Origin of the sequence: Bacillus sp. EU55 (assembly GCF_038005925.1) — a bacterium.
Classification (GTDB): domain Bacteria; phylum Bacillota; class Bacilli; order Bacillales; family Bacillaceae; genus Bacillus; species Bacillus velezensis.
Window position 1 is genome coordinate 3,497,896 of the sequence record NZ_JBBOUE010000001.1, and the last position, 57,671, is coordinate 3,555,566.

53 protein-coding genes, 1 other RNA gene and 6 pseudogenes (2 of these 60 only partly in view) are annotated in these 57,671 nt (G+C 44.5%); 10 read left to right on the plus strand and 50 right to left on the minus strand.

Annotated features, from left to right (window positions below; all coding sequences use genetic code 11):
- Positions 1-2: a 2-nt sliver of a copper-sensing transcriptional repressor CsoR gene (csoR, locus tag NYE50_RS17840; protein WP_003151723.1), read on the minus strand. 304 nt of this gene lie to the left of the window's left edge; a 2-nt sliver of its 306-nt coding sequence is all that appears in the window; only part of the start codon is in view: it crosses the left edge, with 2 bases visible at positions 1-2; the stop codon falls past the left edge of the window.
- A 138-nt stretch (positions 3-140) separates the two neighbouring features.
- On the opposite strand from csoR, the gene NYE50_RS17845 reads away from it, so the two are divergent.
- A complete protein-coding gene (locus tag NYE50_RS17845; protein WP_159354583.1) occupies positions 141-1,181 on the plus strand; it encodes an oxidoreductase in 1,041 nt (346 codons plus the stop codon).
- Positions 1,182-1,226: 45 nt separating this feature from the next.
- On the opposite strand, the gene NYE50_RS17850 is transcribed toward NYE50_RS17845, so the two are convergent.
- The 10 genes and pseudogenes from NYE50_RS17850 to NYE50_RS17895 form a co-directional block, all read right to left on the minus strand.
- Complete coding sequence (locus NYE50_RS17850; RefSeq protein ID WP_012118449.1) at positions 1,227-1,862, minus strand: FMN-dependent NADH-azoreductase; 636 nt, start codon at positions 1,860-1,862, stop codon at positions 1,227-1,229.
- 193 nt (positions 1,863-2,055) lie between these two features.
- A pseudogene (locus tag NYE50_RS17855) lies at positions 2,056-3,386 on the minus strand (LLM class flavin-dependent oxidoreductase).
- Positions 3,383-3,669 (minus strand): annotated as a pseudogene (locus tag NYE50_RS17860) (glutaredoxin family protein). Before NYE50_RS17860 ends, NYE50_RS17855 begins: the two co-directional pseudogenes overlap by 4 nt.
- 11 nt (positions 3,670-3,680) lie before the next feature.
- Positions 3,681-4,688: an LLM class flavin-dependent oxidoreductase gene (locus tag NYE50_RS17865; RefSeq protein WP_061862572.1), complete on the minus strand. Its 1,008-nt coding sequence runs from the start codon at positions 4,686-4,688 to the stop codon at positions 3,681-3,683.
- Positions 4,685-5,464: an amino acid ABC transporter ATP-binding protein gene (locus NYE50_RS17870; RefSeq protein ID WP_061862573.1), complete on the minus strand. Its 780-nt coding sequence runs from the start codon at positions 5,462-5,464 to the stop codon at positions 4,685-4,687. Before NYE50_RS17870 ends, NYE50_RS17865 begins: the two co-directional genes overlap by 4 nt.
- On the minus strand, positions 5,461-6,168 hold the full coding sequence (locus NYE50_RS17875; protein WP_159354584.1) for an amino acid ABC transporter permease: 708 nt from the start codon (positions 6,166-6,168) through the stop codon (positions 5,461-5,463). The genes NYE50_RS17870 and NYE50_RS17875 overlap by 4 nt, the downstream gene beginning before the upstream one ends.
- A gap of 15 nt (positions 6,169-6,183) precedes the next feature.
- On the minus strand, positions 6,184-6,906 hold the full coding sequence (locus NYE50_RS17880) for an amino acid ABC transporter permease (protein ID WP_017418910.1): 723 nt from the start codon (positions 6,904-6,906) through the stop codon (positions 6,184-6,186).
- Between the two features lie 22 nt (positions 6,907-6,928).
- A complete protein-coding gene (locus NYE50_RS17885; protein WP_061862575.1) occupies positions 6,929-7,741 on the minus strand; it encodes an amino acid ABC transporter substrate-binding protein in 813 nt (270 codons plus the stop codon).
- Positions 7,742-7,766: 25 nt separating this feature from the next.
- Positions 7,767-8,578, minus strand: a pseudogene (locus NYE50_RS17890) (amino acid ABC transporter substrate-binding protein).
- Positions 8,575-9,114, minus strand: coding sequence for a GNAT family N-acetyltransferase (locus NYE50_RS17895; RefSeq protein WP_159354585.1), 540 nt, complete (start codon positions 9,112-9,114; stop codon positions 8,575-8,577). The pseudogene NYE50_RS17890 and the gene NYE50_RS17895 overlap by 4 nt, the downstream one beginning before the upstream one ends.
- Positions 9,115-9,265: 151 nt before the next feature.
- Between NYE50_RS17895 and NYE50_RS17900 the strand changes: the two genes are divergently transcribed.
- Positions 9,266-10,156: a LysR family transcriptional regulator gene (locus NYE50_RS17900; RefSeq protein ID WP_159354586.1), complete on the plus strand. Its 891-nt coding sequence runs from the start codon at positions 9,266-9,268 to the stop codon at positions 10,154-10,156.
- A 38-nt stretch (positions 10,157-10,194) separates the two neighbouring features.
- On the opposite strand, the gene NYE50_RS17905 is transcribed toward NYE50_RS17900, so the two are convergent.
- The 9 genes from NYE50_RS17905 to NYE50_RS17945 form a co-directional block, all read right to left on the minus strand.
- On the minus strand, positions 10,195-10,989 hold the full coding sequence (locus tag NYE50_RS17905) for an SDR family NAD(P)-dependent oxidoreductase (RefSeq protein WP_159354587.1): 795 nt from the start codon (positions 10,987-10,989) through the stop codon (positions 10,195-10,197).
- Positions 10,990-11,103: 114 nt separating this feature from the next.
- Positions 11,104-11,409, minus strand: coding sequence for a barstar family protein (locus tag NYE50_RS17910; RefSeq protein WP_014418892.1), 306 nt, complete (start codon positions 11,407-11,409; stop codon positions 11,104-11,106).
- 137 nt (positions 11,410-11,546) lie between these two features.
- The gene (locus NYE50_RS17915; protein ID WP_014418893.1) at positions 11,547-11,852 is read right to left on the minus strand and encodes a barstar family protein; all 306 of its coding nucleotides are present in this window, start codon (positions 11,850-11,852) and stop codon (positions 11,547-11,549) included.
- Positions 11,853-11,926: 74 nt separating this feature from the next.
- Positions 11,927-12,289, minus strand: a transfer-messenger RNA (tmRNA) gene (gene ssrA, locus NYE50_RS17920).
- 167 nt (positions 12,290-12,456) lie between these two features.
- Positions 12,457-12,927 (minus strand): SsrA-binding protein, encoded by a 471-nt coding sequence (gene smpB / locus NYE50_RS17925; protein ID WP_003151688.1) that lies wholly within the window; start codon positions 12,925-12,927, stop codon positions 12,457-12,459.
- 139 nt (positions 12,928-13,066) lie between these two features.
- Positions 13,067-15,400, minus strand: a complete 2,334-nt coding sequence (gene rnr, locus NYE50_RS17930) for a ribonuclease R (RefSeq protein WP_159354588.1) — start codon at positions 15,398-15,400, stop codon at positions 13,067-13,069.
- An 18-nt stretch (positions 15,401-15,418) separates the two neighbouring features.
- Positions 15,419-16,159: an alpha/beta hydrolase gene (locus NYE50_RS17935; protein ID WP_159354589.1), complete on the minus strand. Its 741-nt coding sequence runs from the start codon at positions 16,157-16,159 to the stop codon at positions 15,419-15,421.
- A 118-nt stretch (positions 16,160-16,277) separates the two neighbouring features.
- Positions 16,278-16,508, minus strand: a complete 231-nt coding sequence (gene secG / locus NYE50_RS17940; RefSeq protein ID WP_003151681.1) for a preprotein translocase subunit SecG — start codon at positions 16,506-16,508, stop codon at positions 16,278-16,280.
- A gap of 123 nt (positions 16,509-16,631) precedes the next feature.
- Positions 16,632-16,817, minus strand: coding sequence for a helix-turn-helix domain-containing protein (locus NYE50_RS17945; protein ID WP_087920807.1), 186 nt, complete (start codon positions 16,815-16,817; stop codon positions 16,632-16,634).
- A gap of 195 nt (positions 16,818-17,012) precedes the next feature.
- Here NYE50_RS17945 and NYE50_RS17950 point away from each other — a divergent pair, with 195 nt between their 5' ends.
- The 3 genes from NYE50_RS17950 (at position 17,013) to NYE50_RS17960 (ending at position 18,277) form a co-directional block, all read left to right on the plus strand.
- Positions 17,013-17,423, plus strand: a complete 411-nt coding sequence (locus tag NYE50_RS17950) for a helix-turn-helix domain-containing protein (RefSeq protein ID WP_016937911.1) — start codon at positions 17,013-17,015, stop codon at positions 17,421-17,423.
- Positions 17,424-17,447: 24 nt separating this feature from the next.
- The gene (locus tag NYE50_RS17955) at positions 17,448-17,879 is read left to right on the plus strand and encodes a helix-turn-helix domain-containing protein (RefSeq protein WP_016937910.1); all 432 of its coding nucleotides are present in this window, start codon (positions 17,448-17,450) and stop codon (positions 17,877-17,879) included.
- Positions 17,880-17,959: 80 nt separating this feature from the next.
- The gene (locus NYE50_RS17960) at positions 17,960-18,277 is read left to right on the plus strand and encodes a winged helix-turn-helix transcriptional regulator (protein WP_016937909.1); all 318 of its coding nucleotides are present in this window, start codon (positions 17,960-17,962) and stop codon (positions 18,275-18,277) included.
- Between the two features lie 84 nt (positions 18,278-18,361).
- Here NYE50_RS17960 and NYE50_RS17965 read toward each other — a convergent pair whose 3' ends face one another.
- The 9 genes and pseudogenes from NYE50_RS17965 to NYE50_RS18005 all read right to left on the minus strand — a co-directional run bounded on the left by NYE50_RS17965 (position 18,362) and on the right by NYE50_RS18005 (position 26,207).
- A complete protein-coding gene (locus tag NYE50_RS17965) occupies positions 18,362-19,765 on the minus strand; it encodes a sensor histidine kinase (protein WP_060964251.1) in 1,404 nt (467 codons plus the stop codon).
- Entirely contained in the window at positions 19,756-20,418 is a 663-nt protein-coding gene (locus NYE50_RS17970) for a response regulator transcription factor (protein ID WP_016937907.1), read from the minus strand. The genes NYE50_RS17965 and NYE50_RS17970 overlap by 10 nt, the downstream gene beginning before the upstream one ends.
- 21 nt (positions 20,419-20,439) lie before the next feature.
- The gene (locus NYE50_RS17975; RefSeq protein ID WP_224988016.1) at positions 20,440-21,213 is read right to left on the minus strand and encodes a lantibiotic immunity ABC transporter MutG family permease subunit; all 774 of its coding nucleotides are present in this window, start codon (positions 21,211-21,213) and stop codon (positions 20,440-20,442) included.
- Positions 21,210-21,944 carry a lantibiotic immunity ABC transporter MutE/EpiE family permease subunit gene (locus NYE50_RS17980; RefSeq protein ID WP_159354591.1) on the minus strand — a complete coding sequence of 245 codons (735 nt, stop codon included), beginning with the start codon at positions 21,942-21,944 and terminating at the stop codon, positions 21,210-21,212. Before NYE50_RS17980 ends, NYE50_RS17975 begins: the two co-directional genes overlap by 4 nt.
- A pseudogene (locus NYE50_RS17985) lies at positions 21,941-22,653 on the minus strand (lantibiotic protection ABC transporter ATP-binding protein). The gene NYE50_RS17980 and the pseudogene NYE50_RS17985 overlap by 4 nt, the downstream one beginning before the upstream one ends.
- A gap of 110 nt (positions 22,654-22,763) precedes the next feature.
- Positions 22,764-23,441, minus strand: a complete 678-nt coding sequence (locus tag NYE50_RS17990) for an ABC transporter permease (protein ID WP_159354592.1) — start codon at positions 23,439-23,441, stop codon at positions 22,764-22,766.
- An 18-nt stretch (positions 23,442-23,459) separates the two neighbouring features.
- Positions 23,460-24,377 carry an osmoprotectant ABC transporter substrate-binding protein gene (locus NYE50_RS17995; protein ID WP_159354593.1) on the minus strand — a complete coding sequence of 306 codons (918 nt, stop codon included), beginning with the start codon at positions 24,375-24,377 and terminating at the stop codon, positions 23,460-23,462.
- 14 nt (positions 24,378-24,391) lie between these two features.
- Positions 24,392-25,045, minus strand: coding sequence for an ABC transporter permease (locus NYE50_RS18000; protein ID WP_053285146.1), 654 nt, complete (start codon positions 25,043-25,045; stop codon positions 24,392-24,394).
- Between the two features lie 16 nt (positions 25,046-25,061).
- A complete protein-coding gene (locus NYE50_RS18005) occupies positions 25,062-26,207 on the minus strand; it encodes a betaine/proline/choline family ABC transporter ATP-binding protein (protein ID WP_014418902.1) in 1,146 nt (381 codons plus the stop codon).
- A 285-nt stretch (positions 26,208-26,492) separates the two neighbouring features.
- Here NYE50_RS18005 and NYE50_RS18010 point away from each other — a divergent pair, with 285 nt between their 5' ends.
- A complete protein-coding gene (locus NYE50_RS18010) occupies positions 26,493-27,026 on the plus strand; it encodes a GbsR/MarR family transcriptional regulator (protein ID WP_003151660.1) in 534 nt (177 codons plus the stop codon).
- Between the two features lie 33 nt (positions 27,027-27,059).
- On the opposite strand, the gene opuCD is transcribed toward NYE50_RS18010, so the two are convergent.
- The 4 genes from opuCD to opuCA are packed head-to-tail and all read right to left on the minus strand — an operon-like array spanning position 27,060 to position 30,496.
- The gene (opuCD, locus tag NYE50_RS18015) at positions 27,060-27,734 is read right to left on the minus strand and encodes a glycine betaine/carnitine/choline/choline sulfate ABC transporter permease OpuCD (RefSeq protein ID WP_159354594.1); all 675 of its coding nucleotides are present in this window, start codon (positions 27,732-27,734) and stop codon (positions 27,060-27,062) included.
- Positions 27,735-27,751: 17 nt separating this feature from the next.
- Entirely contained in the window at positions 27,752-28,645 is an 894-nt protein-coding gene (gene opuCC, locus NYE50_RS18020) for an osmoprotectant ABC transporter substrate-binding lipoprotein OpuCC (protein ID WP_159354722.1), read from the minus strand.
- A 37-nt stretch (positions 28,646-28,682) separates the two neighbouring features.
- Entirely contained in the window at positions 28,683-29,336 is a 654-nt protein-coding gene (locus tag NYE50_RS18025) for an ABC transporter permease (RefSeq protein WP_003151654.1), read from the minus strand.
- 20 nt (positions 29,337-29,356) lie between these two features.
- Positions 29,357-30,496 carry an osmoprotectant ABC transporter ATP-binding protein OpuCA gene (gene opuCA, locus NYE50_RS18030; protein ID WP_003151651.1) on the minus strand — a complete coding sequence of 380 codons (1,140 nt, stop codon included), beginning with the start codon at positions 30,494-30,496 and terminating at the stop codon, positions 29,357-29,359.
- 260 nt (positions 30,497-30,756) lie between these two features.
- Here opuCA and NYE50_RS18035 point away from each other — a divergent pair, with 260 nt between their 5' ends.
- Positions 30,757-31,314 (plus strand): GbsR/MarR family transcriptional regulator, encoded by a 558-nt coding sequence (locus NYE50_RS18035; RefSeq protein ID WP_159354595.1) that lies wholly within the window; start codon positions 30,757-30,759, stop codon positions 31,312-31,314.
- 20 nt (positions 31,315-31,334) lie between these two features.
- Here NYE50_RS18035 and NYE50_RS18040 read toward each other — a convergent pair whose 3' ends face one another.
- The gene (locus NYE50_RS18040; protein ID WP_159354596.1) at positions 31,335-31,967 is read right to left on the minus strand and encodes an NAAT family transporter; all 633 of its coding nucleotides are present in this window, start codon (positions 31,965-31,967) and stop codon (positions 31,335-31,337) included.
- A gap of 435 nt (positions 31,968-32,402) precedes the next feature.
- Here NYE50_RS18040 and NYE50_RS18045 point away from each other — a divergent pair, with 435 nt between their 5' ends.
- Positions 32,403-33,113 (plus strand): hypothetical protein, encoded by a 711-nt coding sequence (locus NYE50_RS18045; RefSeq protein WP_060562556.1) that lies wholly within the window; start codon positions 32,403-32,405, stop codon positions 33,111-33,113.
- Between the two features lie 41 nt (positions 33,114-33,154).
- On the opposite strand, the gene NYE50_RS18050 is transcribed toward NYE50_RS18045, so the two are convergent.
- Positions 33,155-34,933 (minus strand): zinc ribbon domain-containing protein, encoded by a 1,779-nt coding sequence (locus NYE50_RS18050; RefSeq protein WP_159354597.1) that lies wholly within the window; start codon positions 34,931-34,933, stop codon positions 33,155-33,157.
- A gap of 131 nt (positions 34,934-35,064) precedes the next feature.
- On the opposite strand from NYE50_RS18050, the gene NYE50_RS18055 reads away from it, so the two are divergent.
- Positions 35,065-35,526: a GNAT family N-acetyltransferase gene (locus NYE50_RS18055; RefSeq protein ID WP_159354598.1), complete on the plus strand. Its 462-nt coding sequence runs from the start codon at positions 35,065-35,067 to the stop codon at positions 35,524-35,526.
- 59 nt (positions 35,527-35,585) lie between these two features.
- On the opposite strand, the pseudogene NYE50_RS18060 reads toward NYE50_RS18055, so the two are convergent.
- The 14 genes and pseudogenes from NYE50_RS18060 to NYE50_RS18125 form a co-directional block, all read right to left on the minus strand.
- Positions 35,586-36,526 (minus strand): annotated as a pseudogene (locus tag NYE50_RS18060) (IS3 family transposase).
- Between the two features lie 316 nt (positions 36,527-36,842).
- Positions 36,843-37,013, minus strand: a complete 171-nt coding sequence (locus NYE50_RS18065) for a hypothetical protein (protein ID WP_155238646.1) — start codon at positions 37,011-37,013, stop codon at positions 36,843-36,845.
- A 23-nt stretch (positions 37,014-37,036) separates the two neighbouring features.
- A complete protein-coding gene (locus NYE50_RS18070; RefSeq protein ID WP_021495216.1) occupies positions 37,037-39,202 on the minus strand; it encodes a peptidase domain-containing ABC transporter in 2,166 nt (721 codons plus the stop codon).
- Positions 39,199-42,138: a type 2 lanthipeptide synthetase LanM family protein gene (locus NYE50_RS18075; protein ID WP_159354599.1), complete on the minus strand. Its 2,940-nt coding sequence runs from the start codon at positions 42,136-42,138 to the stop codon at positions 39,199-39,201. Before NYE50_RS18075 ends, NYE50_RS18070 begins: the two co-directional genes overlap by 4 nt.
- Before the next feature lie 68 nt (positions 42,139-42,206).
- Positions 42,207-42,416, minus strand: a complete 210-nt coding sequence (locus NYE50_RS18080; RefSeq protein WP_095270659.1) for a class II lanthipeptide, LchA2/BrtA2 family — start codon at positions 42,414-42,416, stop codon at positions 42,207-42,209.
- A 49-nt stretch (positions 42,417-42,465) separates the two neighbouring features.
- Entirely contained in the window at positions 42,466-45,552 is a 3,087-nt protein-coding gene (locus NYE50_RS18085) for a type 2 lanthipeptide synthetase LanM family protein (RefSeq protein WP_159354600.1), read from the minus strand.
- Between the two features lie 72 nt (positions 45,553-45,624).
- A complete protein-coding gene (locus NYE50_RS18090) occupies positions 45,625-45,855 on the minus strand; it encodes a plantaricin C family lantibiotic (protein ID WP_021495220.1) in 231 nt (76 codons plus the stop codon).
- Between the two features lie 1,386 nt (positions 45,856-47,241).
- Positions 47,242-48,534: a phosphopyruvate hydratase gene (gene eno / locus NYE50_RS18095; RefSeq protein ID WP_007409956.1), complete on the minus strand. Its 1,293-nt coding sequence runs from the start codon at positions 48,532-48,534 to the stop codon at positions 47,242-47,244.
- A 27-nt stretch (positions 48,535-48,561) separates the two neighbouring features.
- Positions 48,562-50,097 (minus strand): 2,3-bisphosphoglycerate-independent phosphoglycerate mutase, encoded by a 1,536-nt coding sequence (gene gpmI / locus NYE50_RS18100; protein ID WP_159354601.1) that lies wholly within the window; start codon positions 50,095-50,097, stop codon positions 48,562-48,564.
- Entirely contained in the window at positions 50,090-50,851 is a 762-nt protein-coding gene (gene tpiA, locus NYE50_RS18105) for a triose-phosphate isomerase (protein ID WP_017418891.1), read from the minus strand. The genes gpmI and tpiA overlap by 8 nt, the downstream gene beginning before the upstream one ends.
- Positions 50,852-50,876: 25 nt before the next feature.
- Positions 50,877-52,061, minus strand: coding sequence for a phosphoglycerate kinase (locus NYE50_RS18110; RefSeq protein WP_159354602.1), 1,185 nt, complete (start codon positions 52,059-52,061; stop codon positions 50,877-50,879).
- 321 nt (positions 52,062-52,382) lie between these two features.
- Complete coding sequence (gap, locus tag NYE50_RS18115; protein ID WP_159354603.1) at positions 52,383-53,390, minus strand: type I glyceraldehyde-3-phosphate dehydrogenase; 1,008 nt, start codon at positions 53,388-53,390, stop codon at positions 52,383-52,385.
- Positions 53,391-53,436: 46 nt separating this feature from the next.
- A complete protein-coding gene (cggR, locus tag NYE50_RS18120; protein ID WP_009968188.1) occupies positions 53,437-54,459 on the minus strand; it encodes a gapA transcriptional regulator CggR in 1,023 nt (340 codons plus the stop codon).
- Positions 54,460-54,722: 263 nt separating this feature from the next.
- Positions 54,723-56,116, minus strand: a pseudogene (locus tag NYE50_RS18125) (sugar porter family MFS transporter).
- Positions 56,117-56,372: 256 nt separating this feature from the next.
- Between NYE50_RS18125 and NYE50_RS18130 the strand changes: the two are divergent.
- Positions 56,373-57,461, plus strand: a complete 1,089-nt coding sequence (locus tag NYE50_RS18130; RefSeq protein WP_003151603.1) for a GntR family transcriptional regulator — start codon at positions 56,373-56,375, stop codon at positions 57,459-57,461.
- Positions 57,462-57,495: 34 nt separating this feature from the next.
- Here NYE50_RS18130 and NYE50_RS18135 read toward each other — a convergent pair whose 3' ends face one another.
- Positions 57,496-57,671: the end of an LLM class flavin-dependent oxidoreductase gene (locus NYE50_RS18135; protein ID WP_053285140.1), read on the minus strand. It continues 832 nt past the right edge of the window; 176 of the gene's 1,008 nt are visible here — the last part of the coding sequence; its start codon lies beyond the right edge, outside the window — the gene reads right to left on this strand; it ends in the stop codon at positions 57,496-57,498.

Sequence of the window (57,671 nt, forward strand, 5' to 3'; positions counted from 1 at the left end):
ATTTTCCACCTCGGTTTTTTTCTTCGTCATCTTCATTATACAGACTTGAAAATCCGGTGTAAAAAATTTTCAACACACAAGTTTTACCAGTACACCCGCGGGGTATATATTGTTATCACATATCAAGAGGGGGAAACTCATTGAAAACGATACAAGTTGGCATATTGGGATATGGTTTGTCGGGTAAAGTCTTTCATGCGCCGCTTTTGGACGTCCTTGATGATTATCAGATCAAAAAAGTCATGACGTCCAGAACGGAGGAGGTCAAACGTGATCTGCCGGGGGCTGAAGCCGTGCGCGCGATTGAAGACATTACCGGTGATCCTGACATTGACCTCGTCATCGTCACGACACCGAGCGGAATGCATTATGAATCAGCGATGAAATGTCTCCTGGCGGGAAAACACACCGTCGTGGAAAAACCGATGACGGCGACTTCAGCAGAAGCGGAGGAACTGAGAAGAACGGCTGAAGATAAAGGCGTCTTACTGAGCGTGTATCACAACCGGCGGTGGGACAATGACTTTTTAACAATACAAAAGCTGATTCGGGACGGGGCGCTTCAAGACATTCATACATATCAAGTCAGCTACGATCTATACAACCCGGTTGTACAGGAAAAATGGCGCGAAAAGAACGGACCCGCCACGGGAACGCTGTATGATCTCGGTTCACATATTATTGACCAGACACTTCTGCTTTTCGGAATGCCGGAATCCGTCACCGCACATGTGATGAAGCAGCGGGACAACAGCGAAACCGTTGATAATTTTCTGGCCGCGCTCCATTACGGCAAACTTCAGGTCATCCTTCAATCCGGCTCCATGAATGCGGCAAGCGGCCCGCGCTATCAGATTCACGGACGGAATGCTAGCTTTATCAAATACGGAATGGATGGACAGGAAGATGCGCTTTCAGCGGGCAAAAAGCCGGTTGACGACAGCTGGGGCGCCGATGATCCTGACAACTTCGGAGAGCTGACAACCGCAGCGGATGAGAAAAGGCATACAGAAACAATCCCCTCTGAGAACGGCTCTTACCTTACGTACTACAAACTGCTGGCAGACAGCATCTTAAACGGAAAACCGCTTCCCGTTACGGCAAAAGAAGGCATCGATGTCATCCGTGTTATTGAAGCGGCGATGAAAAGCAGCGAACAAAAACGGACGATTGCCCTTTAATATGAAAAACCTCCCAACCGTGTCAGCTGGGAGGTTTTTTTAAGATCAGAATGATTTTCCGGCTTCTTTCGCGCGGGCAATCGCATCTTCTTTAATTTGCTGTGCTTTATTCGGTTCAGCATTATGGCCTTCAACGATTAGTCCGTCAAAAGAAGGAACGCCGAAGAAGTTCATCATGATGCCGATGTAACGGTGGCCCATTTCCATATCAGCCGCCGGTCCTTCGGAGTAATAGCCTCCGCGCGCCTGAATGTGGAGCGCTTTTTTGTCTGTCAACAGACCGATCGGGCCTTGCTCTGTATATTTGAATGATTTTCCGGCTACAGCAACGGAATCAAGGTACGCTTTCATAACCGGCGGGAATGAGAAGTTCCAAAGCGGTGTGACGAATACGTATTTGTCAGCTGCCGCGAATTGATCGCTCAGCTCGTTCAGACGGCCGACTTTCGCTTTTTCGTTTTCAGAAAGCTCTTCAAAACCTGTGCCGGATTGAAGTTTTCCCCAGCCGCTGAATACATCCGCGTCGATATGAGGAATGTTCTCTTTGTAAAGGTCGATATGTACAACCTCATCATTCGGGTTTGATTCTTTATAAGAATCGATAAACGCTTTTCCTGTCGCCATGCTGTAAGATGTCTTTTCATCATGAGGATGAGCAGTGATATAAAGTACTTTTGCCATTATAAACAGCCCTTTCGTTTTCAGATTACACACACATTTATTATGAAATATGAATGTTTTTTTATACTGATCAGTTCTGTAATAATTATAGTTACAAAAAAATCATTTAGCAACAATAATATCTCGAAATCAGTATATTTTTTTGAAAAGGCTGTAATGACGGGAATGGCAAGCAGCAGAAAAAGCAGAAACCTCAGTTTCTGCTCAAAATCGGATTGGGTCTGCAGGCCGGAATATCCAATCCGAGATTCCCCCGCAGTGTATCGGCCGGATAGCTTTTTCGGTACAGCCCCTTTTCCTGAAGGATCGGTATGACTTGATCCACAAAGGCTTCAAGCATGCCGGGGATGTCAGAGTGAATGATAAACCCGTCCGCCGCTTCCCGCTGAAACCATGTTTCAATTAATGATGCCACACGTTCCGGTGTGCCGATAAAATGGGTTCGCGGAAACGCGGCTTCGCGCGCCACTTGACGCAGCGTAAGATTCCGGGCTTTCGCCTCTCTTTTGATACGGTCTGTCGTGCTTTGAAACGCGTTTTTCCCAACGTCGCCCAAATCAGGAAACGGCTCATCCAGCGGAAAACGGCTCAGATCATAATCGTCAAAGAATCTGGCCACATATTTAACAGCGTTCTCTATCGGAATCAGCTCGGCGAATTCTTGGTATTTCGCTTCCGCTTCTTCTTGTGAACCGGCTATAATCGGACTGATTCCCGGAAAGATCCGCAGCTTGGAAGCGTCCCGGCCGTAATCCGCCGCCCGCTTCTTCACATCATCATAAAAAGCTTTCGTTTCCTCAAGTGAATTGGAGTGCGTAAAGACTGCATCTGCATTCCTCGCGGCAAACGACCGGCCGGTTTCTGAAGACCCCGCTTGGAAAACGACCGGCTCTCCCTGTTTGGACCGGCCGATATTCAGCGGGCCCTCCACTTGAAAATACTCGCCTTTGTGATACAGGCGATGCAGTTTGTCAGGGTCAAAAAACTGCCCGGTTTCTTTGTTGCGGACGAAGGCATCTTCTTCCCAGGAATTCCACAGACCGCGCACCACGTCCACATGTTCCTGGGCGATGGCATAGCGCCGGCTGTGGTCGGGAAGGCTTTCTTTGCTGTGATTGCGCGCGGCTCCCGCCTGCGGAGAGGTGTGACGAGATTCCAGCCCGCCCGGCCGCCGCTGATATGGTCAAGAGACATCAGCTGTCTTGCGATGGTGAACGGCTCAGTGAACGATGTGGAAAATGTGCCGATTAAACCAAGATGGGTTGTAGATGCGGCAAGCGCCGATAAAATAGTGATCGGCTCAAACCGATTTAAGAAGTGCGGGATGGACTTTTCAGAAATGAACAAGCCGTCCGCAATAAAAGCAAAGCTGAACAGCCCTCTTTCAGCAGTCTGCGCTTTTTGCCTGTAAAACGCCGCATTCGTGCTTGCTGTCGGATCGGCGTCGGGATGACGCCAGCCGTCCGTTGTGCCGCCGACACCGTGAATCATGGCTCCGAATTGAATAAGATCCGTCCGGTTCATTTTCTCTCCCCCTTTTTCCCCTCGTAATCGGCAAGCGCCCGTTCTACATGTTCAATGCCGACTTGAGTAACGGCCTGATACATACGGCTGTCACCGCTGCCGATTTCAACGACGGGACATGACGGATGCCGTACTTCGCCTGCAGCACGTCACGCATTTCATCCCGCTCTGTCACATCAATTGTTTCGTATGCAACGGCTTTTTCCCGCAAATATCCTTTCACTTCATCGCAATAGGAGCAGCCCTGTTTGCTCCAGACCACTACGTTTACTTCATGACTCATGTTCATCCCTCCTATAATTGTGGGGCCGGCTGCACCGCTTCGCTTAACAGCCGGTAAGACAATCGTTTTTCCTCAGCGTTTTTGATAGGCGACAAAATCACAAAATCAGTAATGCTGTATTGAACGGATAATCGTCGCAGCTCGGCGGCGGCCTCTTCTTTTGTCCCGGCAATCACACCCGTCTTTTGTGTAATCAGCTTATATGGCTGCGTGACTTGTTCAAGAAACGCTGCCGCTTGTTCCCGGGAACCGACATTCACCTTTTTGCCGTCTTCGAGAATGATTTTGACCGACTCACGCGATACCACGTGTTTTTCCGCTTCTGCTTTTGTATGCGCGGTAAATACCATCGGCGCAAGGTGAAATTCCGCCTTCGACCCTTTCGGCAGATGCTCGTCAAAGGCGTGGCGCGCTTTTTCTAACGCAGCCTCTTCACCGTTTATGAAATAGGCGAAAACGAAGGAAATGCCGAGTTTGGCCGCGGATATCGCGCTTTCCGCGCTGCCGCCGAGCAAAAAGAGGTCAGGCGCATACTCAGTATGCGGCGCCGGCCGCAATGACGCGTAGCAGTGCGAGTCCGGAAAATCATTTCGGATGAAATGAGTCAGCTCCTCAAGCTTTTCTTCAAATAAACGGGCGGGCTGAATAAGCTCCCGCTGCAGCGCATCGGTTGACAGCTGAAATCCGCCGGGCGCTTTGCCGACACCAAGCGCCACACGGCCGGGAGCAAGGGCGGACAGAACCCGGAACTGCTCCGCCACTTTATAAGGACTGTAATGCTGCAGCATCACCCCGCCGGATGCGAGACGGATTTTTTTCGTGCTTGCGGCAAGATACCCCAGAACAATTTCCGGAGCTGATCCTGCTATCTCTTCATTGTTATGATGCTCCGCCGCCCAGAAACGGTCATATCCGTATTGTTCGGCCTCCTGAGCCAATTTCACCGTTTGCCGCAAGGCTTCTTCTGCGGTTTGGTTTTCCGCGGTGACACTTTGGTCTAAAATGCTTAAACGAATCATACGACAGGCTCCTTTATGCGCTCTTTTATGTCATAACCGTAATCAGGCAGCACGCGGCGGAGGAACTTCTTCGTTCTTTCTTTTTTCGTCTTGTAAAAGACTTCCTCAGGCGTTCCTTGTTCCACGATTGCTCCTTCATCCATAAACACAATTTGGTCGGACACTCTTCTGGCGAATTCCATTTCATGTGTGACAATGATCATGGTGGCGCCGGTCCGCACAATGTTAAGCATCACATCGAGCACCTCGCCGACAAGCTCCGGATCAAGGGCTGCGGTCGGTTCGTCAAACAGCATCACATCAGGATGAATGGCAAGCGCCCGGGCAATTCCGACCCGCTGCTTCTGTCCTCCCGATAGCTGATTCGGATAGGCGTGCAATTTATCTTGAAGCCCCACCTTGGCCAGTTCCCGCTCGGCAATGGCGTACGCATCTGGTTTTTTCATTTTCCTTGCGACCGTCAGGCCTTCCATGACATTTTGAATCGCCGTTTTATGCGAAAACAAATGATATTGCTGAAAAACCATCGCCGTCTGTTTCCTCAGTCTGAGAATGTCTTTTTTGGCAGGCTTTTTGCAGTTAATGACTTCACCGTGCAGCGAAATGGCGCCCTCATCCGGCCGCTCAAGTAAATTAAGGCAGCGCAGAAAAGTGGTTTTCCCGGAACCGCTCGGGCCGATGATGGTCACGACTTCTCCTTTCCGGACACTTAAATTGATCCCCTTTAGCACGTGATGACTGCCAAAATGTTTCTGAATGTTTCGGATTTCGATCATAATGCGCCTCCTTGATATCTGGCTGCTCTTTTTTCCGCCAGACTGTTTACAGCTTCGAGAATCAGCGTTAATCCCCAATAAATCACGGCCGCCCCGATAAATGCTTCCAGAAACGCATAGTTATCGGATGCCGCAATCGTCGCCGTTCCTGTAATTTCAGGCACTGCAACAATTGCAGCGATGGAAGTGGTATGCAAAAAGCCGATGCCTATATTGGTGAAGTTCGGCAGCGATATCATGAACGCCTGCGGCAGAACCACGCGCCGAATCATCTGTCCCCGCGTCAGGCCGATTGAATATGCCGCCTCCGCCTGCCCTGTATCGACGGCCATGATCCCGGATCGGAGAATTTCCGTCATATAAGCGCCTGCCGTTAATGACAGTGCCATGATGACAAACACGACGACCGGAATCTGATTGGCCGACCAGCCGAGATGAAACGCGCGGCTGAATTGATCGGCAATCAGCGGAACCCCTAAATAAATCAGCATAATATGGAGAATCGCCGGGGTGCTGCGGAAAAAAGACACGTAAAACGATGAGCAGGCCAGCAGCCATTTGATGCGGAATATACGCACCGTGATATTGCCGAGAGCTATGAAAAATCCGGTGATAATCGGAATGACCGTCATCGCCAATGTAAGCGGAACGGTTTTCATCATTTGTTTTATCGCAGTGCCGATAAACGGAATGTCCAGCTCCACTGTTCTCCCTCCTTTTCAGCCGTGCGCGCTCATGTCAAAAACCGTCACAAGGCGCGTCTCATCTTTCTTGATTCGTTTTTCGGCCCATCTGAAGACACGTTCAAATAAAAGGGCGGCCGCATAATACAGAACAGAAAGCGATATATACACTTCTAAAGAATGATTGCTCGATGTAATCAAGGTCTGTCCTCTGCCCGACATATCCATCACCCCGATCGAAAAAGCGAGTGATGTATCTTTTAAGAAACCGATCACCATATTTCCGATGTTGGGAAAGGCCTGCACAAGCGCCTGCGGCAGAATGATGCGCCGGAATGTCTGCCCCCCGTTCAGCCCGATGCTGAACGCCGCCTCCGCCTGCCCGCGGTCGACGCTGTTCACACCTCCCCTGATGATTTCCGCCGCTCTTGCCGCGCTGCTCAGCGCATACGTGGCGATGGCCGCATACAAAGGGTCCATTTTGGAGGTATCAATCCCGGCGAGCGCCGTGAGCGCCGGAATACCGTAAAATACAATGAACAGCTGCACCATGATAGGCGTTCCTCTGAAAAAAGAGATATACAGCTTCGCAAACTGATTCAAGACGGGAATGCGATAGATGCGGGGCAGCGCCAAAAGCAGCCCCAATAGAAAGCCGAACAGCAAAGACACCGCCAATATATACAGCGTGACGGGCAAATACCCGAGCAATGTCGGCACAAAGGACGCGATCATACTGATATCAAACGCTTTTTCCATTGCCGATCCCTCTCTTTTTCACTTAATATTGCTCCTTTGAATAATCCGCGCCGAGCCACTTTTCACTCAGCTTTTTAAGCGTGCCGTCATCAATGATTTCCTGCAGGGCTTTATCAATGTCATCGCTCAGCGTTTGTTCATTTTTGTTAAACATAAAGAACACTTTGGCATTTGACAGCACCCCGCCGACTGTTTTTTCTTTGATCGCGCTCGTTTTGTTTTGGAAATCGACGGCAAACGGCGTAGAAATCGTCGCATCGGCGCGGCCGGATTTCAGCTGATTGGCCGCATCGTTGGAGCCTTGGCCGACATAAGCGATTTCAAACGGACTGCCGTGTTTTTCATTCCATTTTTTCAGCACAAGCGCGCCGTTTGACGTCGGACTCGTAATGACCCGCTTCCCTTTCAAGTCATCAATGCCGTGAATGTTCCCGTTTTCTTGAAGCACCGTGATTTTCAGCGGGAAGTTGTTATACGCGACTTGATTGAACAGAAATTTTTTCTCCCGTTCGGCGCTTTTCTCCATTTGATGGGCTACGATATCGACTTTATGCTGGCCGAGGCTGACAAGCAGGTTGGAGAAATCCATCGTTTTAAAAGTGAAACGATAGTCCGGCAGGCGCCTGTCAAGCTCTTTCACCAGCTCAACGTCGTAGCCCGTCAATTTGCCTTTATCATCAATAAAGCAAATATTCGGAAATTGAGTTCCCGTGCCGACCGTGATGTTCTTCACGTTTTTCTGATTGCCTGATGCCGCCTCCCCGCCCGCGCCGCAGGCTGATAACGCCGCCGTTGCGGCAATTGTTAATGACATGACCGCCAGTCTTATTTTCATGTGATCGCCCCGTTTTCTGCTTCAATTATTTCGTGAAACTTGATTTTGAATAATCCGCGCCGAGCCATTTTTCACTCAGCCTTTTCAATGTGCCGTCCTTCTCAAGCTTTTGAATCGCCCGATCCGTATCGTCCGCCAGGGTTTGGCTGTTTTTATTGAACATAAAATACACCTCGGTATCCAGCAGCACATCACCGACCGTTTTTTGTTTGAACGCGTGCGTCTTATTTTGAAAATCGACGGCAAACGGCGTGGATACGGTGGCGTCAGCGCGTCCCGTCTCAATTTGGTTTGCTGTATCATTGCTGCCCTGCCCGGCGTATTTCAAATGTATCGGGCTGCCGTGGGTTTTGTTGTATGCCGTCATATAGTCCGCCGCGTTTGACGTCGCGCCGACGATGACGGTTTTCCCTTTTAAATCCCGGAGCGTGTGTATCGCGTCATTATCCGCCTTCACCGTGATGTACATCGGCGAGTAGTTATACGGGATCTGTGATACAAAAAGCGTTTCTCCCGTTCCTTATTTTTCGCCATATTGTGCGCGATCACGTCAATTTTCCGGTTTCCGAGACTTGTGAGCAGATTCGAAAAATCCATCGTCTTAAAGACAAATTTGTATTGCGGCAGCTGTTTATCAATGGCTTTCATCACTTCAATGTCATAGCCGGTCAGCTCGCCTTTTTCATCCATAAAAGCAATGTTCGGAAAATCAGTTCCCGTGCCGACAATGACGGTCTGCACGCCGCTCCCCGCTTTTGTGCTTTCTCCTTGCCCGCACCCGGCCAGCACGCCGAGCAGCAGAAGCAGACAGCCGGCTCTGATCCGTTTTTTTATCATTGCGCCCAGCTCGGTGTGCCTAACAGCGCCGCGTCAAACCGCTCCGGTATGAGCACCTTTCTCATCATGACTCCGATGTCTCCGTCTTTCTCCTGCTCAAAATACACTTCATACCCCCTCCGTCTGTACATATCTACAAGCCAGGGATGCTTGCGCGCCGAAGTGCCTAGCGTGATGGCCGGGGCCTTCAGCGTATCCCGCAGCACGTGTTCCTCCACATAAGTCAAAAGTTTGCTGCCGATGCCCTGCCCCTTCAGCTCAGGAAGCGTCGCAAACCACCAGACGAACGGATATTTTGACGGAGGCGTGTCACTCTCCCACGGAAAACGGATCGTTATTGTTGAAAGAAGCCGTCCGTCCCGTTCGAGCACGACGGCTGAATGATTTTCAATATTTTCTGTTACCATACCGATGTCGGCCCGCGCCGACGGCCAGTCAATCTCCAAATTGCGGATCGGCTGAAACGCGCTGTACAGCAGCTCTAAAAACTCCGGCGCATCCTTTTTCTCAGCCAATCGAAATATGTCTTCACTCATTCCGGTCACTCTCCCCGCAAAAATATATAATTCCAATTTGTTTACTAAGCTTTGATTGTTTATACTATAAAGCAAACTGATTTATTTGACTAATCAAAAAAAGTAAAGGAAAGGTTCAAGAAAATTAATGAACAGCCGGGAGGGGATTTCGTTGGAATTACGCACCATTAAAACGTTTCATACCATCGTACAGTCAGGCAGCTTTTATAAGGCCGCCGAAATTCTGAACTACTCACAGCCGACGATTTCAATGCGGATTAAACAGCTGGAACAGGATGTAGGCGCGCAGCTGTTTGAACGGGGAAAGAAGCTGAAACTGACAAGGGCGGGGCGGCTGTTTCATGAGCGGGCCGGGCAGCTTCTCGCGCAATACGAGGTGCTTGACCATACTTTGGCCGACATCAGACAGGGCCAGGCCGGCCTTATTCAGATCGGCATATCCGAACCGACGGCAAGTCTGATCTTCCCTGCCGTACTGCGGGATTTCTTACATGATTATCCTGACATGTCGGTCAATGTCAGCGTGGATGATGCCAATACATGCAGCCGCAAACTGCTGGAGGGCGCCATTGATTTTGCCGTATGCGGCGAGCCGGAGCTGATTCTGGAAAATTATTTCGATCCGTTTTTCCATGACTCGCTCAATGTCATCGTGTCAGACAGACATCCCCTTGCCGACAAAGCAAGCGTCAATCTCGAGGATTTAGAAAATGAATGCCTGATTTTCACGCCCGCCAATTGCCCGATCCGGATTCAAATTGAACAGCACCTGCAGCGTGCCATCGGCAGCCGCTATCGAAAAATGGAGCTGACCAGCAGCATGGCTCATCAATACTATGTCAGGGAAAATATCGGCGTCTCAATCTTTACGGGGACGGCGCACTCAGAACCGATCGAGGGCACGAAGGTCATTCCGATCAATAACTTAACAATTTCACCCCCGGTCGGGCTGTTGACAAACCAAAAAGAAGAGCATTTTGACTGCGCCACAAAAGATTTAATCAGCAGGATCATCGGCCGGTTTCAGCGTGATCTGCATTAAAAAAACCCCCGCTTTACGGGGGTTTTTTTACGTTCATCTTATATAATGCTCCGCACCAAGCCGCCGTCGATCCGCAATGCAGATCCGTTAATGGCAGACGACAGCGGGCTGCTTAAAAAGGCGACAAAGTGAGCGATTTCTTCCGGACGGATCAATCGCTGAATGATCGACGTCGGACGATTTTCCTTCATAAATCGTCTCTCCGCTTCAGCCACTGTCAAGTTTTCACCGGGATAAAGCGACTCAAGCATTGTTTCGATGCCCTCTGTTTTCGTGGAGCCGGGCATGACCGTATTCACCGTCACATTCGTCCCTTCCGTGAGCTCGGCCAGACTGCGTGACAGCGACAGCTGCGTCGTTTTCGTAGCGCTGTAATGGGCCATTTCCTGAGAAGGCATGACGGCCGCTTCACTCGCGATAAAAATCACCCGCCCTTCCTTCCGTTCAATCATCCGCTTTGCATACCGGCGTGTCAGCCTCACGCCGCTCATGATATTCACCTCGAAAAACCGGAGCCACTCTTCGTCAGGAATATCAAAGTATTCCGCAGGTTCAAAGATTCCTAAATTGTTGACGAGAATATCCACATCCGGATACTGCTGAAAAATCGCGCCGCACCCTTCCGCCGTGCCTAAATCAAATGCGGCCGGATAGAGACGGGCATCCGGCGTCTGTTTCTCTAGTTCCCGGATCGTTTCGTTCACCTTTTCTTCACGGCGGCCGTTAATGATCACGGCCGCACCTTCTGCAATCAGCGAAGCCGCAATCGCCTTCCCGATGCCTGACGTAGATCCTGTCACAAGCGCCGTCTTCCCTTTCAACTGCAAATCCATCATCCATTCCTCCCTATCGCAAGTCTCTTCTTATATATGGACAGAAATCGAAAGCCTGAAACCTTCCGTCCCTATTATCGGATAGAAAAATAGATGAGGGGAAGTACGCACTTTTTAGTGCCTGTCCGTTGTCCCGGCTGACGGCTGATCGATTTGAATGACAAATCGATTCCCTAACTCTTCCTGAGCCTCTTGAAGCAGCTCCAAGACATCGTCCGCATCCGAACCCAATGCCTTTTGACTGGCCTCAAAGTTCTTCCACACCAAAGTCAGCGGAAGTTCGATCCAGCCTGTCAGACAATCCCATAAGGCATTCAGATTTTCACCATAATAGTCCGGGAAATCTAATTGATCTTTTAAGATTCGGTGTAATGCTTCTGTGCTTGTAACATCTTTTCCGTCTATGATGACTTTTAACATCAATAACACCTTCCACTATTTTATTTTATGAAATGTTTTATAATGGTCTGTTGTTTTATAGATTAACCCATCATTAGAATAAAGAAGTCCGTCCCTATTATCGGATAGAAAAATAGATGAGAGGAAGTACGCACTTTTTAGTGCCTGTCCGTTGTCCCGGCTGACGGCTGATCGATTTGAATGAAAAATTCACCATCTAATTCTGCCTGAGCCTTTTTTAATATCCTTAATACATCATCAGCATCCGAACCCAATGCCTTTTGACTGGCCTCAAAATTCTTCCACACCAAAGTCAGCGGATATTCTATCCAGCCTGTCAGACAATCCCATAAGGCATTCAGATTTTCACCATAATAGTCCGGGAAATCTAATTGATCTTTTAAGATTCGGTGTAATGCTTCTGTGCTTGTAACATCTTTTTCGTCTATGATGACGATTTCCATTCACTTTCACTCCTTGATTTCGGCATGAAAAAACCGCAGTGCGTCATGTGACGGCACTGCGGTTCCTCTGTTATGTATGGAGACGGTGGGAGTCGAACCCACGTCCAGAAACATCGATTACTTAAGCGTCTACGAGCGTAGCCTGCATATTTCGTGTTTCACTCGTCTTCGTGCCTGCGGGCGGGCCTTCCGAGAGCTAGTCTGTCAGTCTCTTCTTACGTTCTCAGACGGGAACGCAAGCGTAGCCTACTTGGATGTGCTCTTCACGGACACATAGGCAATGTCTGGAAGAGCTCGCTGCGTTTATTAGGCAGCTAGTGCTAAGTTTTGGTTAAAACTTTTAGTTTTGCCAGTTATATTTAGGTGCGTGTTAACGAGATCGCCTCTCGGCTCGCAGCTCAAGCTCGATCCATCCCTGTCGAATCCGTAACGTCCCCTTGTTAAGGGTATACGGGAGATCTATCAAGCTCTTGCTCAACTGGCTGTACTGTTATTATACCATGATCACAGGCAAATTCAATTGGGAATATCTTCAATAAACAGCCTGTGAATCTGATGTGTGAACAGTATAGCATACGGCAGTTATCACATCAAGGCTCATGCATCAGAAGCCTTTTTGTCTGTCTCTGAACGCTCTTTCGATTTCTCTTTTGGCGTCTTTTCGTTTTAAATCTTCGCGTTTATCGTATGTTTTCTTCCCTTTTCCGAGGCCGATTAACACTTTGGCGAAGCCGTTTTTCAAATACAGCTTCAGCGGCACGAGGGAATAGCCTTTCTCTTTCGTCAGGCCGATCAGCTTATTGATTTCTTTCCGGTGCATCAAAAGCTTTCTCGTCCGGAGCGGGTCGTGGTTATAGCGGTTTCCCTGCTCGTACGGGCTGATGTGCATGTTGTGGAGGAACACTTCGCCGCGCTCGATTTTCGCAAAGGAATCCTTCATGTTTACGCGGCCGGCGCGGATGGACTTAATCTCCGTCCCTTGCAGCACGATGCCTGTTTCATAGGTTTCTTCTATAAAGTAATCATGGTTTGCTTTTTTGTTTTGCGATAATACTTTGCCTGATCCTTTTGGCATGCCTTATCCTCCTCTCTCCGCAAAAACCGTTCATGTGTGCGATACGCTTTATTTTAGCAAATGGAGCGTTCCGCGACAATGAAAATGCGGCTTGCGAAAGAAAGCAAACAGAGCATTTTGCCCCATTTGCTTTTCGCATTTACTTCTTCTTTTTGCGTTTTTGTTTCGGCGCGTTTTGGAAACCGCGTTTTTTCTTTTTCTTCTTCGGTTTTGTAAACCATTCCCCTTTTTCCTCCGATTTCGGCGGTGAAGCCGGGGTATTGCTGTTTAACACGCGTTTCCGCGCCGGTCTGCCGCGTTTTCTGCGGTCGCCTGTCGTTTCTCTCGGACGGCGGGTGCCTTTCATGCCGACAATTTCAAAGTCGATGTTTCTCTCATCTTTATTGACGTCGACGACTTTGACCGTGATTTCGTCTCCGATGCGGTAAACGTTGCCCGTGCGTTCACCGATCATGGCGAAATGCTGCTCGTCAAAACGGTAATAATCATCCGTCATAAAGCTGACGTGCACAAGCCCTTCAATCGTATTCGGCAGCTCGACAAACATTCCGAAATTCGTGACGGAACTGATCATGCCGTCAAATTCCTCGCCGATTTTATCAAGCATATATTCCGCTTTTTTCAGATCGTCCGTTTCCCGCTCGGCGTCAACGGCGCGCCGTTCCATCGTTGACGTATGATCAGCGATTTCCGGAAGGCGTTCGGCCCACTTTTCTTGAGTCGCTTCGTCCGATTGTCCGTTGATCAAATACGTTCTGATCAGCCTGTGAACGATTAAGTCAGGATAACGGCGGATCGGCGATGTGAAGTGCGTATAAAACTCAGTCGCCAGCCCGAAATGGCCCAGGCTTTGCGGGTCGTATTTCGCCTGCTTCATGGAACGGAGCATGACGGTTGAAATCACCGTTTCTTCCGGACGGTCCCGTACTTCATCAAGAATGCTTTGCAGCGCGCGCGGGTGAATGTCTCCGGCTTTCCCTTTGACGATATAACCGAATGTCGTGACGAACTCCAGGAACTTTTGCAGTTTTTCGGCGTTCGGCTCTTCGTGAATCCGGTAAATAAACGGCACGTTCATCCAATGGAAGTGCTCGGCCACCGTTTCGTTTGCGACAAGCATGAATTCTTCAATCAGCTTTTCCGCTACTGAGCGCTCTCTGATGACGACGTCTTTTACGGCGCCTTCCTCATCGACGAGCACCTTCGCCTCTTTGAAATCAAAATCCACGGCGCCGCGGTCCATCCGTTTCGCCCGGAGAATTTCCGCCAGACGTTCCATGTCTTTAAACATCGGGACGAGCGGCTCATATCTTTCTTTCAGCTCGGCGTCGTCTTCTGTGAGAATCCGGTTGACATCTGAATAGGTCATTCTTTCCGTCGTTTTAATGACGCTTTGGAAGATCTCGTGCTCTGTTACCTGCCCCTGCTGGTTGATTGTCATTTCGCAGGAAAGCGTCAGCCGGTCGACCTTCGGATTTAAAGAACAGATTCCGTTAGACAGTCTGTGCGGAATCATCGGAATGACCCGGTCAACCAAGTACACGCTTGTCCCTCTTTCCAGCGCTTCTTTGTCAATCGGGGAATTCTCCGTGACGTAATGGCTGACGTCGGCAATATGAACGCCGAGCTTGTAGCTGCCGTTATCAAGCTTTGTCACGGTGACGGCGTCATCCAGATCCTTCGCATCCGCGCCGTCAATGGTGACAATGACCTGATCGCGGAGATCACGGCGGTCTTTGATGTCTTTTTCATCGATGGTATCGGGCGTGCTTGTTGCCTGCTCCATCACTTCAGCCGGAAAGTCCCCCGGCAGGCCGTGCTTATGGATAATTGATAAAATATCGATCCCCGGATCATTTTTATGGCCGAGTATTTCAACGATTTCTCCTTCGGCGTTCATTCTGCCTTCAGGGTAGCTTGTCAGTTTGACGACGACTTTATGGCCTTCCGCAGCGCAGTTATTGGCATGTTTCGGAATAAAAATATCACTCGTGATTTTCTTATCATCCGGGATGACAAAGCCGAAGCTTTTCGTTTCTGTGTATGTGCCCACGACGCGGTCGATGCTTCTTTCCAGGATGCGGATGACCGTGCCTTCCTGTCTCGATCCGCTTGACTGGGAATTGAGCCGCACCATAACGATATCGCCGTTCATGGCCGTATTCAGCTCATTCGGCGGAATAAACACGTCGCTTAAAGAGGTATCCTCCGGCAATAGAAACGCGAATCCCTTTGCATGCGCGGAAATTTTTCCTTTTACTAAATTCATTTTTTCCGGAAGCCCGTAGCGGTTGCTTCTGGTGCGGACGATCTGTCCCGTCTCCTCGAGCGCCACCAGCGCTTTTACCAGCTCTTTAAATTCATCTGCTTCCGTGATGTTCAGCATCTCCTCGAGTTCCTGAACGGTAAGGGGCTTGTACGCCTCTTCCTTCATAAACGCGAGAAGACGGTCCATAAACGCTTCTTTTTCCATTATTCGACCTCCTGTTTGTTACCAATCGAGTTTCTCTAAAAATTCGTACACATCGTGATGAACGAGGTCCCGTTCTTTATCGAGCGTGATGACATGGCCTGATTCTTCATACCATTTCAGCTGTTTGTCGTCCGTTTCCACCTCGTTGTAAATGATGTTCGCACTTTCTGTATTAATCATATGGTCATGCCGTGCCTGAACCACAAATGTCGGGGAATAGATCATGTCGACGTTTTTGCGCACATCGGCAATCAGCTCCTGAAGCGATTTGAGCGTATTCATCGGTGTTTTTTCAAACTCCTTCATTTCCTTTTCAATCTGCTCCGGCTGTTTTCCTTCGAATTTTTTATAATTGCGCGCGTAGGAAAGAACTCCTTCGTACATAACCTCTTCACTTTTAATGTGCATCGGCGCACACATAGGAACAATTCCCTTTATGGGTACAGTGTAACCCAATTTCAATGAAAAAACCCCGCCAAGCGACAGTCCGCAGGCCGCAATGTTTTCATAGCCTTCAGACCGTAAATATTCATAACCGTCCATGACGTCTCTCCACCAATCTTCAGGCCCCGTATGTACCAGCTCTTCCGGCGGAACGCCGTGCCCTTTATATTGAGGCGCGTGACAAGTGTAGCCGCGCTCATTCAAGTAGCGGCCGAGCATTCTGACGTCTGCCGTATTTCCCGTAAATCCGTGCAGCAGAAGCACCGCTTTGTCTCCGCCTTTAAATGTAAATGGTTTTGGTGTCACAATTTTCATGCTCATAACCCCTTTTTTGCACATTCAATTTAGTTTTCCACAGTTTTGCGAGAAACAAACGCCGTCTCTCAACAAGAAAAAGGCCTGATATTAAATCAGACCTTATACAAACATTGCCTTATACGATATACGCCAGCGAAATCGTCAACACGAAAAACAAGACTGCCAGCACAACGGTTGTGCGGTGAAGAATCAGATCAAGGCCCCTTGCTTTCTGTTTTCCGAAAAGCTGCTCCGCCCCGCCTGAAATTGCACCCGATAAACCGGCGCTTTTGCTGGTTTGAAGCAATACGACAATAATAAGTGCAATACTGACGATAACCAATAAGGTAATCAATAATGTGTGCATCCCATACACCTCCAGACTGACTGGCCTACATTGCTTCTATTTTACATGAAAAACAAAGGCATGTCACGCCGTATCGGTGCACATCATGTCAGAAAAACGGAAATGCGTTTGAATCTTCCATCATCATTGACTTTTGTCAACGAAGTCGTAGTAAAAAAGATCTTCAAATTTCATGTCAAAGTAATAGAGCATTTTTCCGATGACCAGCTGTCCCGGCCTCCGCTCTCCATTCAGTACACGGCTCAGTGTGGCGGGAGATATTCCGATCTCCAGGGCGAGCTGGTTTAACGAGTAGTCATTATTGACCATATACTGCAGCACATAATCTCTTCTGATCTGTATCTTTTCGACCACTTTCTTCACCTTCCGTTCTGTCAAATACTTTCTTTCTTATACATAAGATACGGCTTTTGTTAACTTTTGTCAATACTTTTCCAGCCTGGCTATTCCCTTTAGTCAATAAACATACTAGAATATAAATAGACCGCGGGAGGGGGAGAGACTGTGGAAAGCTTTGGGAAACAATTGCGGACATTGCGGGAAAAAAGGCATCTGACAGTGAACCAGCTGGCAACGTATTCAGGCGTCAGCGCCGCGGGAATCTCGCGGATTGAAAACGGCAAACGCGGGGTGCCGAAACCTGCAACCATTAAAAAGCTCGCAGATGCGTTAAAAATCCCGTATGAGGAACTGATGCAGACGGCGGGATACATAGAGACCGTTCAGGAAACGAGAGCCCCATACGACACAGGGTGCACCTTGCTGGAAAAAGCCGAAACGTATGAGCTGGATGATTTATCACTTTTGGAGCGGGAGAACTGGCGGCACCTGTCGAAAGAAGACTTGGTTCTGCTTGATAAATACTTTGCGTTCTTGTCAGCTGAAGCCAAAAAAAGAAAAAATGAAGACTCATGACTTTGCACATGTGAGGCGATCTTATTGAATACATTCGGAAAGCAATTAAGAGAGCTGCGCCGCGCCCGGAAGCTTACCGTCAATCAGCTTGCCGTCTATTCCGGCGTCAGCTCGGCGACCATTTCCAGAATTGAAAACGGGCACCGCGGCATTCCTAAACCGGCGACCATCAAGAAATTGGCGGACACATTAAAAATTCCGTACGAAGAGTTAATGGCGCGGGCCGGACACATCAAGGCGTTTCAGGAGGAAATCCGCGAAACATCCGAAAGCTATCAATCCATCCGCGCCATCTATCAGACCGCCGTTGACAGAGGCGCGGAGCATCTGCCGCTGTTTGACAGCAAAAAGTGGCAGCACTTCACAAAGGAAGATATTGAAAGCGTCAGCAAATACTTTGATTTTATCGCGGCTGAAGCGAAAAAGCGCTCCCCGGATTCCTCATCCTCTTTTTGATCCTCCCTCAACTTAACAAGCGCCAGACGTACGTTCCCTCCGATTTTGCGGTATAATAGCAGAAGACGAGGTGAAAAAGCATGAACCAATCAGAAATGTGCCCCAGATTCGAAAAAGCGGTCGACATCCTAAGTAAACGCTGGGTGGCTCTAATCGTCTTTCAGTTATTGAACGGACAGCAGCGATTTAGCGAAATTGAAGCGGCGCTTCCGAATTTAAGCGGAAGAGTCTTGTCAGAACGTCTGAAAGAACTTGAAACAGAAGGTGTCATCAAACGGGATGTTATCCCCGAAACGCCTGTCCGTATTGAGTATTCTTTAACGAAAAAAGGCTGTGCATTAGCCCCTATTTTAGAGGAAATTTCCAAGTGGTCTTCAACATGGATTGATCCTTCCTGATAAACGCTTTTCCGCATAAGCGGCTGATCTCTCAAACGGACAGCCGTTTTTCATTTTGCCTTTCTTAAACAGGAAAACAAGCCCTCATGCCTGCAGGGCTTGTTTTTGTCTGATACCTTCCAGCGGAATTCGGATTTCCGCACGGGCTCCTCCAGACTCTTGATTTTCAAGTATTAATTCGCCGTGGTGAAGATGTACGACATGATGGGCGAATGTAAGCCCCATGCCGTGATGCCCCGCCGAATGTCTGCTTTTATCCTCCGTGTAAAAAAGCTGTGTCGCCCTTTTCAGCGCTTCCTGCGAGAACCCGCTTCCGCTGTCGGATACGGCAATACTGAGTGCGGTATCGGTGCATAGGACGTCCACACGGATTTCTCCTCTTTCCGGCGTATAGTCGACGGCATTCGCCGCGATATTCATAACCGCCCTGCGGAGCAGTTCTTGATCAATCGGCGCTTCTTTTCGGTCAATGCCCCGCTCACTGAGGACGAGGTCAATCTGTTTCGGCCCCGCAAGCGCCGCCGCGTCACGATATATGTTTTGAGCCCACTCTTTGAGATCGGTATACTCCAGATGAACGGCAACTGCCTCCTCCGCTTTAGAAAGCTGAATCAGCTGCCCGACATATTGCTCGATTTTGTTTCCGGCATCAAGGATATACTGCGTGTATTCCGTCTGCTCCTCATCTGGTTCTGTTAACTGAAGCAGCTCGGCATTTCCTTTAATGATCGTTGCCGGAATTTTAATATCATGCGCAAGCGCGCCGATCTGTTCCTTCTTTATCCGCTCCGCCTCCCATTGCGCCGCCAGAGATGCCTGAAGCGCGTCTTTCATTTTCAGCAGAGAGTCAATGACATCGTCAAATTCCTTGATGCGCGGCCTTTTTGGATTGATATTTAAATTCTGTTTTTGAATGCTTGCCGTAATGGAGCTGAGTGTGCTGAAATGCCGTCTCAGCTGATTGGCGAATCGCGTCGTCACGATAAACACGGTTAAAAGAAGCAAAGTGATCAGAACCGCAAGACCCGTCCATTCATAATTCGGCAGATAGCGCCTTAGCAGCGGCGACTGAAATTCCGACCTGAGTGAATATTGAAGAACGCCGTATTCATTTTTCCGATCAACCACCATGAAACCTTTTTGAGCATAATTAAAATACGGCTGGTGCTGGATCTTTTTTCTGGCGTTGGCCGCGTCTTTTTCCGTCATCGTTCCTTTCGTCATCCGCTTTGTTTTTTTATCAAAAACGGCGTATGTCATACCGTCGGGGATCATGTCTTCTGTTATCTTTTCCGCCGATTTCAGGCGGGGCTTGATCTGTTCCGCCTCATGCTCGCTGTAATTTGCCGGCAGGATCGCTCCGGCATTCAGGGCAATGGCATTTAAGGCGACGCATAATGCCGCCACCCCCATCGTGCTCAGACACAGCGTGATGGTAAATTTGACAAGCTCTTTGCGGATGCTGGATTTTCCTTTTGCTATTCCCATTTGTACCCGACACCCCACACCGTTTTGATCGGATCAGCCCCGTGTTCTTTACATTTTTTCCGGATGGTTCTGATAAACTCTGTAATGGTTGAATAGAGCGCATCGCCGTCTAAGCCGTACACTTCCTCGTAAATCTGCTCCCGTGAGAATGTTCTGTTTTTATGCTGTGCCAGAAATTCTACGATTTTATATTCGTTTTTCGTAAGAGGCAGTTTCCTGTCATCAAACCATACTTCTTTATTGTCAAAATCAAACATGAAGCCTGATATCAGACGTTTTGTCTGACGCTTTTCCCGCTGTTCCCTTCTGACATGCGCGTTTACCCTTGCCATCAATTCCTGTACGCCGAACGGCTTTGTGATGTAATCATCAGCGCCTGTCATGAGGCCTTTCACAATGGATTCTTCGTCAGACTTTGCCGTTAAAAACAGAATCGGGCTGTCCACCAGCGGCCGAATCCTCCGGCAGAGTTCAATTCCGTCGGTTCCGGGCATCATGACATCAAGAAGAATCAAATCATAGCCTTGAAAAAAATCCAATGACTGATCTTCCGCTTTTTCCAGAATCGTTACTGTATGCTGATCACGCTGTAAAATGTTTCTGATCAGAACGAGAATATCTTTTTCATCATCTACCGCTAAAATGTTTGCCACCGGCCGAATCGCTCCTTGCCTTTATTCATATGAACGCCGCCCTTCCCATCTTCTGCACCAATGGAGGCCGGACAGACATAATATCACTATAGAAAAATATAACATTATTTCTCCGAATCTCATATCGTATCTCACATAAGGGAGGAACTCTTTTTTGACTTTGTCAAAATGCAGCAGTCCTGCAAGGCCCGACAGCCGCACGCTCCATGCCCACGGGAAAAAACGCCAGATGACATCGCCCAATCCCGTATTCATCAGCGCCGCCATTAATAAACCCGCTCCCCCTAAAAGCCCGGACGGTCCCATGCCGTACTTTATGCCGACAAAAAAAGACATCATATAAAGCGGAATACTGCCGGCAATCAGCCACGCCCCTCCCTTTAAAAAGAGAAAGTACGGAAGGTCATTGATGTAAAGAACAAATTTCATCCCCGCCAAATATAGACAGATGGCAAGACCTATCGATAACACATTCAACAGCAGCAATAGAAGCAGCTTGCCCGCAAAACTGACGATTTTCGAATGCGGAACCGCCAGCATCATCTGAAAATGATTCGCCTGTTCCTCGACTGAGGCAGACATGCCGCAGACAATACTGATGATTAAAGGGTATAAAACGGCAATCGCGCTGAAGAAGACGCTGTACAGCACATAAGGCTCCTGAATCCTCCCATACATCATATATAACAGGAAAAATCCCGCGCATACGGCCGGCGCCGCAACATGCATCCATATGAGCGGTGTGCGCTTCATTTTTAATACATCGGCCCACATATATCGTAAAAGCACGGTCATGACCGGTTTCCCCCTTTTGCAAAAGGCACGGCGGAAATCAAACTTATTGCGATAAAAGAAAGGATAGAAAGAATAATAGCCGGAAAGATCACGTTTCCGTTTAATAAGCCGCTGTCTGCGGGAAGCGGAATTCCGTTCGGATGGATCCCAAGAATCGGTGACATCACCCGGACTGACCAGCTCCATGGACTCAGCCACCACAATGAACGGGACGCCGGCACAATACCCAAAACAAAAGCGGCGATCATATTCGCGAGAATGACTGCCGTAAATCCGAACGGTCTGGCAATCCATAAGCACAATGGGATTTCCCAAAGCGTCGTCAGCCACAAAAGGGAGCCTGCTTCAACGCCTTTCAGCTGCAGCGCAGCAATTCCCGGAAATACAAGGCCAAGTAAAAACATGATGATGAAAAAGACGATTTGCGACAGGAGTGAATACAGCGCGATCAAGCTTATTTTTGAGAGCCATATGCTTTTTAAATCTGCCGGCAATGAGTACACCGCGCGGTCATTCGCAGATTTTTTCTCTTTTTTAACAGATAAACCGCACATTAGAGCAATCATGAGCGGCATGAAAATAACCGCCCACCAATTGAACGTGCCCGTCATAAAATAGACCGGATTCAGCAGAAAAGAAAAAGCCGTGTTCAAAAGCGGAATCAGAATGATCAGCTTTCTGATAAATGTTCTTTTAGATGTAAGGTGTTCCGCCTGCATGTACTGAATCATTTTCCTGTCCCCGCTTTCTCCCGTGTTGATTTGACAACCTCCAGAAACAGCCGCTCCAGATCGTCTTCCCGGCTGATTTCTCCCTGATATCCTAAAACGCCGTCACTGATGATTCCGATATGGTCTGCGATCTGCTCCACTTCTGATAACAGGTGGCTTGATAAAATCACCGTCATTCCCTGTCCGGGCAAGGAGCGGATAAATTCCCGCAAATCCTGAATCCCCATCGGGTCCAATCCGTTTGTCGGCTCGTCAAGAATTAAGAGCGACGGACGGTTTACTAATGCCAACGCAATGCCGAGACGCTGTTTCATCCCCATGGAAAATTGTCCGGCGCGCTTTTTTCCGGTTCCCGTTAATCCCGTGATTTCCAGCACTTCCGCAATTCTTGAATCAGGCAGTCCGAGCATCACGCAGCGGACTTTCAGATTTTCAGCGGCTGTCAGGTTGCTGTAAAGCGGCGGCGCTTCAATCAGGGAACTGATCTTTTTCAAATCTTCGCGCTTCCATGGATGCCCGTCGAAAAAACCTCGCCGGATGTTTGCTGCAAGATGCCGGTCAATATTTTAAGAGTCGTTGATTTTCCGGCGCCGTTCGGACCGAGCAGGCCGTATATACTGTTGCGCTTAACCGATAGAGACACATCAGCCACTGCCTGGTGTCTGCCGAATGATTTTTGCAGCTGTCTCGTTTCTAAGATGTTGCTCATATGATTACCCCTCTGCTTTGTTATTTGATATGTAAGACTTTACAGCGCAGTTATCAAAATTTAATCAAGAAATCAAAAAAAGCATTCTTCACGCGGAAGAATGCTTTTTTTTATGAGGCTGAGCGTACGATCAGCTTTCTTTTTTGTTTTTTCACAGGGCTGAGGGCTCGTTCCAGCCACGCCATCAGCAGGTCTGCGGCCACCGCCATCAGCGCGGTCGGGATGGCGCCCGCCAGAATAATGGCGGTTCCGTTTGTCGCGTTCGACCCTCTGACGATCATATCGCCGAGGCCGCCTGCGCCGACGAAGGTGCCGATTGCCGTGATGCCGATCGCAATGACGAGCGCCGTTCGAAGACCCGCCATAATGACGGAAAGCGCAAGCGGCAGCTCCACCATGCGAAGCACTTGATATTTCGTCATGCCCATCGCTTTTCCCGACTCAAGATAAGCGTGCTCAATATTAATAATGCCCGTGTGCGTATTCCTGAGAATCGGCAGCAGTGAATACAGAAACAAAGCCGTGATGACCGTATTGGCGCCAAGTCCCATGACAAGCATCAGGACGGCGAGCATCGCAAGCGCCGGAACGGTTTGAATCACGTTCGCCACAGCAAACACCCAGCTTGAAAGACGCCCGTGCCTCGCTGTCACAATGCCGGCCGGAATGGCGAAAACGGCGGCGAAAACGACGCCGTACGCCGACATGAGAAAATGCCGCCAGCACTCATACAGAACATAGCTGCCGTTTTGAGCGTAATACGTAAACAGCTCTTTCAGCGTGTCCATCCGCATATCTCCTTTCCGTTATTCAAAGTAATGATGCTTTTCTAAAAATTCCTTTGCCACGACGGAAGGCTCTTTTAATTGGCCGTCGACTTCGTAATTCATTTTCTGCATCATCTTTGTATCAATCGCGCCGATCATTTGATTGATCACGCCTTCCAGCTCAGGATGCTCGTTTAATACACGTTTCGGAACGACGGGTGAACAGTCGTACGGAGGAAAGAACCGCTTATCATCCTTCAGTGTTTTCAGTCCGTAAGCAATGATTCTTCCGTCGGTGGAATAAGCGAGCGCGATATCCATCTTTCTGCTTTTCAGCGCGTCGTAAACGAGGCCGATCTGCATCGGATACGTGCCTTCAAATGACATTCCGTATGTGTTCATAAAATCCTGATATCCGTTGCCTCTCAGCTTCATCCAGTAGTTATCTACGCCGAATTTCAGATGAGACGCTTCTTTTTTGACATCGGATACCGATTCTAAATGGTACTTGCGGGCAAGCTGTCCGGAAACGGTAAAGACGTATGTATTATCAAAGCCGTAAGAATCAAACCATTTCATGTCATATCTGCTTTGAAATTCACGCTGAACGAGCCGCAGCGCTTTGTCCGGGTCTTTTTCCGGGTCCATGCGAAGCGTCCCGGTCAGCGCGTCACCTGTATAGCGCGTAGCGGCGATATCAATATCACCGTTGATCAAGGATTGCTGCTGTACGGCGTTGGAACCGAGATTTTTAATAACGGATGTTTTCAACCCGCTGTGATGTTCGATCATCTGTCCGAGCATGCTCGCGATAATTTCTGATTCGGTCATGCTTTGCGCGCCGATTTTAATGGTATCCTCCGATGCGGCGCTCAATCCCGGGAGCGAGCATCCGCCAAGGAGCAGCATGCCGATACAGGCGATTGCGAGCAGCCGTTTTTTGCATCTATTCCCCATGAGAGACCTCCTCCTTATGTAGCATCCTTTATGCTCTTCAGCCCGTCAGGCGTGACTTTCCGTTCTGTCATCCCCAGCATGTAATCGACGGCGGCCGCCAGCACTGTGACCGGAACGGCGCCTGCGATAATATACTCCGGCTGATAAAGGTTCAAGCCGATAAAAATGTAATCTCCCAGCCCGCCTCCGCCGATAAAGGAGGCGAGCGTCGCCCAGCCGATTAAATAAATCGAAGACGTTCTGATGCCCGCCATGATGACCGGAGCGGCAAGCGGGAGCTCTACAAGCCTGATCTGCTCCCATGCCGTCATGCCGATTCCTTTTCCCGATTCCAGAAGATGCCGATTGACGCCGAGAATCCCCGTATACGTGTTTCTGAGAATCGGCAGCATGGAATAGAAAAACAGCGCCGCAACGGCCGGGACCTTTCCTACGCCTAAAAGCGGAATAAAAAACGCAAGAATGGCAAGGCTCGGCAAGGTTTGAATGATGTTGACGATGCCGATGACGGCGCCGGCTCCTCTTTTCATCCTCGTCAGCAGGACGCCGAGCGGAACGGCGGCGAGAATGCCCGCCATGACGGCGATTAATGAGATGTACAGATGCTCCCATGTTTTATAAAGCATCTCTCCTCCATTTGCCTGTAAAAATTGCACGGTCTGATTCATATCAATTGAAGCCTCCTCATGACATCACCGCGAGCTGATTCTCTTCTCCCCAGATGGAGTCATAGACGATGTCAACGAGGCTTGCCCTTGTCACGATTCCCGTTAATCGGCCGGCTTCATCAAGGACCGGCACAAATTTCATGCCTCTTTTTAAAATTTTATGGACGGCGTCGCGGAGCAGAGTGCCGCTTCTGACCGTGTACAGATCCCGTTCAAGCACTTCCGCGACGGTTACCGCCTGTCTTCGTTTGCGGTCAATCATCTCCACATCGACATAACCTTGGAGAACGTTCTTTTCATCAATGACAAGCAGCGAATCCACCCGCTCGGCACGCATCAGCTGAATGGCGGCTGACAGTGTTTTCTCAGGTGTTACCGTCACGGGATCGGGATTCATGATCTGCTCCACCCGTTCAATATCAGGGCTGGATGATTGGATCAGCCGTTCCTTGCCGATAAACTCCTCAACAAATTCATTCGCCGGAAATCTGAGAATCTCATCAGGCGTTCCGGCCTGGACGATTTCTCCCGCTTTCAGAATGACGATTCTGTCCGCAAGCTTGATGGCTTCATCCATATCATGGGTAACAAATACGATGGTTTTATGTAAGGTTTTTTGCAGTTTTTTAAATTCTTCCTGAAGGGAATCTCTCGTAATCGGGTCAAGCGCCCCGAACGGTTCATCCATTAAGATGAGCGGCGGCTCTGCGGCAAGTGCCCGTAATACACCTATTCGCTGCTGCTGTCCTCCGCTCAGTTCATGAGGGTAACGGTCTAAATATTCAGGCCCCATATCAACGAGCTTTAAAAGCTCCCGCGCCCGTTCCTTCCGTTTTTCGGCAGGATGCTTTAAAAGCTTCGGAACGAGCGTAATGTTCTGCTGAATGGTCATATGCGGAAACAGCCCGATCTGCTGGATGACATAGCCTATGCTTCTTCTGAGTTCCACCGGGTCTTGTTCCATAATGTTTCGGCCTTCTATCAGGATTCTGCCTTCTGTCGGTTCAATTAAGCGGTTGATCATTTTCATCGTCGTCGTTTTGCCGCAGCCGCTCGGTCCGATAAAACAAATAAATTCGCCTTTGGCGATATTCAGGTTGATGCTGTTGACGGCTTTTTTCCCGCCTTTATACATTTTCGAGACATTTTCTAATGTCAGCAAACACTCACACCTCCATGATTAAGTTTATTCAAATCGTTAAATTCAAATTTAACTTTTCAGACAATTGAACGTTTCCCATTATAAATTAAACTTTGTAAATTAAAAAGTTTACAATTTGTCCATATTATATATAAAGGTTGTGTAAGCACTGATTTACCCGTATTGACCGGCAAAGTTCTTCTTATTGCTCCGGATTACTGCCAAATTCTCTCGGAAGAGCATTTCCGCCGGTTTAAAAATGTGGTATATTGACATCGGAATTGCTGACTGAAAGGATTGAAACTGTTGGAGAAAGATCCGTTACACGTAATCGAACAAGCTGAAGATCATTTGATAGAACGAATCGCTGAAAATATGCATACATTCGGAATGCCGGCGACGGTGGGGCGCATTTTAGGCATTATTTATATGAACCGCAAGCCGATGACATTAACTGAATTATCAGAAGCGACCGGCATGAGCAAAACGAGAATGAGCCAGGCGGTCCGTGAAATGCTTGACGTCAATCTGGCGGAAAAAGTGTTTGAAAAAGGCGTCCGCAAAGATTTATACGACGTCGAGCAGGATTATTACCAAACCTTTATTACGCTGTTTACAGCCACATGGAGCAAGGTCGTCAGCAAAAATAAAATGATGCATAAAAAGCTGAACCGCGAACTGACGGCCGTCCTTGAAAACGGCGTGCCGGAAGAAGCTGAGGAAAAAATCAACGAACTGCTGAAAGAATTAAAGGATTGGCTTGATTACTACAACTGGATCAGCCGTCTGATCGAGTTTTTTGAAAGCGAAGAAATTTTCAAGCATGTTCCGAAGCCATAAGAAAAAAACGCCCTGACCCGCAAGGCGTTTTTTTCATGCCGCATTCGGCGCTTTGGTTCGTTTTTTCTTTCTCACCGGACTCAGCGCCCGCTCCAGCCACGCCATCACAAGATCTGCGATAACGGCCATCAGCGCTGTCGGGATGGCGCCGGCTAAAATAATCGCGGTTCCGTTCGTGGCGTTTGAGCCTCTGACAATAATGTCACCGAGGCCGCCTGCGCCGACAAACGTGCCGATTGCCGTAATGCCGATTGCGATGACGAGCGCCGTCCGCAGCCCCGCCATGATGACGGCGAGCGCAAGCGGCAATTCCACCATGCGGAGCACTTGAAATTTGGTCATGCCCATCGCTTTTCCCGATTCAAGATAAGCGTGTTCAATGCTGGCGATTCCCGTGTACGTATTCCGGATGATCGGAAGAAGCGAATATAAAAACAGCGACAAAATCACCGTATTGGCGCCGAGCCCCATGACGAGCATCAGCACCGCGAGCATCGCAAGCGCCGGCACGGTCTGAATCACGTTTGTCACCGCGAATACCCAGCCGCTTAATGTTCTGTATCTGGCAATGAAGATGCCGAGCGGAATCCCAACGATCGCCGCAAATAAAACGCCGTATACCGACATGAGAAAATGGCGGTAAAACTCCTGAAGCACATAGGCGCCGTTTTGAGAATAATAAGTGCCGAGCTGCTGCAGCACTTCCATTTGCCCCACCTCATTTCTTATTCAAAATAATGATGTTTCTCCAAAAATTCTTTAGCGACGACGGACGGTTCTTTCAGCTTGCCGTCCACCTCGTAATTCAATTCCTGCATCGTTTCCGTATCCATTTTGCCGATCAGTTTATTTACAATGCCTTTCAGTTCCGGATGCTGTTTCAGCACGCTGTCGGGGATGACCGGGGAACAGTCATACGGCGGGAAAAACTGCTTGTCGTCTTTTAAAATTTTCAGATCGTATGCTTTGATCCGTCCGTCCGTTGAATAAGCGAGGACGGCATCCATTTTCCCGTTTTTCACGGCATCGTATACAAGTCCGATCTGCATCGGATAGGTTGTGCCGAATTCATAGCCATACGTGTCAGTGAAGCCCTTATAGCCGTCGCCTTTTCGTTTCAGCCACGCATTGTCTACACCGAGCTTAAATTGATCCGCATACTTCTTAATATCTGATACTTTGTCTAAATGGTCTTTTTCCGCAAGCTCTTTCGTGACGGTAAAAGCGTATGTGTTTTCAAATCCGTAGGAATCAAACCATTTGTAATGGAAGCGTTTCTCAAATTCTTTCTGCACGATGGATAATGCTTTTTTCGGATCTTTTTCCGCTTCCATGCCGAGGGTGCTCGTTAAGTCAGTTCCCGAGTAGCGCGTCGCGGCGATATCGATTTCACCGCCGAGCATCGCCTGCTGCTGGACATAGTTTGATCCGAGGTTTTTAATTAATGCCGTATTCAAATCTGTATTGTGCTCAATCATCTGTGCGAGCATATTGGCGATAATTTCTGATTCCGTCATGCTTTGCGCCCCGATTTTAATCGTATCATCGGAAGCCCCGCTCAGCCCGGGAAGGGAACAGCCGCCTACAAGCAGAGCAGCCGACAGCGCCAGCGCGCACATCCATCTCTTTAGGTTTCTTTTCAAAACAGCCAACTCCTTATGATACTTCCTTCAGTCCTTTCAGCCCTTTCGGCGTCACCTTCCGTTCCGTCGCCGCTAGCAGATAATCAATGATAATGGCTAAAATGGTGACAGGCACGGCGCCGCCGATAATATATTCAGGCTGATAGAGGTTCAGGCCGATAAAAATATAGTCTCCGAGCCCGCCGCCCCCGATAAAAGAAGCAAGCGTCGCCCAGCCGATCAGATAAATGGTGGATGTGCGGATGCCCGCCATGATCACCGGAACCGCAAGCGGCAGTTCCACAAGCCTGATCTGCTCCCAGACCGTCATCCCGATGCCTTTTCCCGATTCCAGCAGATTTTTGTTTACGCCTTGAATGCCGGTATACGTGTTTCGGAGAATCGGCAGCACCGAATAGAAAAACAGCGCGACGATCGCGGGCACCTTTCCCACGCCTAACAGCGGGATAAAAAACGCCAGTATCGCGAGACTCGGCAAGGTCTGCACAATATTGACGGCGCCGATGACGGCGCCTGCGCCCTTTTTCATTCTCGTCAGCGCCACTCCGAGCGGAACGGCGACGACAATGCCTAATATGACGGCGATGATCGAAATGTATAAATGCTCCCACGTTTTATATAACAGTTCTCCGCCGTTCGTCTGCAAAAACTTGATCATTTCATTCATTGTAAGCGTTCCTCCCCTTGTCAGCCTGTCACCAGCTGGTCTTCCTCGCCCCAGATTGAATCGTAAACGATGTCGACAAGGCTCGCTCTCGTGACAATTCCGACTAAATGCCTTTGTTCATCAACGACGGGTACATATTTCATTCCGCGCTTTAAAATTTTGCGTACGGTATCACGCAGCAGTGTCCCCTGCTCGACCGTATACAGATCAGAGCGGAGCACGTCGCCGACGAGACTCGCTTTTTTCCGGTTCTGATCAATGATTTCGACATCCACATATCCTTGCAGCACATTCAGGTCATCAACGACAAGCAGGGAATCGACACGGTGTTCCCGCATCACCTGTATCGCCTGCGAAAGCGTTTTGTCCGCCGTAACGGTGACAGGCTTTTTGTTCATCATCTGCTCGACGCGTTCAATATCCGGTCTTGATTGCAATAACCGTTCTTTGCCGATAAATTCTTCGACAAACTCATTAGCCGGATTCCGGAGAATGTCATCAGGAGTGCCGGCCTGAACGATCTCTCCCGCTTTTAAAATGACGATCCGGTCAGCCAGCTTAATAGCTTCATCCATATCGTGTGTTACAAACACAATCGTTTTATTCAATGTTCTTTGCAGTTTTTTGAATTCTTCTTGAAGGGAATCCCGCGTAATCGGATCAAGCGCTCCGAACGGTTCATCCATGAGAATAAGAGGCGGTTCCGCTGCAAGGGCGCGCAGCACGCCGATTCTCTGCTGCTGTCCGCCGCTCAGCTCGTGAGGATAGCGGTCTAAATATTCCGGGCCCATATCGACGAGCTTCAAAAGCTCCCGCGCCCGTTCCTTCCGCTTTTGTTCCGGCCATTTCAGCAGTTTCGGCACGAGGGAAATGTTCTGCTGAATGGTCATATGAGGGAAAAGTCCGATCTGCTGAATGACGTAGCCGATTTTCCGTCTCAGCTCCACCGGGTCCTGCTCCATAATGTTTTCGCCATCGATAAAAATCTTTCCGGATGACGGCTCAATCAGTCTGTTAATCATTTTCATCGTCGTCGTTTTTCCGCAGCCGCTCGGCCCGATAAAACAAATAAACTCGCCTTTTTCGATATTTAAATCAATGCTGTTGACAGCTTTTTTTCCGCCTTTATAGACTTTCGATACATTTTCTAATCTCAGCAATCCGTGCACCTCCGAAGGGTTCCGTTATTTTTCTGAAAAGTATAATCTTTATTATAAGATGAAATTTGTAAAATAAAAAGTTTACAATGTGTTGAAATTATATACAATATACGTATTTTTTCATGTTATCCCGCTGACAATGCGGATGTTCTTACAATCGCTCCCGATAGCTCGCATATCCTGCCGCATCATCTTTTTCATCAACTGTAAAAAATATGATATATTGTCAGCATGAAAAGCCAGTGAAGGGATGATCAGCCGTGGAAAAAAACGCTCTTGATATCATCGGGCATGCTGAAGAGCATCTCATTGAGAGAATCGCCGAGAATATGCATACATTCGGAATGCCGGCCACACTTGGACGTGTGCTCGGTATTATTTATATGAACCGCAAGCCGATGACGTTAAATGAGCTGTCAGAGGCGACCGGGATGAGCAAAACGAGGATGAGCCAGGTGGTCCGCGAAATGACCGATGCCAATCTGGCTGAAAAAGTGTTTGAAAAAGGCGTTCGGAAAGACCTTTACGACGTCGAGCGTGATTATTACCAGACGTTTATCTCCCTATTTACGGCAAATTGGACAAAGGCGGTCAGCAAAAACAAAATGCTCTATAAAAAGCTGAACCGCGAGCTGACTGAGCTTCTGGAATCGGAAAATCTCAGTCCCGATATTGAAGAAAAAGCCCGCCAGCTTTTGGATGAACTGAAGGATTGGCTCCATTATTATGACTGGCTGAGCCGTTTGATAGAATTTTTTGAGAGTGAAGAAGTGTTTCAGCATGTGCCGAAAATAGAAAAAAGCAGCACCCGAAGATAACCGGGCGCTGCTTTTTTAAGTCAGGAAACCAATATCGGGAACATGCCTTTCAGACCGGCGCCGATCATGCCGATCGCCACCACCGCCAAAATCAGCCCCATCAGTCGGGTAATGACGTTCATTTCGGTTTTCCCGAGCTTATTGCTGATGAAAGATGAATAGTGAAAGAAGATAAACGTCATCGCGATGACGGCCGCAATGCCGATAAGCACGCTGATGTAATGGATGATGCCGCCATGGCCGGCCGACAGACTCATCACCGTCGCGATCGTACCGGGACCGGCGATAATCGGAATCGACAAAGGCGTCACGGATATATCGGCTTTCTCCTTGTTCTCCCCTTTCTCTTCATGATGGAGAGACTGTACATGAGATTTCTTCGCGTTCAGAAGATTATAAGCGATGCCGAAAATAAAAATGCCGCCCGCAATACGTAAGGCATGAATGTTAATGTCAAACAGTTTAAAGATCAGATGGCCGAAGATTAAAAAAGCCGCCAAGATGATAAACGACAGCACGGAAGCCTTGCGCGCGATCGCTGTCCGTTCTTTCTCCGAGTACCCTTCCGTCAGTGAAAGAAAAATCGGCACGTTTCCGATGGGATTGGAGACTGCAAACAGTGAAATGAAGACATGAATGATGAATGAAAACATGCGTACCTCCTTATGGCTTGCGGTTATTGAGTTATGTTTTGTTCTCCGCTGTTTCTTATGCATGGTTTTTACCCCGGGGTCTGCTTTTTATAACCTCAGCCGGACGGTCCGGAAACAGAAAAAAACCGTCCTAAGGACGGTTTTTTTTGTTTGCTATCTCCATAAGCCTTTTCCGAATTTCAACAGCCGATAAAGCATTTTCAATTTTTTTAGCATGCGTTAATTTCCTTTTTCACTCTGAATCAATGCGCCGAGAGACATGATATCTATCAGCTCCATTAAAATTCTACCATAATGGGTACTTTTTCTCTATTATCAATTCATAGAGAAAGTGATTTGTATATCTTTAGAAAACTCCGTTACATCCGCCCTATTTTCTTTTATAATGTAAATATTGAACAAAATCCCTATATTACTTGTAAAAGGAGTTTTAGAATGTATTGTTCTCAATGCGGCCATCATACTGATGGCGGAAAGTTTTGTGAAAAGTGCGGTGCGCCCCAGCCCGGGCAGGGAGGCGCAGGCCAAACGCAAGGCCAGGCCGCTCAGGCCGGCGCTGCGGCTAAGCAGGCTTCAAAGCAATTTGCCTTATTCGTGCTTGATGTGTTAAAGAGACCGTACCAAACATGTAAAACGACAGGCGGCGAACAGCTTGTCAGCAGCATCATCAACATGGTGCTTTTCTGCCTGGTGACGCCGATTATGTTTTATATTCTCTTAACAGACGGCTTTCGTGACGTCAGTTTTACCGCGATTGTGGTCAAACCGGCGCTTACCTTTGCATTATGCGTTTTTTGCCTGTATCTCTTGATTTTTATCGCTTTGAAGGCCGGCGGCGCGCAGGTGTCATTTAAAGATTCGCTGTCCAGATTCGGGGCCTTTTTGATTCCGTTTACAGCTATTTTGCTTCTTGCCCTCATTTTTATGCTGCTTCATACAACCGTTTGCTTCACCATTCTGGCTGTCGGTCTTTTAGGAGCGGCATTTGCCGTGCCTCCGCTCATGCTGGCGAGCTATCAGCATCAGCTCACTACTAAGGCGGATATCATTTATTCTGTTATCGTCATCTATTTGATCATTTGCGTAACGTTTCAATTCACGATCAAGCATTATATAAAAGAACTCATGAATTATTTCTTCTTTTAAAAACGGAAACCCCCGCCGCCTGATTGGTGCGGGGGTTTTTTTTATTGAATGGATGTTAAATAAATTCTTCCGTCTTTAACAACGCCGCCATACGTCCAATTGTATGTTCTGAGCTTCGGACTGCCGCCGGCTTTCGTAATATAAAACTCCTCGTACGTGTGAATCGTCAAATGGGAGCCTTTCTGTGAAAAGCTTTTGACATTCACTTCATTAAATACTTCGGTCGTCCCCTCGCTGTGCAGTTTTTTGACCAGTTTCTGCTGATCAGCATACAAAGGGCTCCCCTCTTCTAAATTGCCCGCCATGATGGCAAAATTGTTAAGGCTGACGGCGCTTGATTGATTTGTCAGGTAATCAGTCATAAACGATGTGACTTGCTCGTTTGTCACGCTGCCTGAAGCTGTATTTCCTTTGGATGATGCCCATGCGGATGTATAGGTTTTCGGCTGGTCATTTTTTATTTTTTTTACATTTGTCCCGGAAGAATCTGAGGCAGGGTCAGCTTTTTCGAAAACCCATTTTTTATGTTTTGTATCATATGAGAGTACATAATGAAAGCTCGGCTCAGCCTCTTCCATATCAGGCTTCGTATTCCCGTCGAAATAAGCAGACTCATGAAGCTCTTTACCCGTAACAGTTACTTGCCAGCGGCCGTTCTCTTGAGAAATCGCAAATGAATCCAGATCAAAGCTTGTCTCTTTATACTGATCCTTCAAAAAGGTGCCGGAACTCTTCATGCCGGATACCACTTCTTTCGTCTGCTCTTTCCAGGCGGAACCAGCCTCGGTCATCTGATCGGTATTTCCGTCTGCCATCGCTTTTGTATACTGCTTCGTTGTTTTGACAATCGTGTCCATGATTGTTTGTTGTGTATCTTGATCCGGGATAAGCGTTAAGTCCACATCAGTACTGTTGATCGGAACATCGGCAGTTTTCATTTTCCCCCAAGGAAAATCAGCCTCCACGGCGGCTGTCATGGAACCGTCAGTTAAGAGCGGACCGTATGTAACGGATGTAAACGGATCTTTATGGACGGACTTGCCGTTTATCAGCAGATCGCCTTTCGCGCTTTTGAAGCTGTCTGCCGGAGTGAATGTCACATCCTCGGCGTCTAACGGCAGGTCAAACTCAACATTCCGGCTGCCGGCCGCCTCTGCCTCTTGCTTTTTGACAACGTCAACCGTCTCATTTTTAAGCTTGGCTTCCGCCGTGTAGACACCGGGTGCATACGGGCCGAAGATTTGGGTTTCATCGGCTTTTTTGACCGTACCTGTTTTCTCGCTGTTGATATAAAGATCGGCGCCTTTATAATTGCTTGTGACGCGGAAATAAACCGGATCGACTTTCAGTTCGTAATGGTCAAACAAAAGAAGGGTTTTTCCCTCTTTTTTGACGTATACCGCATCTTTTTCTGATGAATTGCCGCGAAGCGATGCCAGCAGTTCATCGTGTTTCTTTGCGTATGCAAGGAGCGGTTTGACATTGGTCTCATTCAGCTTCAGTTTTTTGTCTGAAGGAGTGAGCAGGGCTGCGAGCTTTTTCGTGTCCCCGTCATGAACCGCCTGTTCGAATTGATCTGTGAGCCTTTTTTCAGATGTCAGCCAGGCTCCGGTTTTATATGCGGCAATCAATAAGATCAGCGCTGCGGCAATGCCTCCCCATAGGAAGAGCGTTTTTTTAGGGATCGGCTTTCTCGGCTGTGATGCGGATTCAGCCGCCTGCCGCTCCAGCCGGCTTCCTTTCCCGATCGGTTTTCCGCATTCTTTACAGAAATGCGCCTCTTCGTTGTTCTGCTGGCCGCAATACTTACAAAAAAACATGACTTTCCTCCTATTCAATCTGCAAAACTTGTATAACTTTTCCTATGTTTCATATTTTATAATAAAGTAGAATGATTTTGGAGTTATTTTGAAAAATAGCTGTCGATCATAACGGAGGAGGAGAAACGGACATGCAAAAACTGAGCATCCGAAAAGCCGCGGAGCCGGATGAAGCGCTGTATGAACTATTGCTGCTGGCCGATCCGTCGAAAGAGATTGTCGATGATTATCTTGTAAGAGGAGAATGCTATACGGCTTGGACGTCAGACGAGCTTGCAGGGGTCTACGTTTTATTGCAAACAAGGCCTAAAACGATAGAAATCGTAAACATCGCGGTAAAAGAATCGCTGCAGAACAAGGGATTCGGAAAACAGCTGGTGCGGGATGCCATTGAAAAAGCGAGACAATCGGGAGCTGACACGATTGAAATCGGCACCGGAAATTCCAGTATTCATCAGCTGTCACTCTATCAAAAATGCGGATTCCGCATTCAGGCTGTCGACCATGATTTTTTTATCAGACATTATGATGAAGACATTTTTGAAAACGGCATTCAATGCCGGGATATGATAAGGCTTTATTTGGACCTTTAATAAAAGAACTGCCAATGATGCGATTAAACCCCGTTTTCGAGACAGGGATAAAAACACTTTTAAACAGCCAATTGCCGCTCGTCTATCAATGATTGGCTGTTTAGTTCGTTTGAATACGAATATTGTTATTATAAATGTAATCGTTGACAGTGCATTCTACGATGACGGGCGTGGTTTTGTTTTAACAGCTTTTCTGACACTATGCAACACGCAGCTCTCAGGCAGAATTGGCAGCTGATCAAGTGTGTGTCCTGTTTATCTCCAATCGTAAAAGCATTCACTTCTCCATTGTATACTTCCAATATCGCGAACAGATACAATTATTCTGACTATAAGGAAAATCCGGGAAGTCTGTTACTATTTTTTCAAGAGGGAGATTAGGATGAAAGTTCCATATTATCAGCTACGGCATAAATATGCTCATTTTTCTTGCATCCTTAATCCGGTACTGCTACTGATTTTTCTGAATGATACGCTGAAACGTTTTATGGTTAACACGCATTTCCTTTTTTATTAGGGAAGTGATGATCCAATAGCCCTATCGATACCCATGCTTTCGGCATAATGCGCCAATGTGTTTTTCCAAATGCCCTTTGCACTGATTCTTCTTCACATTTTTCTTTCAGAGACAATAAGACGCTCGTGAGATACCTAAAAGATCACAGATATCTGCAAAACCTTCTACAAGTCCGACTGAAGTTTGGCTATTAACTTCCTTTCTAATTCGTTGTACTCTTTTAACACTTCATTCGGCTGTCGCAAATAACGATTCTCTGCTTGCAGTCTCTGGTTCGGAAGTAAACCCCAGACCATTTCCGTAAGTATATTGCTTTTCAACAGGCTGTTCGAATGTATATCCCCAGCTTTATGCTATCTAATCCAAGTCTGCACGTCCGTGTATTCTTAATATTTAATTTCTGCATCATCTCTTTCATCGGCACGCCTGCCAATCTCATGTCTACACCTTCTGTTTGACTTCAACCGGATCACTTACTCTTATTCCATAGAAAAAACACCTCCAAGTCTAATACCGGATAACAGTCATCCGTTTTCAAACTTGAAAGTGTTTTTTTTTTTGGCTCATCTTATAGGTCAGTCCCTTTGTTTTTTCTAAAGACATAAAGTTGCAATCTTTTGTTGGTAGGAACATCAAGTAATAGATTAAAACTTAATAATCCATAAAACTCTTATGTTCTTTATACCATTCTAATTTTAAATTCATTAAAATAATTTTAAAGTTTAACACAAATTTCTCAGTTGCTGCCCAAAGGAATAAAATCTCCTCATTGATCTTGATGTTTAAGATATAATTATACTTATTTATTATTATTTTTGTATCTAGCATAAAAATAAAGGTCAATTAACGATCCAATCAATATTCCTATGGAAAGACCATACGGTAAAATATCAAAAACAACTCCTAAAAAAAGACCTAAACAAAAACCTATTACTAGAAATACCGCTCCATCTCCTTTATAGTTTTTCAAATCAAACAACTCCTTAATAGTGATTATGATGAATATGTTTTTTGTTTTTTCGTTTGTGAACGATATAGATTACTATATACCCCTTCTAAAGCAATCAGTTCTTCATGTTTACCAACCTCCACCACTTCACCTTTATCTAGGACAATTATAAAATCCGAATCCATAATTGTTGACAATCTATGCGCGATAACCACTCTTGTGCATCCCATTTCACTTAAATATTTAGAAATCAATGTTTCATTCACCAAATCTAATGAACTTGTAGCCTCATCTAAAATTAAAATTTTAGGGTCATTTAAAAGTGCTCTGGCTAGTACAATCCTTTGTCGCTGGCCACCTGATAAATTCATACCCATTTCTGAAATAGGTGTATTATATTTCATTGGCATACTTTCAATTTCTTTATCTATTTGTGCTGCTTTCGCTACTTTTCTCACTTTTTCTATACTAATATTTTTATTATTCAATGTGATATTTTTCAGTATAGAACTATTAAACAAGGTAATATCCTGGGGTACAATTCCCATTTGTTTGTATAACTGTTTTCTATCTAATTTTTCAAGAGGGATACTATCAAAACAAATTTGTCCTTCAGTCGGATCATAAAGCCCCATTATTAACTTACTAAGTGTACTTTTACCAGAACCAGATGAACCTACTATAGCAATTTTCTGCCCTTCTCTTATTTCCAAAGAAATATTCTTAAGCACCTTTGGAGAATGTTTAGTATAAGAAAAAGAGACGTTTTCAAGCTTTACATTTCCTCTTAATTTAAGGTTTACTGCATTTTCAATATTTTTTTCACATTCAGTCTCTGTAATATCTTTAACTCTTTCTAAGTAAGAAGTAGCTAAGATAAACTGAGTATAAGTACCAAATAAAGCAGTTGTTAATCCAAAAAAAGTAACAGATAAAGAATGATATGCGATAACCTCTCCCATTGTAAATTTATTATCAAAAAATAATAGCAGTTCTAATATTAAAATAACCAAGGGAGCAATTGTTTGAAAAACCTGAGTTACTGTATTAACTACATTTTGTAAAATGGATCTTTTTTTGAATCGCTTTATTACTTCATTAAAACTGTTATTCCAAGTTGAGAAAATTTCATTTTCCATTCCCGAAATTTTAATGGCTGCGATAGAAAAAATAGACTCGATTTGAATGGCTTGAGATTTACTTTGCTCAGCTACTTCATCATCGATGGCCTGCGCGACAGCAGGTCTAGTCAAAAACATGAATATAGTGTTAATTGCAAATATTAATATTGTTATCAAGGTTAATGGTATAGATTTAAAGAACATATACGCTAAAATAAAAACTACCGCTCCTAAATCAATTAGGCCAGAAATTAGTTGAGTTGATAAAAGCTCTCTGAATCCATTCATGCTATTTAACCTAAATAACAAGTCACCAGGTGATCTAAGATCAAAGAATTTAAAAGGAAGTTTTAGAAGATGAGCAAATGTATCAACAACAAGATTTTTACTAAGGAATATATTGAGGCTTATCATTTTGAGCCCTCTAAACAAAACAAACATTCCATACAATATTGATATTAAAAATGTTATCCAAACAATATTACTTATTGAATTTAAATTATTATACTCAATACTTGTATCTATAAGCTTCTGTACCAAAATAGGTACATACAACGTCAATAAATAACTTATTAGAGATAAAAATACTATAATAGAAAATAACAATTTATAGTTTGTAATATTTTTTAATACACCAAACCATACATTCTTATCTTTTCGTTTATTGGGAGTGAAACTTTCTGAAGGAACTGCGTATAAAATATAGGACGAGAAACCTTTCTTAAACTCTTCTTCTGTTAATTTTCTTCGTCCATTAGCCGGATCTATAATATAATAATAATTTTCCTTTATTTTTTCAACGACTATAAAATGTTCATTATTCCAATATGCAATAAAAGGAACATTAATTTTTTTTAACCCTAGAATAGTGGATTTATATATATCCGCCTTAAATCCTTTATGAACTAATAAGTTTTTTAACTGCTTAATAGTAAGTCCGTCTCTTCCAGCCTCCAAAAATGACCTTAACTCAAAAAGAGTTTCGTTACTGTTATAAAAACGGATCAACATAGCACAACAGCAAAGTCCACATTCAGTTTGTTGCAATTGTTTTACAATAGGTACTCTCTTTTTTTTCTTCACTATCATTCATTGTAACTCCTTACTTCCATTGCTAACAATGAAGGATTGACAGGATTGTGTAACCTTAATAAGCTGTAGCCTACGCCTCCAAGTCCCAGCATAAATGTATTTAAATCAAAATGATCCTGTAAACCTGGAATAAAACCTTTATTTCTAATATAATTAATTGCATTTTGAGCTTCTTTAAATGCTACTTCCTGAAGATCAATATCATTGAGAAGTTCACTTAATTTCAATAATATATCTATATTACCAAAAATACCATGACATAAGCTATGATCAGTTGTTTTTTTAAATCCATCGGAAAGGAGCTTGCTTATAGCGCAATTTAAATCTTTATCAACTTCTTTATCAACTACGTTCTCTTTGTTCTTTAACAGATTTTTTAAAAAAGCTCTTGATAGAGCTATACCTCCCGCACCATGACACCAATATACTGGATCAGAGTTCCCCTCTCCTTCTCTTAAATCCTTCCAATTAGAGGTATTCAAATCAAAAAACTTATTTTCTCTTTTCAATAACTCTTTTCCTAAAGTTGTGTATTTTTCGTCTTTAGTAATGTGACCCAGATAACAAAGAGCCAACGTAAAACCAGAATATCCATGTGAAAGTCCTGTTAGATAATTATATTTACCATTCTTTTCTAAGCATTGATATAAAGTATTACCTAGTTTACAACACACGGAGTTTAAAATATCTAATTTAGTTTCCTTATATAGGTTTAATAAAAAAACAATAAGACTAGATACTCCCCCTACAATATCCAATGGTATATCTCCTGAAATATTCATTTCATTTATTTTATTAATATATTTTTTAAATTTTTCATAGTATTTATAATCATTTGTATAAGTGTATAGGTGGTAATATATATAGGCTAAGGAACCTATCCCTGTAAATAATGATAACCGGCCATCCATCTTATCATCACTCAAAAAAAGTTCTTCAATACCTCTCATTCCTGCAAAGGCTAAATCAAAGTACTCTTTATTACCAGTTTCTTTTCCAAGTAAAGCTAAGAATAATATTACTCCTCCACCTTCATATAAGTCAAAGTTCAATGGACCCAATTTTACTTTATTATTCTCAGATATTATAGGTGTTACCCAAGTACATTTGCTTCTATCATTATTCCATATTGCTGTTTCTAAAAATAAGTCTCCTATTTCTGTTGCGCACTCTAAATAATTTTTATTATTATTTCCAAATAATTTAGGACGATATTTCTTATTGTGTTTGTTTGTTCTTTTCCAACTGTCTTTTATAGTTGTAGTAAGTGACATTCGAATATAATATTGCTGTTTTTTTAAACTTGTTTTACTTATACTTTTAATTTTGTTTAATACAACATCAAGTAAACACTCTCTAAAAAAATTTACTATACTTGTACTTTTATTACAAATCAAATCCAAAGAATTATACATTGTTGAAAAATACGGAACATCATTACACATTAAAGATTCCAACTCATTTAAATTCTTCTTGCTAAATTTATCTGTTACTCCTTCCGCAATATTTATTTTTTTAAATAATTCCTTTCTTTCCTCAAAACTAGATAAATAATTTGGATGAGTGGAAGCTTCTAAAAACCTTGCATATATACTGGTAGCTCTTAAAACTTGCCTTACTTCCAGGTTGCTGCTTCCTACTGTTTTTACCAAATCATAAAAACCACTTTTATTTTCTAAAACAAAATTATAACAATCTGTAAAACCTTTTAATATTTCTTCAATATAATCTTTAGGGTCTGCGGCTTTCCCATTATATGCAGCTCTGTTTTGAGTACTGTTCATTATTACTGATTTTTTAGTTAACTGAATTTCATCAGTTCCTTCGAAATCTATAATATACGATTTCCATATTTCTGATGTTTGATTTTCATCATTTGATATTCCGCCAAGGTCAAAATCAAATATAGAAGTTTGTAAATTTAATGGGAGAAGCATAGTGCCAAGAACTGAGTAATTAATATCCTCATGAAAATTATCAATTAAATTATTATTTCTTGGTTTATACATAGAATTATTTTTTATCAGAGTCTCCAAGTCAATAACAACAGGATATTCGCCATGTGCAATTAAGTTTTCATGATGCAAATCATCGCATCCTATAATGTGAAAAATAGATAAACTTACACCTACTCTATAAAAATAGAAGTTCAGTTTTTCGGAAGTCTCACATTCTTTATAATCAATAAACTCTTGATAGCCATAGTCTTTATAATTAAGTGTTCTAATTTTATAAATTTTTTTTAGAATTTTATCTGAATTATTAACATAGTCAACTATACTATTAAATAAGATATCAGGAGATAAACTATGCGGCTTATATACAATTTTCCCTTGGTTTGTTTCAATTATTAAGACATTTTTCCCTCCATTATGAGTGTCTCCGCTGCTAAAATAAATATTGGAGACTTCATCAAATTCAATTTTTAGTTCTCTATAAATGTCTTGACGATTTTTTCTTAAATTCTCTAGAACTTCTTTCAAGTACAAGATTTTATTTGATATTCTACTAGAAATTAAATAGGTTAAAACAGGATACTTATTCAAAATTCCAGCCACATATTCACTCTTAAAAATTAAATTATTATAATTCTTATAGCGTAACCTTGAATCTTTTCCTTCTAATAAACCATTTTCTTTTCTTTCATTAATATCAACGATTAAAGTTCTTATACATAACTGAATTAATTCCTGGCTAAAAGCCTCTAACGCACTACTTATAATTTTATGTTTGTTAAGTTTTAAATTATTTTCCTTACTTGCGTTTTCTAAAGTATTAACTAATTTTTGTTGATAAAAATCTAAAAAGAATGTATAAAAGTTGCCAAAGTAATCTTTGTTTTTTATTCTTAATTTTTCTACTTCGTTTGTCGGCGAACTGAAATTAATTACAGCATCTCTGATGAAATTATTGTTTTCATAGCTAATATCCATTTATAACCTCTCCAAAAGATTTAATAGAGAATTGTTTGTTAAAACAATTCTCTATTAACACATTATGTTTATTTGTTACACTGTTTTGTACACGCTGATGTTGGACATGATGCTGCACTTAAAGTAACTGTAAAAGTCGTTCCAGTGAGTCCAATAGTTGCAGTTAAAACGACTGTTGCTGGAGTAGCTCCTCCAGTAGCATTATCACCATTAGCTAACGATATAAGTTCGTCTTCTTCAATAAAACCTGAAGCCTTTTTGACCATATCTTTCTTCATAATTCTCTCACCTCCTTTCAAGTATGACTTTGAATAAGAGTATTAAAGCTTATTCTAACCATAAAAAATTGGGAACAATTTCCGGAGCATAATTTTTGATCATTGAGTAACCTATTCCTGATAATCCGATCATTAAACTATATGATCTAGTACAGACTAAGTCTCTCTTTCTCCATTTCTTGGTCAAAACATTTTCAAATAGGTCTTGATAAGTTCTTAAACATCTATTCTTCAAATTAATATTGTTAGTTAAATCAGAAGCATAATTCAATATAGAAAGCACACCTAAATCTCCATGACAATATGTAGGGTTATTGCCAATGCCATTACGAATAGAAGAATCTATTGCAGTCGATATTTCTTTTTCAATGTACTCGTCTTCAAAACCATTATCTTTTAAAATCAATTTACTTAAAAGTATACCTGGAGCTCCGTGACACCATCCATTAGCTAACTTATCTTTATTTTCTGTGGTATACCAATTATTGTGGTCTTCAGAGTACAATCTCCTTTCAAATCTTAAGGCCCTTTGAATGACTTCCAATAATTTTTCATCATTTGTTAACTTAAAATATTTATATAAGTATGCGATAAAACCAGAATTACCATGGGAAAACCCTGAATATGCTGCTGAAAATTTCCCTGGCCACGATATTTGCTCCTCAAAATTTTTTGCTACACTTAATATATGTTCACAATGAGTATGTGAAATCTTTAAAATTTCCTTTTTGTTATTCTCTTCAGTAATATCTGGTATTATGGAAAGCATAACTGCTAAACTACCTAAAGACCCTCCTATTAAATCGTATACTTTATCGAATTTACCTAACTTCGATAAAACACCGATGTTTTCAAGCGAGGTCTTCCTTAATTCTGAATCTCCAAATAAATTAGATAACTTATTTAATGTATAAAAATATCCTGATATACCTTGAAATGCACCTATTAAATATGGGTGATCTTCTTTTATTTCAGAGATAAACTTCTGTATTGGTCTCATAGTTTCGATAGCTGCTTGCTTAAAATCCTTTCTGTTGAGGATTTCGCCCAAGTACCCTAAAAATAGAGCAATCCCTGAATTACCATTATATATATCGAATCCCAATACATTTGCATTCCAAATGTCTTCCTCAATACCCTCAAGACTAGGACCTATCCACATTCTATCTTTTTGTTTTTTATTTATACCACATACACTGTTTTCAACTATAAATTCGCCTATCTGGGTTGCTTCATCTATCCAATTTTCTGACTTAATTTTATTTAAGCTTGCAGCTTTAGAGAATTTTATATCAGTAACTTCTTTCAATCTTTTTTCATTACTAATGTAAGACATTTCAATAAAATCAATCTGTCTTTTCAAATCTTCTTTCGAAAGATTGAAAATCTTTTGCTTTACTGTTTTTATTGGAGGTTCTTCCAGAATGCTGTAAATTCTTTTCCCTCTAGAATCTATTAAATGTTCATGTTCAATAGAGGATCTAAAAAATGGAACGTCCCCAGTTAATAAATCTTTATATTCTGAGTTCAATATATCTTTATACTCTTGTATATAATCAATGCCGATTCTATGTAAAATAATCTTACGTCTATAGGTATCTCTCATAAAATCTGGATGACTTGAGATTCTTAAAAGCTGAGTGTATAAGTAAGTGGGTCTGAAGATAAACCTGCTATTTGTTTCTTTAAAAGTTTGAGAAATTTTATCCCAGAATTCATCTTTATTTAACATCACCCAACTATATAAACTTGCAAAACCATCTTTAATTTGTCCCGTATAATTTTCTGAATATAAGTAAGACCCTGTTTTAATGGAAGGGTTGTTTAATTGAGGTTTAATGAAAGTATTTTTTCTTAAAATTTTAATCGTATCTGTTCCTGCATTTTCAATTACTAATGATTTATGAGGAGAGAGTTGTTCCTTATAGGCAGCTAATCCCCCTATATCTAGACTTATGTCTTTGTCTCCTACTCTCTTAGAAATTTTTGTAGGCAATAAACTTATTGACTGTACAGAGTTATCAACTAATTCAGTTGCTTTAACAACAGCTGACTTTTTATCAATTTGGTCAACCTTTAGTCTTGCATGAAATAATGATTCTAAGTCAACTAATACTGGGAAAGAACCATGGGCTATTAAATTTTCATGATGAAAATCTACTGCATTTAGAAGATACAGTAAACAAAGAAGATTACCTGAACGAGTATAGAAATCATTTGCTTCGTTTTTATTAAAACAACTTTTATAATCTATGTACTCCATCCAACCTGAATCATTTACTGTATGTATTTGAACTCTTTTGAAATTTAAAATTCCCGGTATGTTTTTCTCGCCCAACCAATATAATACTTCCTGGAAACCTTGTTCAAGCGTTAAATCTCTGGGTTTATAAATTATTTTCTTGCCACTTTTAAAATATATTGTTGAAACAGATTTTCCTTTTTGATGAGTATCTCCTAGACCGGTGGTTATATTTGTTATTGCACCTAAATCGTTATCAGAGTTGAATTTAGAGTTTAATGAACTAATTTCTCGTTTTGTGTTTTTTATTATTTCCATTACATATGTGAAATAATCATCAATCGTTACACATAATAAACTTGTTAATACTTCATATTCTTTATAAACACTTTTTAAAAATGATTCATCATTTAAAGATACAACTAAAAAATGATTTAGTCTTTCTTCCGGGGTAGTCCCCTCTAAATTCCCCTCTAATCTTGCAATATTCACTTCCAAAACAAGAACCCTAAAAGCTTTTTCAAACATTAAATCCATTATATGTTTAATTACCTTTTTCACAAATTCATCCTCATTATCTACTGCATCTTCAATTCTTACTTTTACTAAGAATTCTTCAATTTTGCAGTTAAGAAAAGGAGAAAAAAAATGAAAAAATGGATTATGCTCTAAAAATTCTTCAGAATTTCTCACTAAAAAATCACTTTTTTTATGATCTAAGACTCTATCAATATCTATAATACTTTTATTTTGCTCAATATTAGTATCGTCTCTAATTAATGATTGAATCGTCTTACCAGATACATTTAAAAAAATCTTTTGCAATTCATCTTTATTGTTAACCTCAGGAAACATTTTCATCCAGTATTGGAGATTATATTTGTTAGTTTTCAAAGTTAATGATCCTACCTTAATATATTTTTTGCAAAATAGGCAGTTAATTACACTGCCTATTTTATACTTATTTCAGCAAGTACCTTGACATTCTTTAGTACCTGTACAAACTTTGCCTTTATTTCCAAGAACCTCACTTACTAAAATCCCCCCCAGGCTAGTAGTTGTTGTATTCCAGGTATTGAAAGCTCCTGAAACTTCATGTTCTTTAATTTCTTCAAGAACATCTCCACATGGGTCTATCAAATTTAAATCTTTTGTCACTTTCAATTCTGGTGTTTTTAATATCTTTGTCTTCTTCATACTATCTACCTCCTCATTTTTTACTGGATAAAATCTCTATTAACCTGTTCAATAATAATCTACCATATTTTCCTATAGTAAACAATGGGTTTTATGTAATTTTTTTATTTTATGAGATTCTCGGGGGGGGGGTATTTTATACTTTATTTTAACAGGGCAGTTTTTTATACTACCAAAAAGAAGTCCTTTGTTTTTAGGAATGTAATTTTTAAAATGCTTTAGGAAAGAAATAAAACGGTTTTCACATTACTGCATTACAAATTTTAAAATAAAAAATATCGTAATCCTGCCTTTTGCAAGTAAAAGAACAACAGTTATGTTACACAGGAACTCTTATTTAAAGGAGAGAATACTTTCTTTTGGAGTTGTCATCAAAATTATTTAGATTAATAAGGAATTAAGTAACTATTATTTTGTTCTGAGAGGGCGTCAACACAATCAGCTACTACCTTAACTTTTATAAGTATTATATGCAGCTAAATTCCGGGCAGCTGTAGACCATTGTTTTTTATCTAGGGCACAGCTAATGACTATCCGTTCTGTATCTGAGATGGCTGAATTAAGGATATAAGTATCTGTGATCACAAGATTGTTTACTTCTCGTTTTAGGAATATTGAAAGGGTCAGACCATGCTTTGTCATTAACTAAATACTAGTTATACTCACAACCTTACATTAATTGAATGTTTTCATTAAATTTGAAGAAGTGTCCGAGTTGGTGAGTTTTATTGAGCGGATACTATGATCCAATGTATACAGTTGTTCAAACATGGTTTATTTTTCAATACTTCTCTCGGGGTCTAAGAGAGTTTTCTCCTGATGCAGTAACCAGGTTCCTACTAGATACCGGGAGTTCCATATCATAAAATGAAAATGTTATCATTTCTTGTATGTTTTCTTGATTCCAAGCGTCTGCTATTCGCTAAACCGACAGTTACTCCGTAAAATGTAATAACCATCCTCCTGTAAGCTTTAAAGCTTCACTGTCCTTTTTCAAGATCGGCTAGTGAAATTTTTAGCCTCAGATATTCGATCCGAGTAATATTAGTAGGTCTGTACTCTCGAACATCCATTCATCAAGGGAGATATCTGGTTTTATGCGCTAAGCTCGAGCGTAGTTATCATTTCTTTATTCACCCTATTGTCATGACTTTTAAAAGTGCGGCATCTTATTTGAAACTTTGCAAGTTCAGTTTGGTCTTAATTATCCATATTCCCAACCTAACATTGTAGGAAATGCGTAAAGATAAACTGATTTTGATCATTCAAACACTCCAACTCAAAAAAACCCTGACTGCTTTTGTCAGGGTAATAGAAATTATAGAAATTCAGCTCTCCCACACTTAAAAGGGCTTGGCTGCAGATGCAGCCAAGCCCTTTTTATGCTTACTTATTCAAGTTATAGAAAGAGTTGATACCGTGGTATTGAGCAGTTTCAGCCAACTGATCTTCGATGCGAAGAAGCTGGTTGTATTTCGCAACACGGTCCGTACGGGACGGAGCACCTGTTTTGATTTGTCCTGCATTAGTTGCCACAGCGATATCAGCGATTGTGCTGTCTTCAGTTTCACCTGAACGGTGAGAGATAACGGCAGTGTAGCCCGCGCGTTTCGCCATTTCGATCGCATCGAATGTTTCAGTCAATGTACCGATTTGGTTTACTTTGATCAGGATAGAGTTGCCTACGCCGTTTTTGATACCTTCAGCAAGCTTTTTCGTGTTTGTAACGAAAAGGTCGTCACCGACAAGCTGAACTTTTTTGCCAAGACGCTCTGTAAGAAGTTTGTGGCCTTCCCAGTCGTTCTCGTCAAGTCCGTCTTCGATAGAGATGATTGGGTATTTAGAAACCATTTCTTCGTACCAGTCAACCATTTCAGCAGATGTTTTCACAACGCCTTCGCCAGACAGATGGTATTTGCCGTCTTCTTTGTTGTAGAACTCAGAAGATGCAGCATCCATAGCAAGTTTCACTTCTTCGCCAGGTTTGAAGCCGGCTTTTTCGATTGCTTCAACGATTGTTTGAAGCGCTTCTTCGTTAGAACCAAGGTTCGGAGCGAATCCGCCTTCGTCACCTACAGCTGTGTTCATTCCTTTAGCAGAAAGAACGGATTTCAGGCTGTGGAAGATTTGAGCGCCCATGCGAAGCGCTTCACGGAAGTTAGGCGCGCCTACAGGCATAATCATGAATTCTTGAATGTCTACGTTGTTGTCAGCATGTTCTCCGCCGTTTACGATGTTCATCATCGGTACAGGAAGCGTTTTTGAGTTGAATCCTCCAAGGTATTGGTAAAGAGGAATCTGTAAGAAATCAGCAGCTGCGCGCGCACAAGCCATAGATACGCCAAGGATTGCGTTCGCACCGAGTTTGCCTTTGTTTTCAGTTCCGTCAAGCTCGATTAAAAGCTGATCGATTGCGTTTTGTTCAGTTACGTCAAAGCCGAGAAGCTCTGGAGAAATGATTTCGTTTACGTTGTTAACAGCAGTTAACACGCCTTTTCCAAGGTAACGGTCTTTGTCGCCGTCACGAAGCTCAACCGCTTCGTATTCACCTGTAGAAGCTCCGCTTGGCACTAATGCGCGGCCGAAAGCTCCTGTTTCTGTATATACTTCAACTTCAACTGTTGGGTTGCCGCGGGAGTCAAGGACTTCGCGTGCATAAACATCAACAATGTATGGCATGAGTTTGTCTCTCCTTTTGATTTACGCTTATTTTTGAATTAAAGATGTTCCTGTCATTTCTTTCGGTTTTTCAACACCGAGAAGGTCTAATAACGTTGGTGCGAGGTCGCCTAGGATTCCGCCTTCGCGCAGCGTCACGCCTTCTTTCGTCACAATGACAGGGACTGGGTTTGTCGTATGGGCAGTGTGCGGTTCGCCTGTTTCTGTAATCAGAATGTCCGCATTACCGTGATCAGCGGTAATGATGGCATGTCCGCCTTTAGCGATGATGGCGTCAACCACTTCGCCTAAGCATTCGTCCACTGCTTCAATTGCTTTAATCGTCGGTTCGACCATTCCGGAGTGGCCGACCATGTCAGGGTTTGCAAAGTTCAGGATGATCGCGTCGTGCTTGTCAGCCGCGATTTCTTTTACAAGAGCATCCTTCACTTCATACGCGCTCATTTCAGGCTTCAGGTCATATGTCGCGACCTTCGGCGAGTTAATGAGGATGCGCTCTTCGCCCGGGAATTCTTCTTCGCGGCCGCCGCTCATAAAGAACGTAACGTGCGGATACTTTTCAGTTTCTGCAATGCGAAGCTGTTTTAACCCGTGCTGTGCTAATACTTCACCCACCGTATTGTCAAGGTTTACCGGTTTAAAAGCCACATATCCGTCAACAGATTCACTGAAGTGAGTCAGGCAGACGAAATACAGGTTTTTCGGATGATTTTCACCGCGGTCGAAATCGCGGAAATCTTTGTTGGTAAACGTGTTTGAAATCTGGATAGCGCGGTCCGGTCTGAAATTATAGAAAATCACAGAATCGCCGTCATGAATTTTCGCAACGGGTTCACCGTTTTCTTTTGTGATGACGGACGGAATGACGAATTCATCATGAATGCCGTTCGCATAAGAATCATCGACTACATCCATCGCGTTGCGGTAAGACGGGCCTTCGCCGTAAGCCATTGCGCGGTACGCTTTTTCCACACGGTCCCAGCGTTTGTCGCGGTCCATGGAGTAGTAGCGTCCGGAAATGCTGGCGATTTCGCCGACACCGATTTCTTCGATCTGCTCATTCAGCTGCTGAATGTAAGTTTTCGCTGTTTGCGGACCTACATCGCGGCCGTCGAGGAAACCGTGAATATACACCTTCGTCAGTCCTTCACTTTTCGCAAGCTTCAGCAGCGCGAATAAATGATTGATATGACTGTGTACGCCTCCGTCAGAAAGAAGGCCGAACAGGTGCAGCGCTTTGTCGTTGTCTTTCGCGTTTTTGATGGCGTCAAGGAACGTTTGATTGCGTTCGAATTCGCCTTCGCGGATGGCAACGTTCACGCGTGTTAAGCTTTGGTACACAATACGTCCTGCGCCGATATTCAAATGACCGACTTCAGAGTTCCCCATCTGTCCTTCAGGCAGTCCGACTGCTTCGCCTGATGCCGTCAGCGTCTGATGAGGGTATTGGTTCCAATAACGGTCGAAATTCGGTTTTTTCGCTTGTGCGACTGCGTTTCCGACTGTTTCATTGCGTAATCCGAACCCATCAAGAATGATGAGTGCAGCTGGTTTTTTACTCATATTGACCTTCCTCCAATAATTGAACGAATGACTGCGGTTCAAGGCTTGCGCCGCCGACCAAAGCACCGTCAATATCGGACTCTGCCATATATTCTTTAATATTTGCAGGTTTTACGCTGCCGCCGTATTGAATGCGGAGCTTGTCAGCAGTTTCCTGGCTGAAGCTTTCAGCAACGACTTTACGGATATGCGCGCAGACGTCGTTAGCATCTTTCGCTGTAGAAGATTTGCCTGTTCCGATTGCCCAGATTGGCTCGTACGCAATAACGGAAGCGGCAACTTGCTCTTCAGAAAGACCCGCAAGACCTTTTTTCACTTGATCGGCAACAAGACCATTTGTTTTTCCGGCTTCGCGCTCTTCAAGTGTTTCACCTACGCAAATGATCGGCACAATGCCGTGTTTGAAAGCGGCATGCGCTTTTTTGTTAACTGTTTCATCAGTTTCAGCGAACATTTCACGGCGCTCAGAGTGGCCGATGACGCAGTAATCCACGCCAAGGTCTTTCAGAGCGACCGGGCTGATTTCACCTGTGAACGCACCGTTTTCTTCAAAATGCATGTTTTGGGCGCCGACTTTCAGGTCAGTTCCTTTAACAGCAGAAGTCAGCTTTTCTAAGAAAAGAGCTGGTGCGCAAACAACGGCTTCCGCTTTGTCTGCTGCTGGAATGGAAGATTTCACTTCTTCAACGAAGCTGACAGCTTCGCCGAGTGTTTTGTTCATTTTCCAGTTACCGGCTATAATTGGTTTTCTCATCTGTTCCACTTCCTTATAGCAGTTTTTATTTATCGTTCAGCGCAGCTACACCCGGAAGCTCTTTGCCTTCCATGAATTCAAGGGATGCGCCGCCGCCTGTTGAGATATGGCTCATTTTGTCAGCAAGGCCGAATTTTTCAACGGCTGCCGCAGAGTCTCCTCCGCCGATGACAGAGTATGTATCGTTTGCCTCTGCCAATGCTTCAGCCACTGCTTTTGTGCCTTGAGCGAACAAGTCGATTTCGAATACGCCCATCGGTCCGTTCCATACGACAAGTTTGCTGTTTTTGATAACTTCAGCATACGTTTCGCGGGTTTTCGTTCCGATGTCGATCGCTTCTAAATCACTTGGAATCTCAGAGATCGGCACGATTTGAACGTTTGCATCGTTAGAGAAATCATCAGCAACGAGCACGTCTTCCGGCATATAGAATGTAACGCCTTTTTCTTTCGCGCGGTCCATGAATGATTTTGCAAGTTCGATTTTATCTTCTTCAAGCAAAGATTTACCGACTTCATAGCCAAGCGCTTTTACGAATGTGTAAGCAAGACCTCCGCCGATGATCAGGTTGTCCACTTTATCAAGCAGACTTTCGATTACGCCGATTTTGTCTTTTACTTTCGCGCCGCCGATGATTGCCGTAAACGGGCGCTCAGGATTTGTCACGGCTTTGCCGAGAACGTCAAGCTCTTTTTCCATCAGGAATCCTGCAACCGCCGGCAGATGCTCGGCAATTCCGGCTGTAGATGCGTGAGCACGGTGGGCAGCACCGAATGCGTCATTGACATATACATCCGCAAGCTCAGCAAATGCTTTAGCAAGCTCAGGATCGTTTTTCTCTTCACCAGGGTAGAAACGTACGTTTTCCAATACAAGAACGTCTCCGTCCTTCATATCAGAAATTTGTGCTTTTACAGCATCGCCGTAAGCTTCATCCGCTTTTTTCACTTCTTTGGCGAGCAGTTCGCCTAAGCGTGCAGCGACAGGAGTTAAACGAAGCTCCTCAACCGTTTCGCCTTTCGGGCGGCCTAAGTGGCTCGCAAGAAGGACTTTCGCGCCTTGGTCTGCAAGGTGTTTGATTGTTGGAAGCGCAGCGCGGATACGAGTATCGTCTGTTACTTCCCCGTCTTTCATTGGAACGTTAAAGTCAACGCGGCAGAATACGACTTTGCCTTTTACGTCGATGTCTTTTACTGTTTTTTTATTCATGCCTTAGGAGATCCTCCTTCAAAATGGTTTGCATAGCACGAAAAACGTGAAACGTGAAACCGCCTCATGATGCTTCCGCCGCGGGGCAGATTGCAGCTTCCGGGCACGGGGCAGATCGTCTTCTGAGCCAGGGCAGGCGGCTAAGAAAACGAAAGTGCCGCGGAAACTTCAAAACGCGGACGTTCTGCAGCAATCCGGCGCTTTCTGAAAGCCGGTTCTCATGGAAAAAGGGAAAGGGAGTCCGTCCCCTTCCCTTGTCCGCTTTCATTATAGCGTTTCTGTCCGAAAGAACCAAGTCCGGCCCTTTCCGGGAGCTATGAATTAAAGACCTTGTTTTGCGATGTAAGCTGCAAGGTCAACAACGCGGTTAGAGTAGCCGCTTTCGTTATCGTACCAAGAGATTACTTTTACCATGCTGCCTTCCATAACCATTGTAGAAAGAGCATCGATTGTAGAAGAGTTAGCATTGCCGTTGTAGTCTCCGGATACTAATGGCTCTTCGCTGTAGCCAAGGATTCCTTTAAGGTCGCCTTCAGCCGCTTCTTTAAGAGCTGCGTTTACTTCTTCAGCTGTTACTTCTTGGTTCAGTTCAGCAACCAAGTCAACTAGAGAAACGTTTGGAGTTGGAACACGCATTGCTCCACCGTTCAGTTTGCCTTTTAGTTCAGGAAGAACTAGAGAAACTGCTTTAGCAGCACCAGTTGATGTTGGGATGATGTTTTCAGCTGCTGCACGCGCACGACGGTAGTCTTTGTGCGGAAGATCAAGGATTTGCTGATCGTTTGTGTAAGAGTGAACAGTTGTCATCATACCGCGTTTGATGCCGAATTTATCGTTAAGTACTTTTGCAAACGGCGCAAGGCAGTTTGTTGTGCAAGATGCGTTAGAGATAACATCGTGGTTAGCCGCATCGTATTTATCTTCGTTAACACCCATAACGATTGTGATATCTTCTTCGTTAGCAGGAGCAGAGATGATTACTTTTTTCGCGCCAGCTTCTAAGTGTTTCGCAGCGTCTGCGCGTTTTGTGAAGAAACCAGTAGATTCAACTACGATTTCAACGCCTTGTTTGCCCCAGCTAAGTTTAGCAGGATCGCGTTCTGCAGAAACTTCAATTGTTTTGCCGTTAACAACAAGGTTGTTACCGTCAACTGAAACTTCAGCGTCTAATTTTCCGTGTACAGAATCATATTGTAAAAGGTGAGCCAGCATGTTAGCATCTGTTAAATCGTTAACCGCTACTACCTCAACTTCAGGATTGTTTAATGCTGCGCGGAATACGTTACGTCCAATACGACCAAAACCGTTAATACCGACTTTTACTGCCATGATTGTTTCCTCCTTTAAATAAGTGAGAGATATTTATATTGAGGGATTATTCATCCCTTAATAACTTCTTTGCGGCTCCTTCGTCTGTGACGAGAACCGTGTTGCGTGGCTTTTTAAAGTAAGCCTCGATCGCCTCGGCTTTTGATGATCCGCCCGCTACCGCAATAATATCAGGGATGGCGTCTATGTCATCCAGCTGCATTCCGACAGAATGCACTTTGTGAACCACTTCGCCGTCCGCGTTAAAATAGTAGCCGAACGCTTCTGTCACCGCGTCGTTATCATCTATTTTCTTTAAGTCTTCTAAAGGCGTGTTTCTGCGCTGAGCCATAGTTTTAGCTTCGCCGATTCCATGAACCAGCATACTCGCTGATTTAATGGTGTTCAGCACCTCTTTGACAGAAGGCTCTTCAATAATAGATGAATAGGCGCCTTGTGACAGCTGTCCCGGAACAAACAAAAGCCGGTAAGTGCCTGAAGCCTTCTCCGCCATATGCGCGCATATGGTGTTCGCCTGGTTTTTCACATCTTCGCCTAAACCGCCTCTTGCAGGCACAAACAAAAGCTCGCGGTTTTTAGAATCCGGCGTCATCATTTCGGCGACAGCTTCAATTGTCGTACCGCCAGTTACAGCGACGATATTTTTGCCTGAAAATCTTTTTTTCATACATGCGACAGCCGCTCTTCCCATTTCTTTTTTGACCCATGGGGATTGATCGCTGTCTCCGGATACGATAATGGCATCCTTCAGATTTAAACGTTCTTTTAATGTCTTTTCCAAAAGAGTCAAACCTAAAACATCTTTCATCGTATCTTCCAAAACAGAAAGCAGTTCATAGCCCTCTTCTGTCAATGTCATGCCGTTTGTCTTAATATCGACCAGGTTCTGTTCCTTTAAAAACTGAACCTCGCCCCTCAGCACACGCTCGCTGATTCCGAGACTGGCAGACAGGCTTCTTCGCCCGATGGGTTCTGTCAGCCTGATATACTGCAAGATTTCAAACCTCTTTTGCATAACGAGCAGAAGATCAGGCAATAATTTTTTTTGAGCTTGTATTAACTGGTTCATGACTCAAACGTTCCTTCCTTTTTTGCTGGACATTATACGTCCCGCTATGACAAAAAACGTCCCGTCATAGCCAAAAAAAATTATGTCTGCTTTCTTTAATTATTTTAACAGGATGACATTGTTAATTCAACTGTTAAAGGTCAATTCCTCGACATTCTTCGCAGGATTTTCCAGTATCTCCTTGATACAGTCATTATATACAGAAACGGAATGAAGGTGACAGACAAAAGCCCGCCGGAGCTGACTTTTGTCGTAAAACGCTTTCATTTTATCCAAAGTTTTTCTATTTCTTCTAATGATTTATTTTTCGTCTCAGGGCAGATCGTCACGACAAACAAGAAACAGAGAATATTAATGACGGCGAATATCCAGAAGGTGTACGCGAGCCCCAACCCGCTGACATCATCGGCACGAACTGGCCGATCGCCCAGTTGGCCCCCCATAAGAATATCGTCGCAATACCGGCGGCGCGTGCGCGGAGGTGGTTCGGAAAGATTTCCGAAATCATGATCCACGTAATCGGCCCGACTGATACGCAGAAAGCGGCGACGAATCCCAATATGATGACGACTAAAGCCGGACCGCTCGCCAGCTTAAAATAAAAGGATGCCCCGATTAAGATCATGAACAGCGCCATAAAGGCAGATCCGACCCCCATCAGCTTTTTCCGGCCCACCTTATCGACTAAAAGAACCGCGATAATGGTGAAAATCACTTCAACGACACCGACGATGCATGTCGTGATAAACCCCGCATTCTGTCCGAAGCCCATCATTTTGAAAATTTCCGGCCCGTAATACGTAATTGCGTTCATGCCGATGACCTGATTGAATAAAGCCAGCAGAATCCCGATCACAAGCGCTTTTCTCAGCCCCGGTTTAAACAGCTGAGACAATGACCCCATTTTTTCTAATTGTAAAGACGTTTCGATTTGTTTGATTTCTTCTTTCGCGGTCTGCTCGCCGTTAATGCGCGTCAGCACGGCGAGGGCTTCATTCCGGCGCCCTGCTTTCGCAAGCCAGCGCGGACTTTCCGGCACGATAAGCAGCACGATAAAAAAGATGACGGACGGAATCATGCCGTAAGCGAGCATCCACCGCCAGCCGGTGTGCACCCCCCATTCATATGAGCCGGACTGCTGGACGGCGAGGTTAATAAAATAAGTGCCGGAGATCCCTAATATCGTAAACAGCTGATACAGTGAAGACAGACTGCCGCGTATGGCCGGCGGAGCGGCTTCGGTAATATACGTGACAGAAAGCGAGGAGCCCATGCCGATTCCCAGACCGCCGATGACTCTGGCGATCACTAAGGAAGACACACTTTGAGAAAGCGCAGAGACAACCGCTGACACCGCAAACAACAGCGCCGCTGCCATCAAAATCTTTCTCCGTCCGAAACGGTTGCTCAAAAATCCGGAAATCCCGACGCCGAAAACACCGCCGATCATAATGCTTGAAATCACGAGCCCTTCCATAAAAGGACTTAAGCGGTACAAATCTTTCAGGAAACCGATGGCGCCGGAAATCACCGCCGTGTCATAACCGTACAAAAGCCCTCCCAGTCCGGCTGCGCATGAGATGAGAATAACAAACCACTTGGAATGCTGCCGAGTGACAGGTACATTTGAGCCAATTGGTGCCGGGTGATTCTTCATGAATTTTACCCTCCCGCGAATAATAGAATAAAAACGCTTACAAATCTGAGTGCGGCGCTTGATGTTGCTTTGTTTTCTTCAGAACCGCCGCATTTGTACGTACTTATAAAGAATTTTATCTAAAAATAAGGAAAATTAGTACGTACAAATAAAGAATAAGCAGTTTTTCATAATCTGTCAATTACTTTTACAGCTTGATGAAAGGGCTTACTATGTTATACTGGAATTTGTCCGTATACATTTTGGGGGAATTGATATGCTACCGAAATATGCTCAAGTAAAAGAAGAAATTTGTTCATGGCTGAATCAAGGAAAAATACAGCCGGACGAAAAGCTGCCTACGGAAAATGAGCTGATGCAGCAGTTCGGCGTCAGCCGCCATACCATCAGAAAGGCGATCGGAGATTTGGTCTCGCAGGGGCTGCTGTACAGCGTTCAGGGCGGAGGCACCTTTGTCGCTTCACGCACGGCGAAATCAGCCATGCATTCAAACAAAACGATCGGTGTCATTACAACGTACATATCAGACTATATTTTCCCGAGCATCATCAGGGGAATTGAATCTTATTTAAGCGAACAGGGCTATTCCATGCTGCTGACGAGCACCAACAACAATACAGAAAGTGAGCGGCGCGGCCTTGAAAACCTGCTGTCCAAAAATATAGACGGGCTGATTGTCGAGCCTACGAAAAGCGCGCTGCAGACGCCCAACATCGGCTACTATCTCAATCTGGAGAAAAACGGCATTCCGTTTGCCATGATTAACGCCTCTTATGCGGAGCTGGCCGCACCGAGCTTTTCCGTCAATGATGTCAAAGGCGGCATGATGGCTTGCGAATACGTCATGTCCCTCGGCCACACGCACATTATGGGTATCTTTAAAGCGGATGACACGCAGGGCGTCAAACGGATGAACGGCTATCTTCAGGCGCACCGGGAGCGCGGGATTTTCCCGTCTCCGGACATGATCGTGACTTATACGACTGAGGAAAAAGAAACCGTGCTTCTTCAAAAAATTAAGCATACCCTTGAGCAAAACAGCGGATCATACCCGACGGCCATTCTTTGTTATAATGATGAAATTGCGCTGAAGACGATTAATCTTCTCAGAGAATTCGGCTTAAAGGTGCCTGATGACGTGTCAATCATGGGCTATGATGATTCACATTTCGCCCAGATTTCCGAGGTGAAGCTCACCTCTGTCAAGCATCCGAAATCCATTATGGGGAAAGCGGCGGCAAAATACGTCATCGACTGCTTAGAGCATAAAAAACCGAAGAAGGATGACGTCGTGTATGAACCGGAACTCGTCATCCGGAATTCCGTCAGGCGGATCGGCGAATAAAAAAAGCAATGTGCGCGGCACATTGCTTTTTTGCTCAGCTGTTTTTTAATTCGGCGATGATTTCAAATGATCTCATTCTGTCGGCATGCTCAAAGCTTTCTGAATTCACCATGATTTCATCCGCCTGTGTTGTCCGGATGAAGCTTTCCAGCTTTTCCTTCACACGCTCCGGTCCGCCGACGATCGTTGAACTGAGCTGATCATTAACCA

Excerpts from the sequence above, each read along its gene's own strand:
- NYE50_RS17850 (WP_012118449.1), bottom strand. The coding sequence starts at position 1,862 with ATGGCAAAAGTACTTTATATCACTGCTCATCCTCATGATGAAAAGACA.
- NYE50_RS17865 (WP_061862572.1), bottom strand. The coding sequence starts at position 4,688 with ATGATTCGTTTAAGCATTTTAGACCAAAGTGTCACCGCGGAAAACCAA.
- NYE50_RS17870 (WP_061862573.1), bottom strand. The coding sequence starts at position 5,464 with ATGATCGAAATCCGAAACATTCAGAAACATTTTGGCAGTCATCACGTG.
- NYE50_RS17880 (WP_017418910.1), bottom strand. The coding sequence starts at position 6,906 with ATGGAAAAAGCGTTTGATATCAGTATGATCGCGTCCTTTGTGCCGACA.
- NYE50_RS17885 (WP_061862575.1), bottom strand. The coding sequence starts at position 7,741 with ATGAAAATAAGACTGGCGGTCATGTCATTAACAATTGCCGCAACGGCG.
- NYE50_RS17895 (WP_159354585.1), bottom strand. The coding sequence starts at position 9,114 with ATGAGTGAAGACATATTTCGATTGGCTGAGAAAAAGGATGCGCCGGAG.
- NYE50_RS17905 (WP_159354587.1), bottom strand. The coding sequence starts at position 10,989 with ATGGATTTGCAGTTGAAAGGGAAGACGGCGCTTGTGACAGGATCTACG.
- NYE50_RS17910 (WP_014418892.1), bottom strand. The coding sequence starts at position 11,409 with ATGTTAAAAGTCATCATAGACGGAAAAGATGTTACAAGCACAGAAGCA.
- NYE50_RS17915 (WP_014418893.1), bottom strand. The coding sequence starts at position 11,852 with ATGGAAATCGTCATCATAGACGAAAAAGATGTTACAAGCACAGAAGCA.
- smpB (WP_003151688.1), bottom strand. The coding sequence starts at position 12,927 with ATGCCAAAAGGATCAGGCAAAGTATTATCGCAAAACAAAAAAGCAAAC.
- rnr (WP_159354588.1), bottom strand. The coding sequence starts at position 15,400 with ATGGAAAAAGAAGCGTTTATGGACCGTCTTCTCGCGTTTATGAAGGAA.
- NYE50_RS17935 (WP_159354589.1), bottom strand. The coding sequence starts at position 16,159 with ATGAAAATTGTGACACCAAAACCATTTACATTTAAAGGCGGAGACAAA.
- secG (WP_003151681.1), bottom strand. The coding sequence starts at position 16,508 with ATGCACACATTATTGATTACCTTATTGGTTATCGTCAGTATTGCACTT.
- NYE50_RS17945 (WP_087920807.1), bottom strand. The coding sequence starts at position 16,817 with ATGGTCAATAATGACTACTCGTTAAACCAGCTCGCCCTGGAGATCGGA.
- NYE50_RS17960 (WP_016937909.1), top strand. The coding sequence starts at position 17,960 with ATGAACCAATCAGAAATGTGCCCCAGATTCGAAAAAGCGGTCGACATC.
- NYE50_RS17965 (WP_060964251.1), bottom strand. The coding sequence starts at position 19,765 with ATGGGAATAGCAAAAGGAAAATCCAGCATCCGCAAAGAGCTTGTCAAA.
- NYE50_RS17975 (WP_224988016.1), bottom strand. The coding sequence starts at position 21,213 with ATGACCGTGCTTTTACGATATATGTGGGCCGATGTATTAAAAATGAAG.
- NYE50_RS17980 (WP_159354591.1), bottom strand. The coding sequence starts at position 21,944 with ATGATTCAGTACATGCAGGCGGAACACCTTACATCTAAAAGAACATTT.
- NYE50_RS17990 (WP_159354592.1), bottom strand. The coding sequence starts at position 23,441 with ATGGACACGCTGAAAGAGCTGTTTACGTATTACGCTCAAAACGGCAGC.
- NYE50_RS17995 (WP_159354593.1), bottom strand. The coding sequence starts at position 24,377 with ATGGGGAATAGATGCAAAAAACGGCTGCTCGCAATCGCCTGTATCGGC.
- NYE50_RS18000 (WP_053285146.1), bottom strand. The coding sequence starts at position 25,045 with ATGAATCAGACCGTGCAATTTTTACAGGCAAATGGAGGAGAGATGCTT.
- opuCD (WP_159354594.1), bottom strand. The coding sequence starts at position 27,734 with ATGGAAGTGCTGCAGCAGCTCGGCACTTATTATTCTCAAAACGGCGCC.
- opuCC (WP_159354722.1), bottom strand. The coding sequence starts at position 28,645 with ATGTGCGCGCTGGCGCTGTCGGCTGCTCTGCTTGTAGGCGGCTGTTCC.
- NYE50_RS18025 (WP_003151654.1), bottom strand. The coding sequence starts at position 29,336 with ATGAATGAAATGATCAAGTTTTTGCAGACGAACGGCGGAGAACTGTTA.
- NYE50_RS18040 (WP_159354596.1), bottom strand. The coding sequence starts at position 31,967 with ATGTTTTCATTCATCATTCATGTCTTCATTTCACTGTTTGCAGTCTCC.
- NYE50_RS18045 (WP_060562556.1), top strand. The coding sequence starts at position 32,403 with ATGTATTGTTCTCAATGCGGCCATCATACTGATGGCGGAAAGTTTTGT.
- NYE50_RS18050 (WP_159354597.1), bottom strand. The coding sequence starts at position 34,933 with ATGTTTTTTTGTAAGTATTGCGGCCAGCAGAACAACGAAGAGGCGCAT.
- NYE50_RS18055 (WP_159354598.1), top strand. The coding sequence starts at position 35,065 with ATGCAAAAACTGAGCATCCGAAAAGCCGCGGAGCCGGATGAAGCGCTG.
- NYE50_RS18070 (WP_021495216.1), bottom strand. The coding sequence starts at position 39,202 with ATGATAGTGAAGAAAAAAAAGAGAGTACCTATTGTAAAACAATTGCAA.
- NYE50_RS18075 (WP_159354599.1), bottom strand. The coding sequence starts at position 42,138 with ATGGATATTAGCTATGAAAACAATAATTTCATCAGAGATGCTGTAATT.
- NYE50_RS18080 (WP_095270659.1), bottom strand. The coding sequence starts at position 42,416 with ATGAAGAAAGATATGGTCAAAAAGGCTTCAGGTTTTATTGAAGAAGAC.
- NYE50_RS18090 (WP_021495220.1), bottom strand. The coding sequence starts at position 45,855 with ATGAAGAAGACAAAGATATTAAAAACACCAGAATTGAAAGTGACAAAA.
- eno (WP_007409956.1), bottom strand. The coding sequence starts at position 48,534 with ATGCCATACATTGTTGATGTTTATGCACGCGAAGTCCTTGACTCCCGC.
- gpmI (WP_159354601.1), bottom strand. The coding sequence starts at position 50,097 with ATGAGTAAAAAACCAGCTGCACTCATCATTCTTGATGGGTTCGGATTA.
- tpiA (WP_017418891.1), bottom strand. The coding sequence starts at position 50,851 with ATGAGAAAACCAATTATAGCCGGTAACTGGAAAATGAACAAAACACTC.
- NYE50_RS18110 (WP_159354602.1), bottom strand. The coding sequence starts at position 52,061 with ATGAATAAAAAAACAGTAAAAGACATCGACGTAAAAGGCAAAGTCGTA.
- gap (WP_159354603.1), bottom strand. The coding sequence starts at position 53,390 with ATGGCAGTAAAAGTCGGTATTAACGGTTTTGGTCGTATTGGACGTAAC.
- cggR (WP_009968188.1), bottom strand. The coding sequence starts at position 54,459 with ATGAACCAGTTAATACAAGCTCAAAAAAAATTATTGCCTGATCTTCTG.
- NYE50_RS18130 (WP_003151603.1), top strand. The coding sequence starts at position 56,373 with ATGCTACCGAAATATGCTCAAGTAAAAGAAGAAATTTGTTCATGGCTG.